Raw genomic sequence first — 50,821 nt, 5'->3', positions numbered from 1 at the left:
CCACGGACACCCCGGCCGGCCGTTACACGCCCGGCGACAAACTCCTCACCTTCCTCGAAGCCCTCTGATTATGCCGACAAGTATCCCGGGGAACCCCGCCAAATCAGGCTGCCCGGAGCAACATCGGCATAATCCGGACATCGGCATAATGCTCACACCACCACGCCCTGGTCCACAAGGGTCAATGGACCATCCAGCTCCGCACCGGCATCCCCTGGTTCATCCCCCCGCCCCACATCGACCCGCGCCAGGTGCCCCGAAGAAACCGCTACTTCCGCCTCGAATGACGCCCCGTCCGGAGGCCAGCCCGCGGCCTGAACAACGGGCGGACTGAAGGTCTACAGCCAGAGTGACCGCGCTCCATTCACGCTGGTGGGTTATGCCATAGGCTGTTTTCGGAACTCAGGGGCACTTGCTGACGCAGCTGACCTGTACATTCGTATGGTCGAGTGCGCTGGCTCATGTGATTAGGGATTTGGTGCCGCCAGGTCCCAGTTAGGCTGGGCCGATGAGTCCAATCAACGGAGTCCGCCCGGCGGACAGCCGCGATGCGCGGCGGCTGGCGGAAATCCATGTTGAATGCTGGAAGCAAACCTATTCTGGCCTGCTGTCCGCTGGGTTCTTTGCCCAACAATCCGTCAGCGACAAGCTAGCCATATGGTCAGGGATCCTGACCGGTCCCCGGCGTCCCTGGCATCACGTAGCTGAAGTTGATGGTAGCGTAGTTGGTTTCTCCGGAACCCGGCTAGTTTCGCTTGACGATTCGCCCGGGGAGATTGAGCTGTGGGGGATCTACCTGTTGAAGGATCACCACGGTTCCGGTCTGGGCCAGCAGTTGCTGGACGCCTCGCTGGGCGACAGTCCGGCGATGCTCTGGGTCGCTGAAGCCAACACCCGGGCCCGGTCCTTCTACCGGCGAAACGGATTCGAGGTCGATGGCGCCCAAGAAGTTGTCCAGGAGTGGGAAGACCTGGTTAGGGTCCGGATGATCCGATAACCCCGCTGACCACTCTGCTTATCCGCGCCACGAACACACGGTTGACCACCCTCGGTAATGGCGGACCGGCAAACTCACGCATGGCAACGAGGATCCGGTTGGCCCGGTCCGCCGTCCGGGGCGAGTTTGGAGGTTCCAGCAGGGGCATCCCGGCCCGGGGACGGCGTGTCGGTATCAAAGTGCCCCCGCACGGCACGGAGCCCTTGACGCGGGGACGGCAACACGCGAACCTCATTGAACCTCTGAGGTTCCAGCCCTGCGTCACGCCAGCGCTGCGCTTTCTATCCCCTACCCCTCCACGTCGTGGAGGTGATGGACGGCGTCGTGCAGGAAGTACTGGGCGAAGGTCAGGATGGTGAACACCGACCCGTTGCTGCGGGTGCCCTTGCGTCCCCACTGCTCCTCGGGGACAGCCGTAAAGGACGCGGCGACCTGCTCGCCCGCGGCAGTGAGTTCCGCGCTGACCTCGGCCGGGTCGGCATTGGCGTAGTCCTTCTCGACGGCAGCCCGGTCCTGGTCCCAGTCCTCGAACCGGGCGCCGTCCTCGCTGAGCATCAGGCCCAGCCTATAGTCGAACAGCGTGAAGACGTCCCGCACGTGGCAGGCGTACTCGAGCACGGACCAGGTGGCGTCGTCGGGCCGTTGTGACACGCCGGTCCGGCGCAGGGCCGCACGCCAGCGCGGGAGCATGCCGGCGACGATCCCCGGCACCGTGGCGGGGGTGGCGGAAGAGGCGTCGAAACCGCATTCCGGACAGGGGCGCGACAGCACCCAGGTCCAGTCCTTGTTGTCCGGGATGATAGGCATGCGAGCAGTCTAAGCGCATTTCTCCCGGAGTAGCCGAGGGGTAGATGCGGTCCACGGCGCGCCCTGCCGGCGGTGCGAGGGCTGAGACTGGCTGAGTCTTCCCTCTTTGCGCAACGGTGAGGCGACAGAAAGGCCGCCTCACCCGCTGAAGTGCGACGCGTTGCGGTTCACGCCAATCGCGGGTAATGCTTCCCGCGAGTGGAACCTCAAGGACATGGGCCTTGGGCTCCAGTCGCGGGCCAAGCATCGATAGAGGTGTGCACCCCGAGCGGGCGTGACATGGAGCGCCGAGTTCGCCGCAATTCCGGACCAAGCCATGTCCGTTTGCTCGAAAATCCCCTATCAAACACTCTGGTCTGCAGAACTTGCTCTTCGGGCAATGCAGAGAAAAGGTTCGGCGCCCGGACGCAAGTCGCCTAAGGGTGCCTACCTTTGTAGCCCATGCCGGCGGTGGCACCTCACCTCGAAGTCGAACTCACAGGTTCCCCCCCGTGGGTCCGACGTCGTTGTTCCGCGTAGTTCCGGTCTTGGAGATGAGCCGGCGCCGGCCATTTGCCACAGATGGCCGGAACGCCGGACCCTATTGCGGCCCTTTGTGTCGAATGGGTGGGCCGTGACCCGTGACCCCCGACCCGTGACCCCCGACCCGCGACCCTGGCGCCTTCGTCGGTGCAAGCCCGGCGCCCGGCCGCCATATGGACAGCGGGAGGCTAGGCTTCCGTCCCAGGTTCCTCGGGCCAGGCCATGCTCGGACCGACCGCGTCGACGGCCTGGGACAGCGGGATCCCGGAACCGTCGCGGCGCCCGTGCTCCCCGGGCAGGGACCGCGCCGCGCCGGCCAGGGAGGACGCCTTCGCCGGGCCGTGCCCGGCCCAGGTGAGCAGGAGGGTGTCCTCGCCCTTGAGGAAGCGGTGCGCCCGGACTCCGGCCGTGCCGCGGCCCTTCGCCGGGTACTCGGAGAGCGCGGTGACCTTGGCGGTCCCCGGATCGGTGCCCGGGAGGGCACCCTCGGTGCCGGCAATCGTCACGACGACGGCGGCGCTGTCGGCCGCGCCGGCGGTGCCGAAGAACAGGACCCGGTCCCCGGCGGCCAGCTTGATGCCGGCCATTCCGCCGGCGGTCCGGCCCTGGGGCCGCACGGCGGCGCCGCTGAAGCGCAGCAGCTGCGCCTGCTGCGTCACGAAGACGAGGTCGACGTCGTCGGACCCGGCGGGCGCGACGCCCACCACGGTGTCCTTGTCCTTGAGCGCGATGACGTCCCAGTCCTCGCGGTTCAGCGGATAATCGGCCTGCACGCGCTTGACCACGCCCTGCGCCGTCCCGACCGCCAGGACCTCGTCCAGCGGCGCAAACGCCACGAGCGATTCGCCCTTCAGCAGGGTGATGAAGTCCTTGGCCGGCACGCCGCCGGCCATGTTGGGGGTTCCCGACGTCGGCGGCAGCACCGGCATGTCCATCATCTGCAGGCGCAGCATCCGGCCCTGGGACGTGACGGCCGCAATCTCGCCGCGCGCGGAGGTCTTGACCACGGACCGGAACACGTCGTGCCGGGTCCGCGGGCCGGACTCGGCGAGGCTGTCCTGGTTCCCGGTGCGGGCGATCATGCCTGACGCCGTCAGGATGGCCCAGCAGGGGTCGTCGGCGATTTCCAGCGCCAGCGGGGCGGCCTTGCCCCTGGCTCCGGGCGCGGCGGCCAGGGCGGCGGCCGTGGTGGGGGAGACGGCCTCGGATTCGAGCAGCACGGTGCGGCGCGCGGTGCCGTACTTCTCGGCGATCCCGGCCAGTTCGGAGGACACCAGCCCGCGCAGCAGCACCTCCGAGCCGAGGATGGCCTCAAGCTCGGCGATTTCCCGGCGCAGCTCCTCCTGCTCCTTTTCCAGCTCGATCCGGGAGTACTTGGTCAGCTGCCGCAGCCGGAGTTCCAGGATGTAGTTGGCCTGGATCTCGGACAGGTCGTAGACGGACATCAGCCGGGTCCTGGCCGCGGCCACCTCGTCGGAGGACCGGATGATCTGGATGACCTCGTCGATGTCCACGATGGCGATGAGGAGGCCCTCCACCAGGTGCAGGCGGTCCTTTTTCTTGCCCAGCCGGAAGGCCGTGCGCCGCCGCACCACAGTGATGCGGTGCTCCACGTAGACCGACAGCAGCTGCACCAGGCCCAGGGTCTGCGGCTGGCCGTCCACCAGGGTCACGTTGTTGATGCCGAAGGAATCCTCCATCGGGGTGTACCGGTAGAGCTGCTGCAGCACGGCGTTGGGGTTGAAGCCGTTCTTGAGCTCGATCACCAGGCGCAGGCCGTGCTTGCGGTCCGTGAGGTCCACGACGTCGCTGATGCCGGTCAGCTTCTTGCCGTTGACGGCGTCCTTGATCTTCTCGATCACCTTTTCCGGGCCCACCATGTACGGCAGTTCCGTGACCACCAGGCCGGTGCGGCGGGCCGAAAGCTGCTCGACCTCCACCTTGGCCCGGGTCTTGAAGGAGCCGCGGCCCGTGGCGTACGCCTCGCGGATGCCGTCGAGCCCCACGATCCGGCCGCCGCTGGGCAGATCGGGGCCGGGGACGAACTTCATCACATCCTGGAGCGTGGCGTCCGGGTACTCGATCAGGTGCCGGGCGGCGTCGATCACCTCCACCAGGTTGTGCGGGGCCATGTTGGTCGCCATGCCGACGGCGATGCCGGTGGCGCCGTTGACCAGAAGGTTCGGGAACGCGGCCGGCAGCACATCGGGCTGGGTCAGCTGGTTGTCATAGTTGGGCACGAAGTCCACGACGTCTTCGTCGAGGTGGTCCGTCAGGGTCAGCGCAGCCGCCGCGAGGCGGGCCTCGGTGTACCGCGGGGCCGCGGGGCCGTCGTCGAGCGAGCCGAAGTTGCCGTGCCCGTCGATCAGCGGCAGCCGCAGCGAAAAGTCCTGTGCCATGCGCACCATGGCGTCATAGATGGCCGAGTCGCCGTGCGGGTGCAGCTTGCCCATGACCTCGCCCACCACGCGGGCGCTCTTGACATGGCCCCGGTCAGGGCGCAGGCCCATCTCGGACATCATGAACAGGATGCGCCGCTGCACGGGCTTGAGGCCGTCGCGGGCGTCCGGCAGGGCCCTGGAGTAGATGACCGAATAGGCGTACTCCAGGAACGAGCCTTCCATTTCGGAAGTGACGTCGATGTCAACGATGTTCTCGGTGAAATCCTGGCTGGCTTCCCCTGAGGGGGGCGTGGTTTGGCGGCGGGCCATGAGGTTGGAAGGTCCTTCTGAGCGGTGCTGAACGGGTACTGCGTAAGTTTATGACTAGGCTAAGCCTATGGTGGATCAGCCCGCGGACGGCGAATATCCGGAACATTGGGAAGCCGACGTTGTCCTGCGCGACGGCGGAACGGCGCATCTGCGTCCCATCCACCCCTCCGACGCGGACGCCGTGCAGGCCTTCCACACCGGCCAGTCGCAGCAGTCCATCTACATGCGCTTCTTCGCGTTCAAGTCCAGGCTGTCCCCCAAGGAACTCAAGCGCTTCACCGAAGTGGACTACAAGGACCGGGTGGCCCTCGTGATCACCATCGGCGGGGAGATCATGGGGATCGGCCGTTACGACCGGCTGGATGACCCCGAAGAAGCGGAAGTCGCCTTCAACATCGCCGACGCCCACCAGAGCCGCGGGATCGGGTCCATCCTGCTCGAACACCTCGCCGCCGCCGCCCGCGAACACGGCATCAGTAAATTCAGCGCCGAGGTGCTCCCGGAAAACCGCAAGATGCTCATGGTGTTCTCCGACGCCGGCTACGACGTCAAACGGCATTTCGACGACGGCGTGGTCAGCCTCGAGTTCAACATCGACCCCACCGACCGTTCCCGCGCCGTGATGGAGTCCCGCGAACACCGCGCGGAGGCGCGCAGCATCCAGGAACTGCTCGCCCCGTCCTCGCTCGCCGTGATCGGGGCCAGCCGCACACGGGGCACCGTGGGCCACCAGCTCCTCGAACACATCATCGAGGCCGGGTTCACCGGCCCGGTCTACGCGATCAATCCCGAAGCCTTCGAGCTCGCCGGCATGCTCTCCTTCGCCCGGCTCGCCGACGTCCCCGGCCCCGTCAGGCTCGCCCTCATCGCCGTACCCTACGACGAGGTTCCCCGGGTGGTCGGAGAATGCGGCGCCGCCGGTGTCAAGGGGATCGTGGTGGCGACGGCAGGGTTCGCGGACGACGGCGAACGCGGCCTGGCCAGGCAGCGCGAACTGGTGCGGCAGGCCCGGGCCAACGGCATGCGGGTGATCGGCCCGGCCTCGCTGGGGATCATGAACACCAACCCGGCCGTGGCGCTCAACGCCTCCATGGCACCCGCGCTCGCCCGCCGCGGCGGGCTGGGGCTGTTCACCCAGTCGGCCGCGATCGGCGTGTCCCTGTACGCTGCCGCCAGCCGCCGCCGCGTCGGCCTCTCCACCTTCCTCTCCGCCGGCAACCGTGCCGACGTCTCCGGCAACGACATGATGCAGTTCTGGGAGGACGACGCCGACACGACCGCCGTCGGGCTCTACCTCGAATCGATCGGCAATCCCCGCAAGTTCTCCCGGCTGGCGCGGCGCCTGGCGCGCACGAAGCCCGTGATCGTCGCCAAGTCCGACGCCATGGGGCTGGGGCTTCCGCCCGGCCACGCCGTGCGCACCACGCAGGCGCCGCCGGAGGCCCTCGACGCGATGATGCGCCAGGCCGGCGTGATCCGGGTGGAGACCATCGAACAGCTCATGGACGTCGCCCAGATCGTGTCGAGCCAGCCGCTGCCGACGGGCCCCGGCATCGCCGTCTTCAGCAACTCCCGCGCGCTCGGCAAGGTCGTTGCGGACAGTGCGGCCACGCAGGGCCTGGGGGTGGAACGCATCATCGCCGACGTCGACCTGGACACCGGGATGTCCGTGGCGCTGCCGGCGCTGCGGCGCAGCCTGCAGGAAACCCTGGCCCTCGACACCGTCCACGCCGTGGTGGTGGCGCTGCTCCCGGCGCGCGGGCTCACCGTGGAAAAGATCGCCGGGGTGCTCGCGGAGTGTTCCGCGGCCGCCGGAAAGCCCGTGGTCGCGGCGTTCAGCGGCATCCTGGACCCCTCCGTCTACGTCGAGGGAATGGTCGGATCGGAAACGGCGCAGCCACCCCACGCGGCCACCGTGCCCTGCTACTCCAACCCGGGCGCCGCCGTGGCGGCGCTCGCCGCCGTCGTGCGCTACGCCGCGTGGCTGCATCGTGACCAGGGCCTGTTCGCGGAGCCCGAGGGCTGCGATCCGGACGGCACCCGGGCGGACCTTGAGCAGCTGCTCCGCAACGTCCCGGGTGAGCAGCTGGTCCGCCTTGACCCGGCGTCGGCGGGAAAGCTGCTGGGCCATTACGGCATCCGGGTGGTGCCCTCCGAAGGCTTCGAGACCGCGGAGCAGGCCTTGGCCGCGGCTGACAGGCTCGGCTGGCCGGTGGCGCTGAAAACCACGGACCCGGCGCTGCGGCACCGGCTGGACCTGGGCGGGGTGCGCCTGGACATCCAGGACGCCGAGTCGCTGCGGCGGAACGTGCAGGAGATGCGGAAATCGCTGGAACGCTACGGCTCCCCGTCCCTGGAGGTGCAATCCATGGTGCCGGTGGGGCAGGCATGCACCTTCCGCGCCATCGAGGATCCGCTGCTGGGCCCGGTGGTTTCCTTCGGCCTCGCCGGCGACGCGGTCAACCTGCTGGACGACTGGGCCCACCGCGTGCCGCCGCTGTCCGGTTCCGACCTGCACGACTTCATCCGCGGGCCCCGGGCGTCCCGGAAGCTCTTCGGCTACCAGGGCCTGCCGGCGGTGGACGTCGCGGCCCTTGAAGACCTTGCGGCGCGGCTGTCGCGGCTCAAGGACAACCACCCGGAGATTGCCCTGGTGGATTTCAACCCGGTGCTGGCAGGGCCCGACGGTGCCGCGATCCTGGCCGCCGACGTGCGGATCGCCAACGCCGCCCAGCGCACCGACAGCGCGCGGCGGGCCATGCGCAGCTAGCCGTACCAGGAGCCCTGCCGGCCTTCGGCAGCACGTGCAGTTAGCAAGTCCCCAGCCGATCTGTGAAAATGGAGACCATGAGTTTCCAGCAGCCGACACCCAAGCCCCTGGCGCCCGTCCCCGGACGCCCGGCCGCGCACCACCCCGGACTCCATGACCACAGCGCGCAGGGTCAAAGCCTGGAAGGGGCCCTCCAGCAGGCCGGTTTCTACCCCCGGCTCGTCGCGGACGTCGTCGCCGACGCCCTGGACGGCCGTGACTGTGTGGCGCACCTGGTCCACCTCGAGACGCACTTCGACCGGGCCGAGGTCCGGCGCCACATCACCGTGCTGGTGCTGACCGAGGACATGCTGGTGATCACCCACGTGGATGACCAGCAGCTCGATGAAGCCGGCGAACAGACCGTGGCGCAGGTCTCCACCGAATCCGTTCCCGTGACGCAGATCCGCTCCGTGGTGCTCAGCTACGTCTACGCCCAGCCGCAGGACTACAAGGCATCGGACCCGGTCCGCGAGCTGACCCTGTCCATCGCCTGGTCCGGCGGGCAGCGCCTCGACATGGGTCCGGCCAGCTGCGGGGATCCGCAGTGCGAGGCCGACCACGGCTACAGCGGCACCATCGCCCAGGAGGACATTGTCCTGCGGATCAGCGCCGAGGCCGACGGGCTGCAGGCTGTCCAGGACGCCAAGCTCTTCGCCCGGGCCCTCCGCGCGGTGAACACCGGTTCCGCCGCGCCGGCTCCGCATACCGGGCCCGGCCTGCCCCCGCGCCCGCGGATCAGCATGTTCGGGAACCGCCTCAGCCGCGGCCACCAGCGCTAAATGGCCCCGGTCCGCGTGCCCGAGCCGGTTTCTGTCCCCACCCCTGGTGCCCCCACTGCTGGTGCTCCCGCCACTGTTGCCCCCGCCCCTGCGGAGTCCGCCGCTGTTGCCCCCGCCGCTGCGGAGTCCGCCGCTGTTGCCCCCGCCGCTGCGGAGTCCGCGTTGCCGCCGGCTCCGGCATTCGGGCAGCGCTCCATCGCCGAGGTGCTCACCAGCGCCGCCTCCAGTCTGGGTGTCCCCGGCTTCGAGAACCGGCTGAACCTGCCCGCGGCCAAGCGGGTCTGCGTCGTCCTGGCCGACGGACTGGGCCGGAACCTGCTGAAGCAGAAGTCGGCGCACACCCCGTTCCTGCGTTCCGTCCTGCAGGCCGGCCAGGGCAAGGTGCCGGTCTGGCTGGACTCGACCTTCCCGTCCACCACCGCCGCGTCCCTGGCCAGCTTCGGCACCGGAATCCCCGCCGGGCAGCACGGCATGGTCGGCTACGACGTGCTGGACCCGGACCAGGACCGGGTGGTGAACATGCTCGGCAACTGGGACCCCGGCGTGGACCCGCGGCAATGGCAGCCCTTCCCGACCGTCTTCGAGCGCGCCGCAGGGCACGTGGATGTCACGACGGTCAGCCTGCCCCAGTTCAGCGACTCGGCCATGACCCAGGCCGCGCTCCGGGGCGGCCGCTTTGTCACCGGCACCACCTCGCACGCCCGGACCGCCGCCGCCGCCGAGGCCATGGCCGGCCCGGGCCCTGCCCTGATGTACTTCTACGTCAATGAACTGGACAAGGCCGGCCACCGCCACGGCTGCCAGTCACCAGAGTGGGAGTACCAGCTCGAGGAACTTGATGCCACCGTGCGGCGGCTCAACGCCACCCTGCCGCCCGGCACCACCGTGCTGCTCACGGCTGACCACGGCATGCTGGACGTGCCGGAATCACAGCGGATCGACTATTCGGCCGACCCTGCCCTCATCGCCGGTGTCCGGCACACCGCGGGGGAACCCCGGATGGTCCACCTCTACCTTGAGGCGGCCCTGGGCGACGCCGGCCGGGCGCGGCTGATCGATGCCTGGCGTGCCCGCTTCGGTGACCGGATCTGGGCCTTCACCCGGGACGAGGCCATCAACGGCGGCCTGTTCGGGGACGTCCGCGCCGAGGTTGCCCCGCGGATCGGCGACGTCATGATCGCCGCCCGGGACGCCCTGGCCCTCTACGACACCCGGCGGGTGCGCCCGACCGCCCTCGAGGTGGTGGGCCAACACGGATCGCTGACGAAGGCGGAACGGGAAGTCCCGCTTCTGTGCTTCAAGGCCGAGGGTAAGAAGGCGCCCCCGCGTGGCTGAGCTTGTCTTCTTTTCCGGCACCATGGACTGCGGAAAATCCACCCTGGCCCTGCAGATGGACTACAACCACCGGGCCCGCGGGCGCGGCGGCGTGCGGTTCAGCCGCAATGACCGGGCCGGCGGCACCCGCATCTCCAGCCGGCTCGGGCTCGAGACGGATTGCGTTGAGGTGCTGGACGGCACGGACTTCTGGGATGAAGTGGTACGACGGCGCACCACCGGCCTGCGCGTGGACTACCTGATCTGCGACGAGGCACAGTTCTACTCGCCCGAGCAGGTCGAACAGCTCGCGCGCGTGGTGGATGAGATCGGCGTCGACGTCTTCGCCTTCGGCATCAGTGCCGACTTCCGGACCCGGCTTTTTCCCGGTTCGCAGCGGCTGATTGAGCTCGCGGACCGCGTCCGGGTGCTGCAGGTCGAGGCCCTGTGCTGGTGCGGCCGCCGCGCCACGCACAACGCGCGCACCGTCGACGGCGTGATGGTGCTGGAGGGCGAACAGGTGGTGGTCGGCGACGTCGGCGTCGCCGCCGGGACCTTCGGCACCGACGCCGGGACGTTCGGCACCGACGCCGGCCACACGCCCGTCGTCGGCTATGAGACGCTGTGCCGGCGCCACTTCATGCGCCGTGTCACCGCCCACGCGGCCAGCCTGATGGCCGCGGAGGAGCAGTTGCTGCCCTTCGAGGTGGACGCCGCGCTGTGGGGCGGGGCCGGGGACCTGCGCCGGTCCTGACCGGCGCGGCTCCCTGAAGAACCCGGCCGGGAAGGCCGCGGCGTTCAGTCGTTGCGGGTTCCGAAGACTATTTCATCCCAGCTGGGCACGCTCGAGCGCTTCGGCTTGCCCGGCTGGCGCTCCGGCTGCTCTGCCTCCCGGTCGGTGCGGGACGCTGCCGGCGATTCGCGCTGCTGGCGCCGGGACGTTCCGCCGCCGATCAGCTCGTCCAGGCCTTTGCTGGCGGTGCCCGCCTGGCCGAGCGGGCGCAGCTGCGCAGCCGCGATGGTGATCTCCCGGGTTTCGGTGCTGACGCCGTCGTGCAGCTTGAGCGCGTCATCGCCTTCCTCCGGGTGGCGGGGGGCCAGGGTGAGGCGTGACAGCATGGAGGGCCGGCCGTCGCGCCGCCGGGCCAAGGCATCCTGGTCCGGCGCCTGGTCCGGCGCCGCCAAGGCATCGGCCGGGGGCGCCGCGGTCTCCTGGTCCGGCGCCAGGTCCGGCGCCTGGGCAGGGGCTGCGGCCGGATCGGGTTCCGGCTCCGGGCCGGCTTCGGAGGGCCGCGGGTGGGCCGCCGGAACGCCGTTGGTCAGGAGCAGGGCGAGGGCGTCGTCTGCGTCCTCGTTGACGCCGAGGCGCTGTCCGCGGCGGGAGCGCAGCATGTCGAGCAGCCCGTTCGAGTCCTTGTCCTGCTGGGCGTGGTCCTGGTAGCTCCTGTCCTGCAGCAGCTGCTGGATGACGGTGAGCTGGGCGGTCGCGGTCCTGGCCGCGGCGTCGGCGTCGGATTCAAAATCAAAGGGCCGGTCCGCGACGGCCGACAGCCGGCGCGCTGGAACGGGGCCGTCCAGCGGCTCGAGTTCGCTGAGCTGCTGGGCCCAGCGGTTTGCATTCTGCAGCGACTTCCGGGCCGGATTGAACGTCCACATGGCCGGGGGCTCCTCGCCGATCACGGGCTGCACGCCGGGCTTCGCCTCGAAGCGGGCCACGACATTCCAGCTGCCGTCCGGGCGCCGCCAGGAATCCCACTCCACGGTCGACGGCTCGACGCCGTGGGCCGTCAGCCGGTGCGCCACCATCTCGCCGAGGGACGCCGGGTTGTCGCCGAATACCGAACGGTAGACGTCCTGGCCGGGGGCAGGCGCGGCAACCTCGACCTTGCGTGCCTGCATGGCCACGTGCTCACGCTCGGCAAGCACGGGGCCCTCGTAGCGCTGGACCTTCGCCAGCGCGATGCCGGCGAGCTCAGCCACTTCGGCAGCCGTCGCGCCGCTGCGGATCCGCGCCTGGATATCGCGCGGAGACATGGCAACAGGCGCGGCGCCCCCGCCCGATGCGGCTTTCGCCGACGACCGGCTGACTGCCACCCGAAGCGCCTCATCGATTGACAGCTGGAACTTCTCGCCGCCGGCGCCGCGCAACAGGAGATGCTCCCCGTCGTCGTGGACGCCTACAAGCCGTAGATCCTGCATACAAATCCTCCACCCTGGCATTACTAACAAGCGAAACTCTGCCACTGATGGGCGGTATTTCCGGTTAGGACAGAGGGCGCGCCGTCATTTTCCGCGACTTTCCGCCTGTTTTCCGGCCCTCCGGGGACGGGACGCCGGTCATGGATTACAGGGCTCTGGCTTTCGGTGGCAGCTTAAGCAAAAATGACCCGACATCGGGCACAAAATCCGCGTGTCCGTTGTTGACAACGGAGAACCGATCCCGGGTGGGGTGCGGGGTTACCAGCCCGGCAGGACTGCCCGGAGACGGCGGACCAATCGAACGAATGCGGAGTGTGAGCAACAAATAATGGCGACAGATTACGATGCGCCGCGCAAGACCGAGGAGGACCTCAGCGAGGACTCCATCGAGGCGTTGAAGGCGCGGCGTACGGAGAAGCCTCCCGCGGTGGTGGATGAAGACGAATCCGACCTCGCCGAAGGCTACGAACTCCCCGGCGCAGACCTGTCCGGGGAGGAACTGCTGGTCCGGGTGCTGCCGGCCCAGGCCGACGAATTCACCTGTGCCTCCTGCTTCCTCGTCCGCCACCGTTCGCAGATCGCCCGCGAAAAGGGTGGACTCCTGTACTGCAGGGAATGCGAGGGCTAGGCCCACGGGCCACGCCGGGCGTCAGCCCTGAAGGGCGTCGACCAGCCGTTCCGGGTGCCGGCTGGACGTCAGCCAGTACGGGGTCCGGTCGGTCGGGTCGGTGATTTCGATCCGGACCACCGGATCCACCCAGCCGCGGATGCACAGAAACGCCAGGCCGTTGAGCCGGGTGCCGCGTTCCGCCGTTGCTTCGGCGCGGCGGAACGCCGTCGCGGTTCCGAGGAAGCTGCGTTCAATGGTGGCCCGGCCGACCCGGAGGGTTGACGCTGTCACCGTGATGGTCGGCGTGGAGAGGACCAGCAGCACGGCGATAATGGCAAACAGTACGACGGCGGCGGTGATCCCCGCCGCAAGGCTGATGGGTGCCAGCATCAGGATGCCGGCGCTTGAGAGTCCCGCCGAGACCAGCCAGATCCAGAAGTTCGGCCAGAGCTTCTCGGTATAAAGAACGGTGGCGGCACCGGGTGCGCTCTTGGGGGCAGGCGCAGCTGCGCTGGATTCTGGCATAGGCCCAGCTTTCCACTTTTTCCGGGCTATTTCATCTTGGGTGCCGCGGCGCACCTGTCTGTGGGCAGGGCAGGGGCACGGGATGCGGGCGCGGGGCAGGCGCACGGGCGGGGCTGCCCCGGCTAGGCCTATCCTGGTGCTGGCGTTAGAGTGAGGGACTGTGACTGAAGAGAACACCGCCGCCCCCACCCTCACCGTGCAGCTGAAAATGCTCGACGACGGACTGGAACCGCCGTCGTACGCGCACCCGGGCGACGCCGGAGCGGACCTGCGCGCGCGCGAGGACGTCGTGCTGGAGCCGGGGGAGCGCCGCCTCGTTCCGACGGGCGTGTCCATCGCCCTGCCGCACGGCTTCGTCGCCCTGATCCACCCGCGGTCTGGCCTGGCCACCAAACATGGACTGACGGTGGTGAACGCTCCCGGCACCGTGGACGCGGGCTACCGGGGAGAAATCGCCGTGACACTGCTCAATACCGACCGGCACGAGGCGATCGAACTCAAGCGCGGCGATAGAATTGCACAAATGGTCATCCAGCGCGTGGAACACGCCCGGTTCCTGCCCGTCGAGGAACTGGACGGCTCGGTCCGCGGCGCGGGGGGCTTCGGATCCACCGGCGGCTTCGGCGCGCAGGCCTGACCGGAGCCGTTGTCCGGCCCCACGGTTAGGCCCGCGGTCCGGCCCACCGGTCGGCCGACAGTTTTATGCAGGGATTTCAAGCAGGCGCCTGCCCCCGGGAAGGGGCGCCGCCGCGCGGACGCCGGGCGGCGGCACAGGATCACAACTAAGGAGACAACCCCATGGTTTTTGGGCGTGGCAGGAAAGCCAAGCAGGAACAGCTGACGGAGCCGGAAACCCCGGAGGCCGCGGCTGTTGGCTCCGCCGCGGCTGCCGCCGGCGATTTCCGTGTTTCCAAGGGGCCCTTCGACGTCTCTGAAATCGAGAGCCAGGACGGCTATGTGGATCTCGGGGCGCTCCTGATCGCGCCCCGCGAAGGCCTGCAGCTCCGGCTTGAGGTCGAGGAGGCCACGCAGCGCGTGGTGGCTGTGACCATGGACCTGGATGGCTCAAGCCTGCAGCTGCAGGCGTTTGCCGCCCCCCGCTCCGAAGGCCTCTGGGAAGAAATCCGCGAGCAGATCGGCCAGTCCGTCGGCAGCCAGGGCGGCCAGGTCGAGGAGATCCAGGGCAGCTTCGGCACCGAACTCGTCGCCAAGCTTCCCGCCGGCGGCACGGACGGCTCGCACGGTTACCGGGCGGCGCGCTTCATCGGCGTCGACGGTCCCCGCTGGTTCCTCCGGGGCGTCCTGGGCGGCGAGGCCGCACTGGACCGGGCCGCGGCGGCCGCGCTCGAAGACATGTTCCGGCAGATCGTGGTGGTCCGCGGCGAGAACCCGATGCCGCCGCGCGACCTGCTGCAGCTCCGCCTGCCCACGGACAACGCGGCACCCGCCCCCATGGCCGCCCCGGACCTGGGGCAGCCCGAACGCGGACCGGAGATTACCCAGATTGGTTGATGCCGCCCGCAAGGAACCAGTTGCGCCGGTCTCCGTCAGGGAACTGCCGGACCGGGGGCGGGTGCTGTGCCACGGCTTCATCGAATCGGTCACCTACGCGCCGGCGAGCAAGGTGGCGTCCTTCATCGCCATCCTCGTCGACCATGACGACGCTCCGCCCAGGCCGCGGGCCGTGGCGGAGGCGCAACGCCAGGGCGCGGCCCGGCCCCAGGACCGCCTGCGCGTCATCTGGCTGGGACGGCGGCGCATCCCCGGGATCGACGCCGGCACCGAACTCCGGCTCGAGGGCATGGTCACGATCCGTGACGGACTGCCCACCATGTTCAATCCCCGCTACGAGATACTCTCCCGCCAGGAGGAGCAATGACCTTGCCCGAACATCCAGAGCCTGGCTCCGCGGAGAAGGACCCGGCGCAGCCCTCGCCGCCACCCTCGGCGGCCCAGCTCGCCGAGGGCTATGCGGCGAAGGCCGGACTGCGCCGTTCCAGCGACGGCAACATCGACGTATGGAAGAGTGCCGGCGGCTTCCAGGGCATCGCCGAGAGCATCCTGCCCGGTCTGGTCTTCCTCATCGTGTTCACCCTCATGCGTGATCTGACCATGGCCCTGATCGCAGCGCTGGCGGCGGCCGCGGTGTTCACCGTCGCCCGGCTGATCCAGCGCCGCCCGCTGACCCAGGCGCTGGCCGGGATTGTCGGCGTCGGCCTGTCGGCGTGGCTTGCCAACACCACCGGAAAAGCCGAGGACTTCTATGTCATCGGCTTCCTCACCAATACCGGGTACATCCTGGCGATGTCCCTCTCAATTGCCGTCCGCTGGCCCTTCGCCGGCCTGCTGTTCGGTTTCATCCGGAACGAGGGGGTGGAGTGGCGCAAGCACCCGGCCAGGGTGAAGGCGTACCGGATCGGCACCTGGGTGATCGTCTCGGTACTGGTGCTGCGCCTGGTGGTGCAGGTTCCCCTGTACCTGATGGGCGAGCCCGGCCTCGCCGGCCTGGCCACGACCCGGCTCCTGATGGGGGCGCCGCTGTATCTCCTGGGCGTGTGGATCGCGTGGCTGCTGACCAAGCCCGCCCCGGCGCCGGCTCCCGAACCCAACTGACCCGCAGCAGTTGTCGTTACGAGCGCCCAAAACGACAACTGCTGCCACCCAGTTGGGGGAGCGGGGCGGCGGGCTGTTCAGCCGTCGAAGCCGTCATCCGCGGGCACATGGTTCTCGTGGCCGTGCTGGTCCGAGGTCACCGGGTGCCGCTCGTCGACCGGTGATTCGGGGGAGAGCAGGGCCCGGAGCTCGTCCTCGGCCGCGATCGTGGTCACGAAGAACAGCTCATCCCCGCCGTCGATCACGTCATCACGGCTTGGCGTGATCGGAGCCTGGTCCCGCAGGATCGCGACCAGGGTGGCGTCCTCGGGCCACTCGATATCGCCCACGGTCAGTCCGATCACGTACGAATCGTGGGGGACGGTGAACTCGACCAGCGAGGACACCCCGGTCTGGAGGGTCAGCAGCCGGACGAGGTCGCCGATCTCCACAGCTTCCTCCACGAGGGCCGTCATCAGCTGCGGGGTGTTGACCGCGACGTCGACGCCCCACGAATCATCGAACATCCAGTCGTTCTTCGGGTTGTTGACCCGGCCCACCGTCCGGCCGACGCCGAACTCGGTCTTGGCCAGCAGCGAGACCACCAGGTTGACCTTGTCGTCGCCGGTGGCGGAGACCACAACGTCGGCGTCCTCGAGCTTGGCGTCCTGGAGCGTGCTCAGTTCGCAGGCATCGCCGACAAGCCAGTGGGCGCCGCGCAGGCCGCTGCGGCCGATGACCTCCGGCTTCAGGTCGATCAGCAGGATTTCGTGCCTATGGGCCAGCAGTTCGCGGGCGATCGAGGAACCGACGCTTCCCGCGCCGACGATGACGACTTTCACTCAGGACTCCTTGGCGGGGGACTTGGCAAGAATATGGGCGACCTCGGAGCTGCGGTCCACGCTCAGCATGGCGTGCACGGTATCGCCGTCCTGGAAGGAGGTGCCGGCCACGGGCAGCATGCCCTCACCGAACCGGGTCAGATAGGCGATCCGGATACCCGCCGCTTTCTCGATCGCGGCCACCGGGTGCCCGATCCAGCCGGCGTTCAGGTCGACTTCGGCGAGCACCAGCCGGCCCGAAGGATCCCGGAAGTCACCGGCAAGGTGCTGCTCGGGAAGGATCCGGCGGAGGACCTGGTCGGCGCTCCAGCGCACCGCCGCGACCGTGGGGATGCCGAGGCGCTGGTAGATCTCCGCGCGGCCCGGATCGTAGATCCTGGCGACCACATGGGGGACGTGGAAGGTTTCGCGGGCCACACGGGTGGCCAGGATGTTGGAATTGTCGCCGCTGGACACGGCAGCGAAGGCATAGGCCTCCTCGACGCCGGCCTGCTTGAGCGTATCCCGGTCAAACCCGACGCCGGTGACCTTGCGGCCGGAGAAACCCGTGCGGAGCCGCCGGAAAGCACGGTCGTCCTGGTCGATGATGGCCACCGAATGGCCGGCATCCTCCAGCGTGTGCGCCAGGGTCGCCCCCACCCGGCCACAACCCATGATCACGAAGTGCGCCACACGTTCCTCCTCTGTACTCTGCCTGCTGCCGCGTCTGCTGCCGGGTAAAACTCTACCGGCCACGAAGGGGCCGATCTTTGCCGTCATGACATCGCGTCCGAATCAGACTAGCTTTGTGTGGTGCTGACAATATTCAATGCCGTGAAGCGGGTGCTGGTAGGCAGGCCCTTCCGGAACGACCGTCTGGCCCACACCCTGCTGCCGAAGCGGATCGCGCTTCCCATCTTCGCCTCGGATGCGCTGTCGTCCGTGGCCTATGCGCCGGACGAAATCCTGCTGACGCTGGCGCTTGCCGGCGCCAGCGCGGTGGCGTTCTCGCCCTGGGTGGGGCTGGCCGTGATGGTGGTGCTGCTGACCGTCGTCGCCTCCTACCGCCAGAACGTCCATGCCTACCCCTCCGGCGGCGGCGACTACGAGATCGCGAACGAGAACCTGGGCAAGTATGCGGGCCTCACCGTCGCCGCCGCGCTCCTCGTGGACTATGTCCTGACGGTCGCCGTGTCGATGTCCTCGGCCGCCGCCTACCTGACCACCGCCGTCCCGTCGCTGCATGGCCAGCAGGCCGCCATCGCGACCGTGGGCGTGGTGATCCTGGCCCTCGTGAACCTGCGCGGCATCAGGGAGGCCGGCAGCGTCTTCGCCGTGCCGACCTACATCTTCATGGCCTCCATCCTGGGCATGACGGCCATCGGTATCTTCCAGGCCCTCACCGGGCAGCTGGGCCAGGCACCCTCAGCGGCCTTCACGATCATTCCCGCGGAAGGCTTCGACGAAGGGATGGTCGGCCTCGCCGGCGCGTTCCTGCTGCTCCGGGCCTTTTCCTCCGGGGCCGCCGCGCTGACCGGCGTCGAGGCCATCAGCAACGGCGTGCCGAACTTCCGGAAACCCAAGAGCCAGAACGCGGCCACCACCCTGCTGCTGCTCGGCGTCATTGCCGCCGCCATGCTGGCGGGCATCATTTACCTGGCCAACGCCACCAAGGTGCACATCGTGCTGGACCCGGCGAAGGAATTCCTGCTGGACGGCAAGCCGCTGCCCGAGGACTACATCCAGAACCCCGCGATCAGCCAGATCGCGCAGACGATCTTCGGCGCCGGATCCATTCCCTTCTACATCGTGGTCGCCGCCACCGGCGTGATCCTGGTGTTCGCCTCCAACACCGCTTTCAACGGCTTCCCCGTGCTCGGCTCGATCCTGGCCCAGGACGGTTACCTGCCCCGCCAGCTGCGCACCCGCGGGGACCGGCTGGCCTTCAGCAACGGCGTCCTCGCGCTGGCCGCCGGCGCCCTCGTGCTGATCATCGCCTTCAACGCGGACGTCACCAAACTCATCCAGCTCTACATCGTGGGCGTCTTCATCTCCTTCACCATGAGCCAGCTGGGCATGATCCGGCACTGGGGCCGGGAGCTCAAACTCGCCAAGGACCCGGCAGCGAAACTGCGGATGATCAAGTCCCGCACCATCAACACGATCGGCTTCGGCATGACAGGCCTGGTCCTGGTGATCGTGCTGATCACAAAATTCCAGCAGGGCGCCTGGATCGCGCTGCTGGCCATGTTCGTCCTGTTCCTGATCATGTGGAGCATCCGGGCGCACTACGACAACGTCGCCAAGGAACTCGCCGTGGACGAGGACTCCTCGCCCCGGGCCCTCCCCACCCGGGTGCACGCCGTGCTGCTGGTCTCCCACATCCGCAAGCCGGTCCTGCGGGCCCTGGCCTATGCCCGCGCGTCGCGGCCCTCCCGGCTGGACGCCATCACGGTGGACATCAGCGCCGACGAGACGGCGCAGACCGTGGCCGACTGGGAGAAGCTGGACATCCCGGTACCGCTGACGGTGCTCGCCAGCCCGTTCCGCGAAACGGTCACGCCCATCATGGAATACATCACCAACATGCGGCGGGATTCGCCGCGGGACCTGATCGTCGTGTACATCCCCGAGTACGTGGTCGGCAAATGGTGGGAGCAGCTGGTCCACAACCAGACCGCACTGCGGATCAAGACCCGGCTGCACTTCGAGCCGGGGGTCATGGTCGCGAGCGTGCCGTGGCAGCTGAAATCGTCCGAAGAAGCAAAGAGACTGCAGGATATCCAATGAACCCCGACACCCGGACGCACGCCCCTGCCGACCTCGTCGTCGACGTCGGGCCGGTGGCCCACGGCGGGCACTGCGTGGCCCGCCATGAGGGACGGGTGGTGTTTGTCCGCCACGGCATCCCGGGCGAGAAGGTGCGGGTCCGGCTCACCGAAGACGGCCCCGCCGCCAAATTCTGGCGTGCCGACGTGGTGGAAGTCCTCGAGCCGTCCCCTGACCGGGTGGACCACTTCTGGGACCTCGCCGACTCCGGGCGCTCCTGGTCCCACCGCCACCCGCCCGTCGGCGGCGCCGAGCTGGGCCACATCTCGCTGGAACGCCAGCGCAGCCTCAAGGCGGAGGTGCTGGCCGAACAGCTCCGGCGCCTCGCCGGCGTCGAACTTCCCGCTTCACTGGAAAACACGGTGGAAGCCGTGGGGGAGCCCGCACCGTCCGGAGCGCGGGCGGGGCTGGGCTGGCGTACCCGCGCGGCCTTTGCCGTGACGCCCGCCGGCAAGCTCGGCATGCACGCGCACCGCTCCGATACCGTCCTTCCGGTCCGCGGGATGCCGCTGGCGGCAGCGGGGATCAACGGCCTGGCGCTGTGGGAGATCGATCTGCAGGGCATCGAACGCGTGGAGGTCGCCGCCCCCGCCAACGGCTCCCGCCCGCTCGTGCTCCTGGTCCCTGCCCCCGGAACCAGGGCCAAACGCCTCAGCGCCATCCTGGCGCAGCTGCCGGAGGATGTCTCGGTGGCCAGCTTCGATCCCGCCAAGGGCGAGGCGCTGCAGTTGCGCGGCCGCACCTGGGTGCAGGAATCCGCGGCCGGCCACGACTACCGCGTCACGGGGGACGGCTTCTGGCAGATCCACCGGGACGGTCCGGACACGCTCGTGGGGGCCGTCACCGGCTACCTGCACGACGGCGGCTTCCTCACGCCGGGGGCTGCCGTGGCGGACCTGTATGCCGGGGCGGGGCTCTTCACGGCGCCGCTCGCCGACGCCGTGGGCGTGACCGGCTCCGTGTTGTCGGTGGAGGGATCGCCCGGCACCAGCCGGGACGCGCGCAAGAACCTGCACGGCGCCGCCCAGGTCGAGATCGTCCAGGGCCGGGTGGAACGGGTGCTGCGCCAGAAGCCCCGCAGCCTGGACGCCGTCATCCTGGACCCGCCGCGGGCCGGTGCCGGCAAGGACGTCATCAACCAGCTGATCGCCGCCGGACCGCGGGCCGTCGCCTACGTCTCCTGCGACCCGGCTTCCTTCGCCCGCGACCTGGGTTACTTCCGGCAGGGCGGCTGGGGACTCGCCGGGCTGCGCGCCTTCGACCTGTATCCGCACACCCACCACATGGAGACAGTGGCGCTGCTGACTCCCCGGCGCTGATGCCACTACTATGGGCGTAGTAGTCCGACGCCGCGCTCCGTCTTCACGGCTGGCCCCCTGCAATCCGTGCGGGTTTCCTTGAGCCTGTCCTTGCGGCTTGGACGAGTTAGGCCGCCCTAACTAGCAAGGGGTCTGCGGCGCGGCAAAGATGAAACCTGTTGCGAGAGGAGTCCTGCGATGAGCATTGTGGACAGCTTCGGTTCAAAAGGCAAACTTAATGTAGCCGGTACCGAATACGAGATTTTCCGGTTGAACTCCGTTGAAGGTGCAGAAAACCTTCCGTTCAGCCTCAAGGTATTGCTTGAAAACCTGTTGAGGACCGAGGACGGCGCGAATATTACGGCCGACCACGTCCGCGCACTGGCCGGTTGGAACCCCAACGCAGAGCCCGACACTGAAATCCAGTTCACGCCGGCGCGCGTGATCATGCAGGACTTCACTGGCGTGCCCTGCGTTGTGGACCTGGCCACCATGCGTGAAGCAGTCAAGGAGCTCGGCGGCGACCCGAAGCGGGTCAACCCGCTCGCCCCGGCCGAAATGGTGATTGACCACTCCGTGCAGATCGACGCCTTCGGCAACTCCGGCGCACTGGAGCGCAACATGGAGATCGAATACCAGCGCAACGGGGAGCGTTACCAGTTCCTGCGCTGGGGCCAGACCGCGTTCGACGACTTCAAGGTGGTCCCGCCGGGAACCGGCATCGTGCACCAGGTCAACATCGAGTACCTGGCCCGCACCGTCATGACCCGCGAAATTGACGGCGTCCTGCGCGCCTACCCGGACACCTGCGTCGGCACCGATTCGCACACCACGATGGTCAACGGCCTCGGCGTGCTGGGCTGGGGCGTGGGCGGCATCGAAGCCGAGGCTGCCATGCTCGGCCAGCCCGTCTCCATGCTGATCCCGCGCGTCGTGGGCTTCAAGCTGACCGGTTCCATTCCGGCCGGCGCCACCGCCACCGACGTCGTCCTGACCATCACCGAACAGCTGCGCAAGCACGGTGTGGTCGGCAAGTTCGTGGAGTTCTACGGCGAAGGCGTCGCGGCCGTGCCGCTGGCCAACCGCGCCACGATCGGCAACATGAGCCCGGAGTTCGGCTCCACGGCCGCCATGTTCCCGATCGACGACGTCACCCTCGACTACCTGCGCCTCACCGGCCGGTCCGAGCAGAACGTCGCCCTCGTCGAGGCCTACGCGAAGGAACAGGGCCTCTGGCACGATCCCTCGCACGAGATCAAGTTCTCGGAGTACCTCGAACTGGACCTGTCCACGGTGGTTCCCTCCATCTCCGGCCCGAAGCGTCCCCAGGACCGCATCGAGCTCACCAATGCGAAGGACCAGTTCCGCAAGGACATCCACAACTACGTGGCGCTGACCGACGGCAGCGTGGACGAGTCGCTGGACGAGTCCTTCCCGGCCTCGGACCCGCCCTCCTTCACCCACGCCGATTCCCACACCACGGAAACCGAGCGCGTGGAGTCCGCGGCGAACGGTGCCGAGGGACGTCCGTCCACTCCGGTGCACATCAAGACCGCAGACGGCCGCGAATTCGAACTGGACCACGGCGCAGTCTCCATCGCCTCGATCACGTCCTGCACCAACACGTCCAACCCGTCCGTAATGCTGGCCGCCGCATTGCTGGCCCGCAATGCCGTGGACAAGGGCCTGATGTCCAAGCCGTGGGTCAAGACCTCCGTGGCGCCCGGTTCCAAGGTCGTCACCGACTACTACGAAAAGTCGGGCCTGACCCCGTACCTGGAGAAGCTCGGCTTCTACATCGTGGGCTACGGCTGCGCGACCTGCATCGGCAACTCCGGACCGCTGGACGCTGAAATCTCCGAGGCCATCGCTGCCAACGACCTTTCCGTGACCGCCGTGCTGTCCGGCAACCGCAACTTCGAAGGCCGGATCAACCCGGACGTGAAGATGAACTACCTGGCCTCCCCGCCGCTGGTCATCGCCTATGCCCTGGCCGGTACGATGGACTTCGACTTCGACGCCGACGCCCTGGGCAAGGACGAAGCCGGCAACGACGTCTTCCTGAAGGACATCTGGCCGAACCCGGTCGAGGTCCAGCAGGTCATCGATTCCTCGATCGACAAGGACATGTTCGCCCGCGGCTACGAGGGCGTCTTCGACGGCGACGACCGCTGGAAGGCACTCTCCACCCCGGCCGGCGATACCTTCGCCTGGGATCCAAATTCCACCTACGTGCGGAAGCCCCCGTACTTCGACGGCATGAAGGCAGAGCCGGAGCCGGTCAAGGACATCAGCGGCGCCCGTGTGCTGCTCAAGCTCGGCGATTCCGTCACGACGGACCACATCTCGCCGGCCGGGTCCTTCAAGTCGGACACCCCGGCCGGCCAGTACCTGCTGGCCAACGGTGTGGAGCGCAAGGACTTCAACTCCTACGGCTCCCGCCGTGGCAACCACGAGGTCATGATCCGCGGCACCTTCGCGAACATCCGCATCAAGAACCAGCTCCTGGACGGCGTCGAGGGCGGCTTCACCCGCGACTTCACCGAGGCCGACGGCCCGCAGGCCGCCGTCTACGACGCCGCGCAGAACTACCAGGGCGCCGGCACCCCGCTGGTGGTCCTGGCCGGCAAGGAGTACGGCTCCGGCTCATCCCGTGACTGGGCCGCCAAGGGTACCGCGCTGCTGGGAGTCAAGGCTGTCGTGGCCGAGAGCTACGAGCGGATCCACCGCTCCAACCTGATCGGCATGGGCGTCCTGCCCCTGCAGTACCCGGCCGGCAAGAATGCCGCCAGCCTCGGGCTGACCGGCACGGAAACCTTCGCCGTTGAGGGCGTCACCGCCCTGAACGAGGGCACCACGCCCAAGACGCTCAAGGTCACCGCCACCGCTGAAGACGGTTCGGTCACGTCCTTCGATGCGGTCCTGCGCATCGACACCCCGGGCGAGGCGGACTACTACCGCAACGGCGGCATCCTGCAGTACGTGCTGCGCCAGATCTCCGCCAACTAGCGGAAGGCTGCTCCCGTGACGGCGCGCTGGTAACGCTGTGAAGGCCCCGGCCGGTCATTGACCGGCCGGGGCCTTCACGTTCCTCTGATCAGTACTGCAGCCCGCCGGCACCCGGTGCCGGCCGGGAGGCGTTAGAGTTAAACGGCATGTCTACCACCCGAAGGAGGGGCCGTTGGGAATCTTGGAGACCATCCGGAATCCGCAGGACCTGAGCAAGTTGTCCGTGGCGCAGCTGGATCAGCTGGCCGGGGAGGTCAGGGATTTCCTGATCGGCAACGTTTCCCAGACGGGCGGCCACCTCGGTCCCAACCTCGGCGTCGTGGAGCTGACCATCGCGGTGCACCGGATCTTCGATTCCCCCCGCGACAGCATCGTCTTCGACACCGGACACCAGTCCTACGTCCACAAGCTCCTCACCGGGCGCCAGGATTTCAGCACACTCCGGCAGCAGGGCGGCCTCTCCGGCTACCCTGACCGCGCCGAATCCGAGCATGACGTCGTCGAAAGCTCGCACGCCTCCTCCTCGCTGTCCTGGGCCGACGGCATCTCCCGCGCCCGGCAGTTGACCGGCGACGGCGACCGGTACGTCATCGCCGTCGTGGGGGACGGCGCCCTGACCGGTGGCATGGCCTGGGAGGCCATCAACAACATTGCCGCGGACAAGAAGCGGCGGGTCGTGATCGTCGTCAACGACAACGGCCGCTCCTACGCCCCGACGGTGGGCGGCTTCGCCGACTACCTCGCGTCCTTGCGGCCCACGATCGATTCCTTCCGCGCCGCCCCGGCCTATGAGGGCATGCTGGACTGGTGGAAGCGGCGGCTGCAGAACGGCGGACCCGCCGGCCAGTTCACGTACCGCAGCCTGCATGCCATGAAGAAGGGCCTCAAGGACTGGTGGGCGCCGCAGGGCATGTTCGAGGACCTCGGGATGAAGTACATCGGACCCGTGGACGGCCACAACCTCCAGGCGCTGGAGAACGCCCTTTCCACGGCACGGAACTACGCCGGACCCGTCATCGTCCATGCCATGACGGAGAAGGGCCACGGCTACGCGCCGGCCCGCGCCCACGAGGCGGACCAGTTCCACGCCGTCGGAATCATCGACCCGGAGACGGGCGAACCGGCGGAGGCCGGCGGCGCGAAGTCCTGGACCTCGGTCTTCGCCGACGAGATCGCCGACATCGCGGACGAGCGCAAGGACGTCGTCGGCATCACCGGGGCCATGCTGATCCCCGTGGGGCTGCACAAGTTCGCCGCCCGGCACCCGGAGCGGGTGTTCGACGTCGGCATCGCCGAACAGCATGCCCTCACCGCCGCCGCCGGCATGGCGTTCGGGGGACTGCACCCGGTCGTCGCCGTCTACGCGACCTTCCTCAACCGCGCCTTCGACCAGCTGCTGATGGACGTAGCCCTGCACAAGGCCGGCGTGACCATCGTCCTGGACCGGGCCGGGGTCACCGGGCCCGACGGTCCGAGCCATCACGGCATGTGGGACATGGCCATGGTCCAGATTGTCCCCGGGCTGCACCTGGCGGCGCCCCGCGACGCGACCAGGCTCCGCGAGGAACTGCGCGAAGCCGTGGCCATCGAGGACGCCCCCAGCGTGATCCGGTATTCCAAGGGCAGCGTCGGGGCCGAGGTGGAAGCCATCGAGCGGCTCCGCGACGGCGTCGACGTGCTTGCACGCCGTCCCGCCGGCTCGACCGAAAACGATGTGCTGATTATCAGCGTCGGTGCGATGTCCGAGCTCGCCCTGGATGTCGCCAACCGGCTCGGCGCGCAGGGCATCAGCTCCACCGTGGTGGACCCCCGCTGGCTCCTGCCGGTCCGGAAATCCATCATTGCCCTCGCCTCGCACCACCGCCTCGTCATCTGCATCGAGGACGGCGTGCGCGCCGGCGGCGTCGGCTCCCGGATCCGCCAGGAGATGCGGGCCGCCGGCGTCGATACCGCGCTGAACGAGGTCGGGCTCCCGGTGGAATTCCTCGATCACGGCACCCGCAGCCAGGTGCTGGAGCGCGTCGGCCTGACAGCCCAGCGGATCACCCACGACGTCGTTGCCCAGGTACTGGGGACCAAGGTTCCGTTCGCGCGGCCGCTGCCCGGGCAGGAACACCCGAGTACCGGCAGCCTCCCGCTGCTCTGAACCCCGCCCGCTGAACCAGCAGCGTCAGCGGCACCAACAGCAGCACCGTCAGTCAAAACCACAGCACAATCACCGTCCGCCGCGCCACCCCTGGTGCCGTGACCCGGACGGTCCAGGAAGGAACTGGCACATGAGCGGAATTATCCGGGTCTACAGACGCAACGACGAAGGGGTCCTCGAATTCAGGGAGGCCTGGTATGACGAGGACTACCGGCAGTTCGTGATGAACCACGGCGTCGTGGGGCACCAGAGCAAAACGGAGGAGACCGACGTCGCCGACCCGGCCGCCGCCGAGGGCCTGATGGACGCGTTCGCGGTGCAGTGCGCCGAAGACGGCTACGCCGAAATCCCCGAAGAAGAACAGTTCTGGGTGGTGGCCCAGTACGCGCTGAAGACCAAGGACGGCACGGACCGCGACCGCTACCTGGAAGAAAAGGCCAAGGACGCCCTCATCAGCCACCTGGCGTGGCGGGGCCTGGGCATCGTGGACCGCTCGGAGTTTTCCGACGCCAAGCTCAACATCTTCTGCCTGACCCCGGAGGTCAACAAGACCGTGAACGCGATCAAGGTCTGCATCCGCGGCGAAGACCTGGACTTCACCAAATTGAGCATCGGCGCTGCACCGTTCGGCGGAACCTCGTTCAAGATCAAGCACTCACCGAAGGCCGCCAACAGCTTCGCCCTCTGATTCACCCTCTGATTCACCCACAAACCAGGCACCACCAACCCCAACAACATCCATCGATCGGAAGGCATTCCTCATGGCGAAGAAGACTGCTGAACCAGGCCGCACCCCGCTTCCCACCGGGATCGCGGCTCCCGCCCGTCGGGCCCTCGCCCAGGCCGGCGTCGAGACCCTGGAACAGGTGGTGGAGCTTGGCCAGCGGCGCCTTTCCACGATGCACGGCATGTGCGCCCGGACCCTGGCCCAGCTCCAGGACGCCATGGACGAGCAGGGGCTTGTGCTGCCCGCAGGCTAGCGGGCCTCTTCGCGCCGGGAGGACATGCCCATTCTTCGCGCCCGGGACCGGGCATAGCCGGAATATGTCCATCCGCCGGCCCGGGCGCGGGGCATGTCCGGATACGGTGGCGTTCAGGCGGCCTGACCGGGAGCGGCATGCGGGCGTTATAGGCTGAATCCATGACTGAATACCGCCGCGTGGGAAATTCCGGACTGTCCGTCTCCGTCGTGGGACTGGGCTGCAACAATCTGGGCCGGGCCGGAACTGCCACCGAGTCGCAGGAGGGGGCCGACGCCGTCGTGCGTGCGGCCCTGGACGCCGGGATCACGTTCTTCGACGTTGCGGACACCTACGGCCGGGAGCCGGGCCTGAGCGAAACGATGCTCGGCAAGGCCCTCGCCGGCCGCCGCGGGGATGCCGTGATCGGCACCAAGTTCGGCCTGGACATGCGCGGGGCCAACGGCAACGACTTCGGCGCCCGCGGCTCCCGCCGCTACATCATCAAGGCCGCGGAAGCCTCGCTGCGGCGCCTCGGCACCGACTGGATCGACCTCTACCAGTTCCACACCCCGGACCCGCGCACGCCCATCGAGGAGACCCTCGCCGCGCTGGACGAGCTCGTGGCCAGCGGAAAGGTCCGCTACATCGGCCACTCCAACCGCGCCGGCTGGCAGATCGCCGAGGCCGAATTCGTGGCCCGGGCCCGCGGCGGCTCGCGCTTCATCTCCTCGCAGAACCACTACAACCTGCTGGACCGCCGCGCCGAGCTGGAGGTCACGCCCGCTGCCGTTGCCTACGGGCTCGGCGTGCTGCCGTACTTCCCGCTCGCCAACGGCCTGCTGACCGGCAAGTACGCGCCCGGCAAGGCGCCCGAGGGCTCCCGCCTGAGCCGCACCCGCACGAACCTCGTGGACGACGCCGACTGGGAACAGCTCGGTGCCTTCAGCGCCTTCGCCGCGGAACGGGACCTGACCGAAATCCAGGTGGCCTTCTCCTGGCTCGCTGCCCAGCCGACCGTCAGCAGCGTCATCGCCGGCGCCACCAGGCCTGAGCAGGTCCGGCAGAACGCCGCGGCAGCGGCATGGAAGCCGGACGCCGTAGACCTCGCCGAGCTGGACGACATCTTCCCGCGCACGCCGAAGGTAGCACTGTTCTGAGCGGGCCTGCGCTGAACGGCACCGGTCTGGACATCACCGCGGCGCACGGCGCTGCCCCTGCGTCTTCCGTCCTGATGGATGTTGACACCGGGATCGACGATGCCCTCGCCCTGGCCTACCTGCTGTCCCGGCCCGAAGTCCGCGTCCGGGCCATCACCTGCACCGCCGGCAACGTCGGGGCCCGCCAGGTGGCGCTGAACAACCTGGCGCTGCTTGAGCTGTGCGGCCGGCCCGGGATCGAGGTGGCCATCGGCGCCGAGATGCCGCTGGAAATCCCCCTCGTCACCACTGAAGAGACCCACGGGCCGCAGGGAATCGGCTACGCCGAGCTGCCGCCTTCCGGCCAGCAGATCTCGGCGCGGCACGCCGTCGACGTCTGGGTGGAGGAGGCCCGCGCACACCCTGGCGAGCTCATCGGACTCATCACGGGCCCGCTGACCAACTTCGCCCTCGCGCTGCGCCGCGAACCCGGGCTGCCGCGGCTGCTCAAGGGCCTGGTCATCATGGGCGGCAGCTTCAATTACCAGGGCAACACCACGCCGACGGCGGAATGGAACGTCTCGGTGGATCCGCACGCGGCCAAGGAGGTCTTCGCGGCCTACCGCGGCCTGCCCGCGGACAAGCTCCCGATCGTGTGCGCCCTCGAATCGACGGAGCGGATCGAGCTGCGTCCCGAACACCTGCGACGCCTCGGGGAGGCCGCCGGGGCCGGGCCGGAGCTCGTCCTCCCAAGCCAGCCCGAGGGGCAGCGCAGCGCCTCCGGCAGCCCGCTCGTCGCCTGCCTGTCGGACGCGATCCGGTTCTACATGGAGTTCCACCGGCTCTACGGCCAGGGCTACGTGGCCCACATGCACGACGCCTTCGCTGCCTGTGCGGCCGTGGGCCGCACCCCGTTCGGAACCCGGCTCGCCACGGTCGACGTCGAGACTCACTCCCCGCTGCTGGTCGGCACCACGGTGGCCGATTTCCGGGGCCTCTGGGGCCTGCCGCCCAACGCCCGGATCGTCTCATCGAATGATCCCGGGCAGTGTTTCGACGAGCTCATCGCCTCCGTCGGAGCCCTGGCCCGCCGGCTTGGCAACCGGTAGCGTCGAACTGCCCCGGAGGGGTTGCCTGCGGCGTTCCCGGGGGTGTTCCCGGCGCCTGTTCCCTGCGGGTGCCGCCCGTCGCTAGGATGGTAGCTGCGCCGAGGTGACATAGGCGGACATTTGTTGCACCCGGGCTGCCGTACCAGGAACTGGACAGACGCACCCGGCAGGCGTCTCCCAGCTAAAGGAACACCCCATGTCACAGCAATCACTGACCGTCCCCGCACCTGGACAGGCGGCCGGCCGCGGCCGCCGCCTGCTGGAAATCGCCGGCGCCGCGGCCATCGCAGCCACCTACATCTTCCTGGTCCTCACCCAGCCCGCGGACATCGCCAGCGGCCCGGTCAGCTTCTCCGCACTCGTGGCCCTCGGCGGGTTCCTGCTCGGCGCGGTGCTGCTCATCGTCGCTGTGCTGCCGGTGCTGCCCACCTCCACCCTGGTCCTGATCCCGGTTGCCCTGGTGCTCAACGTCGTCCTCGGCCAGCTCATGGGCACCACCGGGCTGCCGTTCTACTTCGACTCGATCGGCACCGTCCTGATCGCCGTCCTGGCCGGTCCGGCAACAGGCGCCGCCACGGGCGCTCTCAGCAGCATCGTGTGGTCGTTCTTCAACCCCACCGTGCTGCCGTTCGCGGCCGGCGCGGCACTGATCGGCTTCCTCGCCGGACTGGCCGCCCGCGGCGGACTGTTCCGCCGCTTCTACCTGGCACCCGTGGCCGGCTTTGTAACGGGTGTGCTCGCCGGCGTCGTCTCCGCCCCGATCGCCGCCTTTGTCTTCGGCGGAACCTCGGGCCTGGGCACCGGCGCGATCGTCAGCGCGTTCCGCGCCATGGGGGACACCCTCCTCGCCGCCATCACCAAACAGGCGCTCATCTCGGACCCGATGGACAAGGCGATTGTCTTCGCCATCGCGGCGCTGCTGGTCTATGCGCTGCCGCGCCGCACCACCTTCCAGTTCCCCTTCGTGCGGCGCTACCGGGTGCTCGCCGGCAACGCACCGGTGGCGGCGCCGGCACCGTCCAAAGCCTGACCCGAACGCCCGATCCTGGACCCTGAACCCGTGCGCGCCCGCCTCCACCCGCTCACGGCCCTGACGGCGGCCGGCAGCGTCGCGGTCATCACGGTCGCGGCGGACAGCTGGTTGTTGTCCCTGGCGGTGGCCTGCGCCGCGGGCGTGCTCTCTGTCCGGGCGGGCGTGGCGGGGCGCGTGCTGCCCGCAGCCGCAGTCATCCTGGCGCCGCTGTGCCTCTCGCTCCTGATGCTGCACGGCCTGTTCTTCCCGGAAGGCCACACCGTCCTGGCCCAGTGGGGCCCTGCCCGCGTCACGACGGAAGGGCTCGGTTTTGCCCTGGACCTGGCGTCGCGCACGGCCGCCTGCGTGATGGTCTTCCTGCTGTTCTCCTTCACCGTGAACGTGCCGGACCTCGTGTCCGCCCTCGAGGCGCGCCGGGTCCCGGCACAGTTCGGCTTCGTCCTGGCCTCCACGCTGACGCTCCTGCCGGCAATCGCCGCCCGGCTGGACCGCATCCGTCAGGCGCAGGAATCGCGCGGGCTGGTGCTCCGCGGCGGGCTGCTGTCCCGGCTCGGCGCCGTGCGGCTGCAGATGGTGCCCCTCGTCCTGGCCCTTGTCGACGACGCCGGAAACCGCGCCCAGGCCCTCGATGCACGGGGATTCGGCATCGGCGGTCCGCGCACCAGCTACCGCGACGTCGCCGACCCGCCGGCCCAGCGGCGGTTCCGTGCCGTGGCGCTGCTGCTGGCCGCCGTGGCCGTGGCGTTACGGCTCGCCGCCTCCTGGCCCGCGGCGGGGTTGTCGTGAGTGCCACGACGCGCCCGGCGCTCCTCGCGCGGATCGGCGGCTTCACCTTCCACGGGGACGCTCGGCCCGTCCTGCGCGACGTCGGGCTCTCGGCCGCGCCGGGCACCCTGACGGCGGTCCTGGGCGGCTCAGGCAGCGGCAAGACCACGCTGGGGAAGCTGCTGGCCGGCTGGCTGCGGCCAGGCCACGCAGGAAGCCTCATGGGCAGCCTTGAGCTTGGCCCTGAACGGCTGGTGTTCCACGGCCTGGCCGACGACCCCCGGATCAACCCGGGCGCCTGGTCCCGCCGGGTGGGGTTCGTTCCGCAGGACGCCGCGGCCACGCTGTCCACCGTGCGCTCCACCGTGGCGGAAGAACTGGCCTTCGGCCTCGAAAACCGCGGCATGCCCCGGGCGGACATGCACGCCGCGGTGGCCGGAACGGCCACCCTCACCGGGCTGACCGCGCTGCTTGAACGGGATCCCGCCACACTGTCCGGCGGCGAACTGCGGCGCCTTGCCGTGGGCTGCGCCGCCATCACTGGCCCCGAAGTCCTGGTGCTCGACGAACCGCTCGCGTCCCTCGACGCGGCCGGAGCGGTGCAGGTCCGGGACCTCATCAGGGGACTGCTCGACGCTGGCGCGGCCGTCATCGTGCTGAGCCAGGCCGCGGACGGGCTCGCCCGCACGGCCGGGCACTGGATTATCCTCGACGGCGGCACAGTCACGGCCAGCGGGCCGCCGGCGCAGCTCATGGGCGCGCCGGAACTGGCGCGGTCCGGCGTCGTCGTACCGGACATGCCCTCCGCAGCGCCGAGCCGGAGGGACACGTCCACCGGGAGGACCGGTGCGGCTCCGGTCCTCGAGCTGCGGACCGTCGGCTTCGGTTATCCGGCCGGCAGGGGATCGCCGCCGGAGGCCCGGGAGGAGCAGGTGCTCAGGAACCTCGACCTGGCCGTCGACCCGGGCGAGATCGTTGCCGTCACCGGGCCCAACGGGGCCGGCAAGTCGACGCTGCTGCGCCACTTCAATGGCCTGCTCCGCCCCGCGGCGGGGGAGGTGCGCGTCCAGGGGAGCAGCATTGCCAGCGTGCCGGTGGGGAGGGTTGCCGCTTCGGTCGGCCTGCTGTTCCAGCACCCGCGGGACCAGCTCTTTGAACGGACGGTGCTCCGGGAAGTCAGTTTCGGGCTGCGCGGGCGGCTCGGGGTGGAAGCGTCCGTATCCAGGGCCTACGGGGCCCTGGCCGCCGTCGGGCTCTCCGATGCCGCCGGAACGCACCCGGCGGAACTGCCCGCCTCACAGCAGCGGCTGCTCGCCCTCGCCACGGTCGTGGCCCGGGAACCGGCCCTGCTGGCGCTCGATGAGCCGACCGTCGGGCTGGACCGGCACGGGCTGGACCTGCTGCATTCTGCCGTCGAGGCCGCCACGGCGCGGGGCGCCGCCGTCGTGCTGGTCACCCATGACGTTGCGTACGCGCGTGCCATGGCGCACCGCATTCTGGAGCTCGACGGCGGTCGGCTGCGGCAGGTCTGACCCGGGCACAGGCTTTGGGCGCGGAGCGAGCGTCAGGCCTACGCGGGCTCGGACGCCACCCCGGCTGCCTGGAATGTCCGGCCGTTGACCCGCTCGGACGCTCCCACCCGGTCAAGGTACGGGGTGATGCCGCCCAGGAACATCGGCCAGCCCGCGCCGAGGATCAGGCACAGGTCGATCTCCTCCGGGCCGGCCACGACACCCTCCGCCAGCATCAGGCCGATCTCCTCCGCGAGGGCATCCTGCGTTCGGCGCAGCACCTCCTCGCCGGTGGACGGCGTGTTGCCGAAGGACATCAGCGCCAGGGTTTCGGCCGGGATGACGGGCTTGCCTGCCTGCTGTGACGCAGGGTCCCAGAGGGACTTCACGCCGTTGTCGATGAGTTTCTGGAGGTTCTGCGAGACCGGGAAGCGCTCCCCGAACGCCGCGTGCAGCGATTCCTGGACGTGCTGCGCCACCGGAAGCCCCACCATGGCACCAAGGACGAACGGGGTCATCGGCAGGCCCATCGGGCGCAGTGCGTTGTCCGCGACCCCGGCTGGCGTGCCCTCGTCGAAGGCCGCCGTCACCTCGCCCATGAGGCGCAGCAGGATGCGGTTGACCACGAACGCCGGGGCGTCCTTGACCAGCACCGCGGACTTCCTGAGCCCCTTGGCGAGTTCAAAGGCGGTGGCGAGCACGGCGTCGTCCGTCCTGGGTGCGCGGACGATCTCGAGCAGCGGCATCACGGCCACCGGGTTGAAGAAGTGGAAACCGACGAGCCGCTCCGGGTGCTGCAGGTCCTCGGCCATCGCGGTGACGGACAGCGAGGAGGTGTTCGTGGCGAGGATGCAGTCGGGGGAGACGACCGCTTCGACCTCCTTGAAGACCTGCTTCTTGACGCTGAGCTCCTCGAACACGGCCTCGATCACGAAGTCGGCGTCGGCGAAGGCCTCCCTGGAGACGGAACCGGTGACGAGCGCGCGGGTCCGGTTGGCGGCGTCGGGACTGATCCGTCCCTTCGCCAGCAGCTTGTCCACCTCGGCACGGACGTACCCCACGCCCTTGTCCACCCGGGCCTGGTCGATGTCCGTCATGACCACGGGCACCTTGAGCTGGCGGGCGAAGAGCAGGGCCAGCTGGCCGGCCATCAGCCCGGCGCCGACGACGCCGATCTTCGCCACCGGCCGGGCGAGCGTGCGGTCCGGGGCTCCGGCCGGCCGCTTGGAGCGCCGCTGCACGAGGTCCAGGAAGGCGTAGACGGTGGAGCGGAATTCGTGGGTCTGCATGAGGTCCGCGAGCGTCTCGCATTCCAGCTCCGCGGATTCCGCCTGCGTCAGGGTCCGGTTGGCCTCCATCACGTCCAGGACCTTGGCCGGGGCCGGGGAGGCGTTGGAGGTCTTGGCCTCCACGAAGGCGCGGCCGGCGGCGAGGGCGTCCGCCCAGCGGGCGGAAACCTCCGGGGCGGCGGGGTCGACGGCGCGGGCCCGCTCCGGCGTCACCGCGCCGGTGATGACCTTCGCGGCCCAGGCGACGGACTGTTCCACGAAGTCGGCCGGCTCGAAGATGGCGTCGGCCACGCCGAGCTCGAAGGCCTGCGGCCCGGTGAGGGTGCGGTTGTTGCTCAGCGGGTTCTCGATCATCACCTTGAGCGCGTTCTCGGGTCCGATGAGCCGCGGCAGGATGTACACGCCGCCCCAGCCGGGGATCAGGCCGAGGAAGGCCTCCGGCAGGCCCAGGGCGCCGGCGCCGGTGGACACGGTGCGGTAGGTGGACTGGAGCGCGATCTCGAGGCCGCCGCCCAGGGCCAGGCCGTTGATGAAGGCGAAACTGGGGACGCCGAGGTCCGCCAGCGTGGAGTAGACCTCGTGGCCCAGCTGGGCCATCCAGAGTCCGTGCTCGCGGTTGTGGAGGGACTTCACCGCGGACAGGTCCGCGCCGGCCACGAGGAAGTACGGCTTGCCGGTCACCCCGACGCCGGCGATCTCGCCGCGGGCGGCGCGCTCCTTCAGCCCTTCCAGGACGGTGCCGAGTTCGATCAGGGTGTTGGGGCCAAGGGTGGTGGGTTTGGAGTGGTCCAGGCCGTTGTCCAGCGTGATGAGCGCGAAGGTGCCGGGGCTGTCCTTGCCGTCAGTCGTCTTCCCACCTGCGGCGGGGAGCGCGATGTCCTGCACGTAGGAGTGGGTGACCGTCTCGTCCGGGAAAAGATCGGCAAGTTTGCGGAAATCGGCGGCGCTCATGCTTGGGCTCCAGTCTGGGTGGTGGCGGACTCGGGGTAAGCGGTGCCGTACTCGGCGTGGTGCGGGTTCTCCCAGATGACGGAGGCTCCCATGCCCAGGCCGATGCACATCGTGGTCAGCCCGAAGCGCACGGAGGGATCCTCCTCGAACTGGCGGGCCAGCTGGTTCATCAGCCGGACGCCGGAGGAGGCCAGCGGGTGTCCGACGGCGATCGCGCCGCCGTAGCGGTTGACGCGGGGATCGTCGTCGGCGATGCCGAAGTGGTCCAGGAAACTGAGGACCTGGACGGCGAAGGCCTCGTTGATCTCGACGAGGCCGATGTCTTCGATGCCGAGCCCGGCGTTCTTCAGGGCCTTCTCCGTGGCCGGGACCGGGCCGATGCCCATGACCTCGGGCTCGACGCCGGCGAAGGCATAGCTGACCAGGCGCATCCTGACCGGCAGGCCGAGTTCCGCGGCCGCGTCGGCGGAGGCCAGCAGGGCGGCCGTGGCGCCGTCGTTCAATCCTGCCGCGTTTCCGGCGGTGACCCGGCCATGGGCGCGGAACGGGGTCTTGAGGGCGGCGAGGTCCTGCAGCGAGGTGCCGGGACGCGGCGGCTCGTCCACGGTGTTGACGGTCCAGCCCTGTCCGGGCTTCATCGTTGCGACGGGCACCAGATCCGGCTGGATCTGGCCGTTTGAGTAGGCGGCGGCCAGCTTGTCCTGCGAGGCGACGGCGTAGGCGTCGGCGCGGTCCTTGGTGATGGCAGGGAAGCGGTCGTGCAGGTTCTCGGCCGTGTTGCCCATGTTCAGGGCGGCCGGGTCCACGATCCGTTCGGACATGAACCGCGGGTTGGGGTCCGCGCCGGCGCCCATTGGGTGGTTGCCCATGTGCTCCACGCCGCCGGCGATCACGACGTCGTAGGCGCCGAAGCCGATGCCGCTCGCCGTCGTGGTCACGGCGGTCATGGCGCCGGCGCACATGCGGTCGATCGCGAAGCCGGGTACCGTGCGCGGCAGCCCGGCCAGCAGGGCGGCGGTGCGGCCGATGGTCAGGCCCTGGTCGCCGGTCTGTGTCGTGGCCGCGATGGCAACCTCATCGATCCGCCCGGCGGGCAGGGACGGGTTGCGGCGCAGCAGTTCGCGGATGCACTTGACCACGAGGTCATCGGCGCGGGTACCCGCGTAGATGCCCTTCTCGCCGGCGCGGCCGAACGGGGTGCGGACGCCGTCGACAAAGACGACGTCGCGCACGGTGCGGGGACCTGCGCTGCTGGCTTTTCCGCTGCTGCTGGCTTGGCTCACGTGTTGCTCCTCATCGAGACATGGTGCCGGAGCTGCGGCCAAGGGCGGCAATCGCCGATGGCAGCAGTGATCCGGGCGGCATCAAGCAACATGTTACCCGCCAGTAATATAGCTGGCAAGGAGGGTGAGTCCGGGTCGTTAGGGGGTGGCGCCGGGAGCCGCTTCGGCTGCCGCCCTGGGCTCCTTCTCCGGCACGGGCCGGGGATGCAGGAAGGCCTCGGTGATCAGGGGTGCGGTGATCTCGATCTGCCATTGCCGCGCCCCGAGGTTCGCCAGCTCCTCGGCCAGGCCTTCCTCGCTGAGCTCGGCCGGCGGGCGCCAGGCCACGCGGCGGAGGTAGTCCGGGGTCAGCAGGTTCTCGACCGGCAGGTTCAGTTCCTCGGCCTTGGCCTGCAGCATGGGACGGGCGGTGGCAAGCCGTGCGGCCGCCTCCGGATCCCGGTCGGCCCAGACGCGCGGGGGCGGGGGCGCGTTGGTGGCCAGGTGCAAGGGAGGAAGCTCTTCCAGGGACCTGGCGGTGCTGATGCAGCGCAGCCAGCGCGGGGCTTCGCGCTGGGCCGCCCGGCCATGGAAGCCCTTGGTGCCCAGCAGTTGCGGCACGGTGGCAGGCATCGCCCTGGCCGCGGCCACGAGGGCCGAATCCGGGATGAGCCGGCCGGGGGCCACGTCGCGCTTCTGGGCCAGCGAGTCGCGTTCCAGCCAGAGTTCGCGGACGGCGGCCAGCTGGCGGCGGTCGCGGATCTGGTGCAGTCCCGAGGTCTTGCGCCACGGGTCGACGCGGGGCGGGGCCTGGCCGGCCTCGAGGATGGCCGCGAATTCCTGTTCGGCAAAGTCGAGCTTGCCGTCGGCCAGGAGGAGTTCAATGAGTTCTTCGCGCAGCTCGGTGAGGACCTCGACGTCGAGGGCCGCGTAGCGCAGCCAGGGTTCCGGGAGCGGCCGGGTGGACCAGTCGGCCGCGGAGTGTTCCTTCGCCAGGCCGAAGCCCAGGAGCTGCTCGATCACGGCGGCGAGCCCCACGCGCGGGAGGCCGGCGATCCGGGCGGCGAGTTCGGTGTCGAAGAGCCGGTCGGGCCACATGCCGAGTTCGGACAGGCACGGGAGGTCCTGGCTCGCGGCGTGCAGGATCCACTCCACGCCGCCCAGGGCGTCGTTGATGATCCGCAGGTCCCCGAAGGGCTCGGGGTCGATCAGCCAGGTGCCGGAGCCTTCACGGCGGATCTGGACGAGGAAAGCGCGCTGGCCGTAACGGAAGCCGGAGGCGCGTTCGGCGTCCACTCCCGCCGGGCCGTGGCCTGCGGCCAGGGCCGCTGCGCAGCGTTCCAGGCCTGCCTGGGTTTCGATGACGAGCGGCACGCCGTCCCGGGGGGCATCGAGGTCGATGACCTCGGGGACGAGGCTGTCAAAGCCTTCCACCGTGATGTGGGCTGTAGCGTCACCGGCCTCTGTCTTATTTGGTACGGCGCCGGCCGTGGTGATTTCCGGATTTTGAGGGGTCATGATGACTACAGTTTACCGACACCGCTGGGTCCAGGACGGCGCAGGCGGCAGAACGCGCCGCCTCATGCCCGTGCTGGGGCCTGTCCCGGCCGCCGCCGGGGGAGGGGTGTGACGCCTTCGGGGAGCGGTGGGAGCCCGGCGAAAGTGCACACCATCTCCGACCACGCCTCCAGATGCGTGGTGATGTCCGGTCCGGCGGGAGTCCACGAGGCCCGGAGTTCGACGTCGATCGAATCGGGCCGGTCCGAAAGCGTGCCGAAGCTTTCCGACAGCACGCGCGTGGCCGTGCCGCCGGCCGAACGGTAGGGCGCCTGGTGGTTCTCCAGCGCCTCGACCAGCCAGGTCCAGGCGACCGAGCCGAGCATCTGGTCGTTGCCCATTTCGGGCTCGAGCTGGGCCCGGATGTAGGTGACGACCCTGAATTGGCCGTCCCAGACCGCGGAGCCCTCGGGATCATGGAGCAGGATGAAGCGGCCGGTGGCCAGCTCGATGTCCTCGCTGCCGGCGGCCGGTTCGAAGCCCGCGGCGGCCGGCCCGTGGACGGGGCCTGGACCGCTGGCATCCCCTGGTACGATGACTTCCGCACCCAGTGCGACGGCAAAGGGTGCGAGCCGTGACGGCGCCGGAATCTCGGCCAGGCGCAGTTCGCTGCGGCATCGTGCGTGTCGAAGGGTTCCGAGGGCAAAGAGGAAATCTGCCGGAACCTGGTCGAGTGAGTTCACAATGGAAGGTTATGCAACGGGTGCCCGCATGCCCGGCAGGCTCGCCGCCGCCGGGCCGGGCGGATGCCTGCCCGGCTACGCGGCCGCGAGCTCGCGCCGGATGGCGGCGATGAAGGAATCAACGTCGTCCTCGGTGGTGTCGAAGGAGCACATCCAGCGGACTTCCCCTGCGGCTTCATTCCAGTCATAGAAGCGGAAGGAGCGGCGCAGCCGGTCCGCCGTGCCGGCCGGCAGGATGGCGAAGACGCCGTTGGACTCGGTCTTCTGGGTCAGCTCGACGCCGGGAACCGACTCGACGCCGGCGCGCAGCCGGGCGGCCATCGCGTTGGCGTGCGCGGCCGACCGCAGCCACAGGTCGCCCTCGAGGAGGGCGATGAACTGCGCGGACATGAAGCGCATCTTGGAGGCCAGCTGCATGTTCATCTTGCGCAGGTAGACGAGTCCCTGTGCGGCCTCGGGGTTCAGGGCCACGACGACTTCACCGAAGAGCAGGCCGTTTTTGGTGCCGCCGAATGAAAGGATATCCACGCCGGCGTCGCGGGTGAAGGCCTTCAGCGGCACGTTCAGGTGTGCGGCCGCGTTGGCCAGGCGGGCGCCGTCCATGTGCAGCTTCATGCCCTTGGAATGGGCATGCTCCGCGATCGCCCGGACCTCCCCGGGCGTGTAGCAGGTGCCCAGCTCGGTGGTCTGGGTGATGGATACGGCCAGCGGCTGCGCGCGGTGCTCGTCGCCCCAGCCCCAGGCTTCCTGGTCGATCAGCTCCGGGGTGAGTTTGCCGTCGGCCGTGCGGACCTGGAGGAGTTTGATCCCGCCGATCCGTTCCGGCGCGCCGTTCTCGTCCATGTTGATGTGGGCCGTGGAGGCGCAGATGACCGCTCCCCAGCGGGGCAGCAGGGACTGCAGCGACAGGACGTTGGCCCCGGTGCCGTTGAAGACGGGGAAGCATTCGATCCCGGCGCCGAAATGCTGCTCCATGAGCTGGACCAGCCGGGCGGTGTAGTCGTCCTCGCCGTAGGAAACCTGGTGGCCTTCGTTGGCGGCGGCGAGGGCCGCCAGCACTTCGGGATGGACGCCCGAGTAGTTGTCCGAGGCGAAGCCGCGGACGGACGGATCGTGGAGCCGCACCGCGGTCTTGGCAGGGCCGGCTTCAACGGTGCCGGTTACAACAGTGCTGGTCATCGATTTGCTCACGCTTTCAGTCTAGAGAGGTCCGGGTCCATCGCTGCGGTGTCCGGCCCGGTTCACTGGGCCAGCAGCAGCCGCCGGCCGTTAAGTCCGGCCGCGGGAGCGGTGAAAAGCCCGACGGCGGCGGCCGCCAGTTCCTCCACATCGGTGAACCCGGGGAAGGTGCGTTCGGGGGACTTTGCGCGCATCCGGGCGTCCACGAGGGCCTTGACCACGAAGACGACGGCGGCGCTGTGCTGGGTTTCCGGCTGGGCATCCGGCCCGGCGGCGGGGGCGCCGGTTGCACCGGCAGGGCCCTGGCCGGCGTTACCGGACTGGGCGCGCCGGAACCCGTCCGCCACGGCCAGGGTCCAGGCCTCGGCCGCAGCCTTGGCAGCCACGTAGCTGGCGGTCCCCGCCGCCGGCGTGCCGACGGCGGCGGAGGAGACCATGGCGAAGCGCCCGGCCTCCGAGGCGGCGAGGTCGTCGTAGAAGACCCGCGTGACGTTCCGCAGCGTGGTGATGGCGCCGCGTTCCAGGAAATCCCAGTCCTCGTCGCTCTGGTCCGTGATGCCCTTCGCGCCGCGCCAGCCCCCGACCAGGTGGATGACGCCGTCGATCCCCCCGGCTGTTGGCGCCAGCGCGGCGTGCACAGCGGAGTGCAGGGCGCGGACGTCCGCCAGGTGCGCGAGGTCGCAGACCAGCGGCGTGACGCCGCTGCCCGCCTCGGCGGCAGCGGCCTCGATGCGGTGCGGGTCCGAGCCGACGGTGAACACCGTGTGGCCGGCCCGGTGCAGGGCCCGGGCGGTGGCGATGCCGGACGGGCCGCTGCCGCCGGTCACCAGCACATTCAGGCTGCGAGGGGCACTCATCGGGCTTTCATCGCCGGCGTGGCGGTGCCGGTGCCGGCCTCTGTGTTGGTGTCTGACGACCCCGTGATCCCGGCGGTGGAGTCGATGACGGGGCGCATCTTCTTCTCGAGGGCCTCGTAGAACATCGAGAGCGGGAACTCGTCGTCGAGCACCTGGTCGGTGAGGCCGCGCGGCGGGCCGGCCAGGGGCAGGGCGCCGGCGCCCTTCGCCCAGACGGAGGCAGGGTTGGGGGTGAGCGTGCCGGAGACCAGCTCGTAGGCGGCCAGCCAGTGGGCGGTCTTGGGGCGGTCGATGGAGCGCCAGTAAAGCTCCTCGATCCGGGCGCCGAGTCCGATGACGACGTCCGCGGCCTGGTCCCAGTCGATGCTGAGCTTACTGTCGGTCCAGTGCAGGACATGGTGCTGGTGCATCCAGGCGAAGAGCAGCTGGCCGCCGAGGCCGTCGTAGTTGCGGACACGGTTCCCGGTGATGGCGAAGCGGAAGATCCGGTCGAAGATCACGGCGTACTGGACCAGTTTGGCGTGCCGGCGTGCTTCGGGGTCCGCGTTGCCGTCCTTTTCGATCCGCACGGATTCGCGGAAGGCCGTCAGGTCACAGCGGAGTTCCTCGAGGGAGTAGAGGAAGAACGGCATGCGCTGCTTGATCATGAACGGATCGAAGGGCAGGTCCCCGCGCATGTGGGTGCGGTCATGGATGAGGTCCCACATGACGAACGTCTCCTCGGCCAGCTGCTGGTCCTCGAGCAGGGCGGCGGCGTCCCCGGGAAGCTGCAGGGAGGTGATCCCGGTGGCGGCGCGGACGACACGCCGGAAGCGGGCGGCTTCGCGGTCGGCGAAGATGGCGCCCCAGGTGAAGGTGGGCGTTGCCCGGACGGCGACCGTCTCCGGGAACAGCACGGCGGAGTTCGTGTCGTAGCCGGGGGTGAAGTCCAGGAAGCGGATGGGAACGAAGAGCTTGTTCGAGTACCCGCCCTCCTCGAGGCCGGCGACGAACCCGGGCCAGATCACCTCGATCAGCACGGCCTCGACGAGGCGGCTGCTGCTGCCGTTCTGGGTGTACATCGGGAAGACGACGAGGTGCTGCAGTCCGTTGACCCGGTGCTGCTGCGGTTCGAAGGCCAGCAGCGAATCCAGGAAGTCGGGCACGCCGAAGCCGCCGGCGGACCACCGGCCGAAATCGGTGACGAGGAGTTCCAGGTAGCGGGCGTCGTGCGGAAAGGCCGGGGAGAGCGCGGTGACCGCGTCCGTGATGGTCCCGACATAGCCGGCGGCCGCCTCGTGGGCGGCAGGATCCGGCACGGATCCGTCCTGGACCTGGAGTGCCTGCAGGGCGGTGGCAGCAGCCTTGAGCGCCAGCCACTCCGGGGATTCCGAGGTGACGTGGGCCGGTGCGGTGGTAGCGGTCGTGGTCATCGACATGGGCCTTCCTGGTTGCTTGGTGCGTCTACGGCGAGCGTAGCAAGCAAACAGAATCTCTAACGCAAAATATGGTTGAGCATAAGAAAGTCTGGGCCAACCTGTGGGGGAGAAGCGCTCCAGCTCCAGCGGGCTGCCCCCTGGCTGGCCGGGCACCGCTGGTACGGGACCCGGCAGCAGGCCTCAGTTCCCGGCGTCGTCCGCCGTGACGAGCCTGAGCGAGACCGAGTTGATGCAATACCGCTGGTCCGTGGGCGTGCCATAGCCCTCGCCCTCGAACACATGGCCCAGATGGGAATCACACGCGGCACAGCGCACCTCGATGCGCTCCATCCCCAGGGCACGGTCGTGGATGTAGCGGACGGTTTCCTCTGCCAGCGGTGCCCAGAACGAGGGCCAGCCGCAGTGGGAGTCGAACTTTTCCTTGCTCGTGAAGAGTTCGGCGCCGCAGGCCCGGCACTGGTAGACGCCGGCGGTGTGGGTATCCCAGTACTCACCCGTGTAGGGCCGCTCGGTGCCGGCCTGGCGCAGCACACGGTATTCCTCGGGGGTCAGTTCCTGGCGCCACTGCTCGTCGGTCTTGCCAGGCTTTTCGGTGGCAGTCTCAGCGGCAGGCGCTGCCACGGGCGCGACCTTTGGCCTGTTGTTAAAGATGTTCATGGCTGAATAACGCTCAGGAGTCCCCGATAAATCCCGAACCGGCGTACAGATGCAGCACGGGCAGGCCCAGCCGGTCCTGGGCCTTGTTGGCCCAGTCGGTGTGGAAGGTGTCGGCGAGGGCGTGCGGGCGCGTGATGACGACCGCCTGCCCGGCGCCGAGTTCCTTGACCTTGGCCACGAGGCCCTCCACGGGCCGGCCCTCGACAATCTGGCCGCTGACTCCTCCACCCAGCCCGGCCAGCGCAGTGAGCGAGGCGGCCAGGGTCTCGGAGGCTTCGGCCCGCTCGGCGGCGGGGTCGGGGGACTCCGTCAGTTCGCGGAAGGCCTTGGCGATCTCCAGCAGGGAAAGGTTCTCCAGGAAATCCACCAGCAGGTGGCGTTCGGTGTTGGCCGGGACGAGGACCACGAGGGGTGCATCACCGCCGGCGACGAGGGTTTCAATGTTGACGCGGTCATCCGCACCGAGGGGCTCTTCTGTCAAAATGACGATTGGATCACTCATGCCCCCAGCCTAGCCGGGTGGTCGGGTCCCGGCATGAATGTGGCATCGGCTGCTCCAAACCCGCCCTTTTGGACGGTCTAAACGGCCGTTGCGGAGCAATCGATGGGGGTGTGGGGCTATTCCAGACCGGCGCCGTGCTCTCACTCCGGCCATATGACGGAAATGGCCGCAATCGGGCCCGCATTGCGGCCATCTGCGTCAATTGGGTGCCGTCCCTGGACACAGCGTCACGATCCCGTCCGGATCCGCTACGGTTTCAGGGACTTCAACGACCCGTGTGCCTCAATCACCGGCGATGTGACGGATATGGCCGCAATGAAGCCGTCATTCCGGCCATATCCGGCAATCGGCTGCCCGCCTGGCTACGTCCCGACGTGCCGGTCCAGACCCGGCTGCGGTTTGGGCGGGACTGCTGTGCTGACGAGTGCTCCGCAACGGCCCTTATGGGGGTCCAAACGGCCGTTGTGGAGCAATCGATGGGGGTGTGGGGACTATGCACCGGTCCTGGACGCCCCCGGATGCCGTCTTCTGCCGTGAGTTCAGCAAGAATGGTGCCATGGCATCCCCCCTGCGCCTTCTGCCGGACCCGCACCGGAACCCGTCCGCCCGCGGTACGGCCGCTCCTGCCGCGGCGCGCTCCGGGATGGAGGCGGCGGGGCCGGTGAACGGGACGGGGCTTTCCGGCGGCGCCAAATGGGCCGTGGGCGGCATCATCGGCGGAAGCGCCGCGGCCGGCCTGCTCGCCGCAGGGTCGTCGGCGCTGGCCCTGTATTTCGCCCGCCGCGTCATCACCCCCGAACGCGTCCGCGAGGCGGACCAGGAAGTCCTGGCGGTGATCCGCGAAGGGCGCGGGCTGCATATTATCCTCGCCGCGACCCCCGAGAACACGGTCGAGGGCGTCTATGGCCTCTTCTTCGACGGCGGCCGGGGCCATGCCCGGATCGGGAGGATCCTGTCCTACTCGCCTGCCGAACGCACCGTCCTGCGGGACGTCGAGGCCGTCTACAGCGGCGACCTTGCGGCGGCGCGGCGCGGCTGGTGGAGCGGGGCCGCGTACCCGGATCCCGCCAGCCTCGGCCTTCCGGCGGAGGAGGTCCTGATCGAGGTCGACGGCGGGACCGCCCCCGCCTGGCTGGTGCGGGCCGCGCCGGCGCCGGAGATGCCGGCACCGGACACGCCGGCACCGGACACCACGGCGCCGGACACATGGGCGATCATGGTGCACGGCCGCGGGGGCAGCCGGCAGGAAGGCCTCCGTGCCCTCCGCACGGCCCGGGAGCTGGGCCTGTCCAGCCTGCTGATCTCGTACCGGAACGATGGTCTGGCACCGTCGGCGCCGGACGGACGCTACGGCCTGGGCTCCACCGAATGGCGCGACGTCGAGGCGGCCATCAGCTTCGCCCGCGGCCAGGGTGCGCGCGAGGTGGTGCTGTTCGGCTGGTCGATGGGCGGCGCGATCTGCCTCCAGACCGCCGACCTCTCCCGCCACCGCCATCTGATCCGGGCCATGGTGCTGGATGCACCGGTGATCAACTGGGTCAACGTGCTGGCGCACCACGCGGAGCTGAACCGGATCCCGTCCTCCGTGAGCCGGTACGGGCAGCTGATGCTAAGCCACCGCCTGGGCCGGCGGCTGACAGGCCTGGCCGCGCCGGTGGACCTGAAGGCAATGGACTGGGTGTCGCGGGCCGTGGAACTGAGAACGCCGACGCTGATCCTGCACAGCGTGGATGACGAATACGTTCCCTACGGGCCGTCCGCGGCCCTCGCCGAGAAGAACCCCGAGATGGTCACGTTCGAACCCTTCAGCAGGGCGCGGCACACCAAGGAATGGAACGTGGATCCGGATGGCTGGGAGCGACTGGTCACGGCCTGGCTGGGCCAGCAGCTGGCGCCGCGCGCCAATCCGGGCCAGGCCGGTCCTGGGCCTGCAGGAGCGCCGGATCCGGAACCGCCGCATCCGGTCTAGTGCTTTGACCGGATAGGTTGACCGGGTTTGCTGCAGTGCCAGTCCGGTGGCATGGCTGATCGTGTGAAGGTGCGCCGGCCGAGTCCGGCGGAAGGGCAGCGGCTGCAGAGGATCGTGCGCCGCGGGGAGTCGAAGCAGGGCGCCCTGGTATAGGTCGGCAACAGCAAATTTACGACACCGAGCGGTGCGTTACCGCTGGCCGGATTGTCCAATCTGCTTCCCGTAGTGGGCGATCGTCTCCGCCAGACCTGTGTACCGATGTTCGAAAATGGCCGCCATCTTCTCGTTCATGGGCGGCGGGTCTCCTCGGTGCAGCAGGGGCAGGAGGTCTATCACTTGTTGCAGCCCCTTCTGCGTGAGATCCGACCACCCTTTCGAGCAGGAATCCCGGGCGGTGTAATACTCCGGTGGCAGCAGGGCCGTCTGGCCTTCGAACCCCATCGTAATTGTGCGAGTTGCTGCGGTGATCGCCGGATCGAACCCGTCGGACTTCTCGACATTCGCGTAGGTGACCGTGACATCGAAGTTCCCGTCGTCCGGATCGTTCGTGATGGTCACGGTGCCCGGTCCTGCCGTGTACTTCAGAGTGACAGTACGTGAACCGTCGGCGATACCGGAGACGGCAGGGTAGCTCGTAGTCACCGTGGGTTTCACTTCCCCGGACCCGTTGAGTACCGGGATGCCTTGGATTCGCTAGGAACCAACCGGGTCGGCGTATCCGGACGACGTACCGTGACCGGTCTGGGCCAGATGATGCTTCTCAATCCTGTATGTGTAGCTGTCCACCCATCGGGGGGCAACCCCACAGAATTCGTCCTTGTTGATGACACCTTCGGCACCACCGGTGACGGTGTCCCGGATTTCAGGTTCGCCGACTCGCGAGCGGTGGACGCGCGTCGGAATGACTCAGGCCCCGGCGGTGTTGGACCAATAGGCAGAGACTGCGGTCCCGTCGAGTCGTCCGATCTGGGGACACACGTCGCCAATTTCCCCAGCGCTGCCGCCAGGGTCCGGGTTCTGGCGCCAGCCCGTTTTGACGTCCGGGTCCGTCATCGCCTCGACGAGTTCATGGGAGAAGCCGGACGTCGCCATGTCAAGAGCGGATATGCCCCCGAACGCCTGGGTGCACACCCAGGCGTAACGCACCGGGTCATCGTCCCAGTCGAAGGCGTCGTAGTCCTGCCACTGAAAGGCACTGTGCGCCGCTGAAACTATTCCGCCGGCTCCCGGCGGAGGTGCAACTGACGACGCCAGGAAAACGACGTTGAGTTGCCGCCAGTTCTGGTCGGGCTCGGGAAGCTGATTGTCGTCGATCAACCGGTTCAGCAGTCCTACCACCCCTCCGTTGACCAGAGCTGAGGTGGCCGCCGGTGCGGGTTCTGAGTCGAGGACGAACGTCGGACCCTGGACGGTCGGCGTTCGCGTAAGTCCGTATTGGGTCAGCGCACTGAGGTACGGACCATTGATGATCACGTTGAGGGCGCTCAGGATCACGTTGGCGTCCAGCGGCGGCGAAGCCGATCCCCACTCTGCACCCCAGAAGATCGGCTTTATTGAGGGAACCGACAGGAGCGGGCCGCCCTTGTTGACAAATGAGATGTTCGCAGAAGGGGATGAGTAAGTGAATGCTCCAAGTTTTCCCTCCACTCTCCGCGTCGAGGACACTGCCCGCCATCACGGTGCGCGAGCTGAGCTCACTTTCGATACACAAGCGCCTGGGGGATCCCGCCGGACTCGTCACTTGGTTTGAAATGGGCATGGTGGTCACGCTCTCAAGTCGAGGGATGTTGCGGTTATCCTGCTCCCCGCAGAATTTCCCCACAAGGGCCCCGGCCTCTGTGAAGGTCCGCCGGCACACTGCTAAGGCCAGGACGGCAAGCCGACCGCGGAGCCGGATGACACGTGACGGGGAAACCGCCCGCCGCCACCGCGCCAGTGGGCGCCCTGCTTCGACTCTCCGCGGCGCACGATCGGCTGCAGCCGCTGTCCTTCCGCCGGACGCAGCCGGCGCACCTTCACACGATCACTCATGCCACCGGACTGGCACAACAGCAGACCCGGTCAAAGCACCAGCGGCATTCCCCGCCCGGCATGCGGGGGAGAAGAGAGCCCGGCTGGAGACCCTAATGTGGGCGCAATGGCGCTAGGATTGTGCCGGAATAGCAACCCTTGCAGCGGTGCCAAGTGGTTGTCGGGTCAGGTAGCCAAGCATCTGTTTCCCCAGCGGCAGTGCGTGGCACCCTCTACACAGGAGGCTGTCTGCATGCCGGAATTATCACCGGACCTTTCCGGAGAATGGCGAATCGATCCGAACCATACGCGGATCGGGTTCTCCACCCGGCACGCAATGGTCACGAAGGTTCGCGGCGCCTTTAACGACGTTGAGGGAATAATCAACGCCGACGCCGGGAATCCCGCCAATTCGTCCGTGCGGGTGACCATCAAGGTCGCCAGCATCGATACCCGGAGTGCCCAGCGCGACGAACACCTTCGCACCAACGACTTCTTTGATGCACCGAACTATCCCGAGATCACGTTCGTCAGTTCGCGGATCGACCAGATCGAAGAAATGAATTTCATCGTCATCGGCAATCTGACCATCCGCGGCGTCACCCAGGAAATCAGTCTGCCGTCGAGTTCCTCGGGGTGGAGCGGGACCCGGCCGGGGCGCTGCGTGCGGGGTTCGAGGGATCCCGCCGCATTGACCGCCAGCAGTTCGGCGTGAAGTGGAACACCGCCCTTGATTCCGGAGGCGTGCTCGTCTCGGACAAAATCACGCTGGAGTTCGAGGTTTCCGCCGTCAAGGTCGAGGAGAGCCGGGGCATCGCCTGATACTTTGAGCCGGGGGACACGCCCTGATACGAAGGCCTAGTGCCGGCCCGTACCGATCCGTGCGGTGCGGGCGCCCGTGAGCCGGATGAGTTCTTCCGGGCGCAGTTCGATGTCCAGCCCGCGGCGGCCGCCCGAGACAAGGATGGTATCCAGCGCCAGGGCGCTCTCATCCACGACGGTGGGGGAGGACTGCCGCTGCCCGAGCGGGGAGATGCCGCCGAGCACGTAACCGGTCCTGCGCTGTGCTGCGGCCGGTTCGGCCATGGCGGCCTTCCTGCCGCCCAGCGCGGCGGCCATCGCCTTCAAATCCAGGTTGCCGCTCACCGGCACGACGCCGACGGCGGGCCGCCCGTCGACGTCGACCATCAGGGTCTTGAACACCCTGGCGGGGTCGATGCCGAGCATTTCCGCGCCTTCGAGGCCGTAGCTGGCCGCCGCCGGATCGTGGCTGTAGGGGTGGGCCACGAAAGGAACCCCGGCCGCCGCGAGAGCCGCGGTGGCAGGGGTCCCCTGCGACGGAAGTTTACGGGCCATAGCGACGGGCCGGGCTGCCGGGGCTGCCCGGGGTCAGGACTGCCGTGGCGCGGCGGCGGCGACCTTGCGCTTGATCCGGCCCAGCATGGCCGTCATGCCGCGCATGCGCAGCGGAGTGATGGCGCGGGTGAGGCCCAGGAGATCGGGCATGTCGTCCGGCACGGCCAGGATCTCCCGCGCGCTGAGGCCATCGAGTCCTTCGCGCAGCACGCCAGCGAAGCCGCGGGTGGTCGGGGCTTCCGGCGGCGCCTTGAAGAAGAGGTGCACGCTGTCCGGTGCAGCGCCGTCGGCCGGCTCCTTCTCGATGGTGAGGAAGAGCGGTGTCTGGCATTCCACCACCTGCTCCATCAGCTCGGGGTGGTCCTTGAGCCGGTCCGGAAGGTCCGGAAGCTCGCGCGAAAACTCAAGCAGCAGCTGCAGCCGTTCGGGTTCCGTCAGGGCCTGGAAGTCGTCGACAATTTCCGCCAGCGCGGCGGGGAGGGCAGGAGTATTCATCACTCCCAGCATACGCCCGGGGCCTACCTGGCTGCCGGAACGGTGCCGCGCTCGGCGCCCTTGACAATGGGGACGCGGACGGCGTTGCCCCATTCAGTCCAGGAGCCGTCGTAGTTGCGGACCGTGTCGAAGCCCAGGAGGTACTTGAGGGCAAACCAGGTGTGGCTGGAACGCTCGCCGATGCGGCAGTACGCCACGACGTCGTCGCCTTCCTTGAGCCCCGCCTCACCCAGGTACAGTGCCTCCAGTTCCCCGCGGTTCCGGTAGGTGCCGTCGCCGGCAGCGGCGCGGGCCCAGGGGATCGAGGCGGCCGTGGGGATGTGGCCGCCGCGCATGGCGCCTTCCTCCGGGTAGGCCGGCATGTGGGTGCGCTGGCCGGTGTACTCCTCGGGGGAGCGCACATCGATCAGCGGCTTGCCGAAGTGGGCGAGGACATCGTCCTTGAACGCGCGGACCGGGGCGTCATTGCGCTCCACGACCGGGTAGGTGCCGGGGGCCGGCGCTGCGGTTTCCGTGGTGAGGGCGCGGCCTTCGGCGATCCATTTGTCCCGGCCGCCGTCCAGCAGCCGGACGTCCTCGTGGCCGAAGAGCGTGAAGACCCACAGGGCGTACGCGGCCCACCAGTTGGACTTGTCGCCGTAGATGACCACGGTGCTGTCCCGGGAGATGCCCTTGGCCGCGGCCAGGGCGGCGAAGGCGTCGCCCTCCACGAAGTCGCGGGTGACCTCGTCGTTCAGCTCAGTGTGCCAGTCGACCTTGACCGCGCCGGGGATGTGGCCGGTCTCGTACAGCAGCACATCCTCGTCGGATTCCACCACCACGAGCCTGCCGCCGTCGAGCGCGCCGGCCTCGATCGCCGCGGCGAGCCATTCGGTGGAGACGAGCCGCTCCGGGTGGGCGTAGGCGGTAAATTTTTCGTTCTGCTCAACGGGGTAGGGCATGGGATGGCCTTTCACTGAAACGGTCAGGGGGCCGGGCCAGGGGAGGATCGAATGCGGCGCCGGGCCTGCTACAACACTAGCCACGCCCCATCGGGAATGCCCCCACCCGGTTAACACTGGGAAATGTGGGATTGGTCACAGCGTTTCGCCGGGCTCGCCGGCGGCATCCGTATTCCCGGTATCCTTTCTGGGGACAAGAGACCAGCAGAACGGACCACCTTGGTACAGATCGAACAGCTCGCCGCCAGAACGCCGGCAGTTTCAGTGGATGAACTCCTCAACGGGTTCTTTCCCTCGGCAAGGTTCGGCGGGGTTTCGTTTTCCAGCTACCGTCCCGATCCGTCACAGCCGAGCCAGGCCGGCGCGGTCCGGGCGCTGGAAGGATTCGCGGCCGGCGTGGGGGCGCGGGACGGCGACGGCTTCCTGAAGCGGCTCTTCGCGAAGAAGGACACCTCGCGCGCCGGAATCTACCTCGACGGCGGCTTCGGCGTCGGCAAGACCCACCTGCTCGCCTCGCTGTGGCACGCCACCCCCGGTCCCAAGGCCTTCGGCACCTTCGTCGAATACACGAACCTGGTCGGGGCGCTGTCCTTCCGCAAGACGGTGGACGCCCTCAGCGGCTACAAGCTCGTCTGCATCGACGAATTCGAACTCGACGATCCGGGTGACACGGTGCTGATGTCCCGGCTCATGCGCGAGCTCGCCGACGCCGGCGTCAAGCTCGCCGCCACCTCCAACACCCTGCCGGGTTCCCTCGGCGACGGCCGCTTTGCCGCCGTCGACTTCGCCCGCGAGATCCAGGTCCTGGCGGACCAGTTCGACGTCGTCCGGATCGACGGCGAGGACTTCCGCCACCGCGGCCTCCCGGCGGCCCCGCTGCCGCTGCGCAACGATGAGCTGGCGCACCACATGCATGCGGAGTTTGACGGCAAGACCGTGGCGCGCGATGACTTCGGCACCCTCATCAACCACCTGGCCGGCGTCCACCCGAGCCGCTACCGCCAGCTCCTGGACGGCATCGAGGGTGTGGTCTGGAAGAACGTGGAAACCATCACCGAGCAGGCTGTCGCCCTGCGCTTCGTGGTGCTGGCGGACCGCCTCTACGACAAGGACGTCCCGATTCTTGCCAGCGGCGTGCCGTTCGATCAGCTCTTCACCGAGGACATGATGACCGGCGGGTACATGAAGAAGTACTTCCGGGCTGTCTC

The 50,821-nt window shown here is 68.8% G+C and carries 45 protein-coding genes; 25 read left to right on the top strand and 20 right to left on the bottom strand.

All coding sequences use genetic code 11. The features are described 5' to 3' along the window. Positions 1–508: 508 nt before the first annotated feature. Entirely contained in the window at positions 509–997 is a 489-nt protein-coding gene (locus tag J9611_RS06455; RefSeq protein WP_211878695.1) for a GNAT family N-acetyltransferase, read from the top strand. A 288-nt stretch (positions 998–1,285) separates the two neighbouring features. On the opposite strand, the gene J9611_RS06450 is transcribed toward J9611_RS06455, so the two are convergent. Further along, positions 1,286–1,804, bottom strand: a complete 519-nt coding sequence (locus J9611_RS06450; RefSeq protein ID WP_211878693.1) for a DinB family protein — start codon at positions 1,802–1,804, stop codon at positions 1,286–1,288. A gap of 710 nt (positions 1,805–2,514) precedes the next feature. Further along, positions 2,515–5,037 carry a DNA gyrase/topoisomerase IV subunit A gene (locus tag J9611_RS06445; protein WP_211878691.1) on the bottom strand — a complete coding sequence of 841 codons (2,523 nt, stop codon included), beginning with the start codon at positions 5,035–5,037 and terminating at the stop codon, positions 2,515–2,517. Between the two features lie 67 nt (positions 5,038–5,104). Here J9611_RS06445 and J9611_RS06440 point away from each other — a divergent pair, with 67 nt between their 5' ends. The 4 genes from J9611_RS06440 to J9611_RS06425 all read left to right on the top strand — a co-directional run bounded on the left by J9611_RS06440 (position 5,105) and on the right by J9611_RS06425 (position 10,696). Next, a complete protein-coding gene (locus J9611_RS06440; RefSeq protein WP_211878689.1) occupies positions 5,105–7,807 on the top strand; it encodes a bifunctional acetate--CoA ligase family protein/GNAT family N-acetyltransferase in 2,703 nt (900 codons plus the stop codon). A gap of 77 nt (positions 7,808–7,884) precedes the next feature. Then, positions 7,885–8,628: a DUF5998 family protein gene (locus J9611_RS06435; RefSeq protein WP_211878687.1), complete on the top strand. Its 744-nt coding sequence runs from the start codon at positions 7,885–7,887 to the stop codon at positions 8,626–8,628. Then, a complete protein-coding gene (locus J9611_RS06430; RefSeq protein WP_211878685.1) occupies positions 8,629–9,963 on the top strand; it encodes an alkaline phosphatase family protein in 1,335 nt (444 codons plus the stop codon). Beyond that, entirely contained in the window at positions 9,956–10,696 is a 741-nt protein-coding gene (locus J9611_RS06425; RefSeq protein ID WP_211878683.1) for a thymidine kinase, read from the top strand. Before J9611_RS06430 ends, J9611_RS06425 begins: the two co-directional genes overlap by 8 nt. Positions 10,697–10,740: 44 nt before the next feature. Here J9611_RS06425 and sepH read toward each other — a convergent pair whose 3' ends face one another. After that, a complete protein-coding gene (sepH, locus tag J9611_RS06420) occupies positions 10,741–12,141 on the bottom strand; it encodes a septation protein SepH (protein ID WP_211878681.1) in 1,401 nt (466 codons plus the stop codon). A 328-nt stretch (positions 12,142–12,469) separates the two neighbouring features. Between sepH and J9611_RS06415 the strand changes: the two genes are divergently transcribed. After that, complete coding sequence (locus tag J9611_RS06415) at positions 12,470–12,769, top strand: DUF4193 domain-containing protein (protein WP_211878679.1); 300 nt, start codon at positions 12,470–12,472, stop codon at positions 12,767–12,769. A 21-nt stretch (positions 12,770–12,790) separates the two neighbouring features. On the opposite strand, the gene J9611_RS06410 is transcribed toward J9611_RS06415, so the two are convergent. Next, positions 12,791–13,276 (bottom strand): DUF3093 domain-containing protein, encoded by a 486-nt coding sequence (locus tag J9611_RS06410; RefSeq protein WP_211878677.1) that lies wholly within the window; start codon positions 13,274–13,276, stop codon positions 12,791–12,793. A 160-nt stretch (positions 13,277–13,436) separates the two neighbouring features. Between J9611_RS06410 and dut the strand changes: the two genes are divergently transcribed. The 4 genes from dut (at position 13,437) to J9611_RS06390 (ending at position 15,889) form a co-directional block, all read left to right on the top strand. Continuing rightward, positions 13,437–13,913, top strand: coding sequence for a dUTP diphosphatase (gene dut, locus J9611_RS06405; RefSeq protein ID WP_211878675.1), 477 nt, complete (start codon positions 13,437–13,439; stop codon positions 13,911–13,913). A gap of 161 nt (positions 13,914–14,074) precedes the next feature. Then, positions 14,075–14,788: a DUF3710 domain-containing protein gene (locus J9611_RS06400; protein ID WP_211878673.1), complete on the top strand. Its 714-nt coding sequence runs from the start codon at positions 14,075–14,077 to the stop codon at positions 14,786–14,788. Then, positions 14,781–15,155 (top strand): single stranded DNA-binding domain-containing protein, encoded by a 375-nt coding sequence (locus J9611_RS06395; RefSeq protein WP_211878671.1) that lies wholly within the window; start codon positions 14,781–14,783, stop codon positions 15,153–15,155. The genes J9611_RS06400 and J9611_RS06395 overlap by 8 nt, the downstream gene beginning before the upstream one ends. Then, positions 15,152–15,889 (top strand): DUF3159 domain-containing protein, encoded by a 738-nt coding sequence (locus J9611_RS06390; protein WP_211878669.1) that lies wholly within the window; start codon positions 15,152–15,154, stop codon positions 15,887–15,889. The genes J9611_RS06395 and J9611_RS06390 overlap by 4 nt, the downstream gene beginning before the upstream one ends. Positions 15,890–15,966: 77 nt before the next feature. On the opposite strand, the gene J9611_RS06385 is transcribed toward J9611_RS06390, so the two are convergent. After that, on the bottom strand, positions 15,967–16,710 hold the full coding sequence (locus J9611_RS06385) for a potassium channel family protein (RefSeq protein ID WP_211878667.1): 744 nt from the start codon (positions 16,708–16,710) through the stop codon (positions 15,967–15,969). Further along, on the bottom strand, positions 16,711–17,382 hold the full coding sequence (locus tag J9611_RS06380; RefSeq protein WP_211878665.1) for a potassium channel family protein: 672 nt from the start codon (positions 17,380–17,382) through the stop codon (positions 16,711–16,713). Between the two features lie 120 nt (positions 17,383–17,502). Between J9611_RS06380 and J9611_RS06375 the strand changes: the two genes are divergently transcribed. The 11 genes from J9611_RS06375 (at position 17,503) to J9611_RS06325 (ending at position 32,508) form a co-directional block, all read left to right on the top strand. Next, positions 17,503–19,479: an APC family permease gene (locus J9611_RS06375; protein WP_211878663.1), complete on the top strand. Its 1,977-nt coding sequence runs from the start codon at positions 17,503–17,505 to the stop codon at positions 19,477–19,479. Next, positions 19,476–20,837, top strand: a complete 1,362-nt coding sequence (locus tag J9611_RS06370; protein ID WP_211878661.1) for a class I SAM-dependent RNA methyltransferase — start codon at positions 19,476–19,478, stop codon at positions 20,835–20,837. Before J9611_RS06375 ends, J9611_RS06370 begins: the two co-directional genes overlap by 4 nt. A gap of 177 nt (positions 20,838–21,014) precedes the next feature. Then, a complete protein-coding gene (locus J9611_RS06365; RefSeq protein WP_211878659.1) occupies positions 21,015–23,825 on the top strand; it encodes an aconitate hydratase in 2,811 nt (936 codons plus the stop codon). Positions 23,826–23,997: 172 nt separating this feature from the next. Continuing rightward, positions 23,998–25,971 (top strand): 1-deoxy-D-xylulose-5-phosphate synthase, encoded by a 1,974-nt coding sequence (gene dxs / locus J9611_RS06360; protein ID WP_211878658.1) that lies wholly within the window; start codon positions 23,998–24,000, stop codon positions 25,969–25,971. Positions 25,972–26,101: 130 nt separating this feature from the next. Beyond that, the gene (locus tag J9611_RS06355) at positions 26,102–26,659 is read left to right on the top strand and encodes a hypothetical protein (RefSeq protein WP_211878657.1); all 558 of its coding nucleotides are present in this window, start codon (positions 26,102–26,104) and stop codon (positions 26,657–26,659) included. A 73-nt stretch (positions 26,660–26,732) separates the two neighbouring features. Further along, complete coding sequence (locus J9611_RS06350; protein WP_211878656.1) at positions 26,733–26,951, top strand: helix-hairpin-helix domain-containing protein; 219 nt, start codon at positions 26,733–26,735, stop codon at positions 26,949–26,951. A 161-nt stretch (positions 26,952–27,112) separates the two neighbouring features. Continuing rightward, positions 27,113–28,090, top strand: coding sequence for an aldo/keto reductase (locus tag J9611_RS06345; RefSeq protein ID WP_211878655.1), 978 nt, complete (start codon positions 27,113–27,115; stop codon positions 28,088–28,090). 74 nt (positions 28,091–28,164) lie between these two features. Beyond that, the gene (locus J9611_RS06340; protein ID WP_211878654.1) at positions 28,165–29,178 is read left to right on the top strand and encodes a nucleoside hydrolase; all 1,014 of its coding nucleotides are present in this window, start codon (positions 28,165–28,167) and stop codon (positions 29,176–29,178) included. A 196-nt stretch (positions 29,179–29,374) separates the two neighbouring features. Continuing rightward, positions 29,375–30,208, top strand: coding sequence for an ECF transporter S component (locus J9611_RS06335; RefSeq protein WP_211878652.1), 834 nt, complete (start codon positions 29,375–29,377; stop codon positions 30,206–30,208). 30 nt (positions 30,209–30,238) lie between these two features. Beyond that, positions 30,239–30,997 carry an energy-coupling factor transporter transmembrane component T gene (locus J9611_RS06330; RefSeq protein ID WP_211878651.1) on the top strand — a complete coding sequence of 253 codons (759 nt, stop codon included), beginning with the start codon at positions 30,239–30,241 and terminating at the stop codon, positions 30,995–30,997. After that, positions 30,994–32,508, top strand: coding sequence for an ABC transporter ATP-binding protein (locus J9611_RS06325; protein ID WP_211878650.1), 1,515 nt, complete (start codon positions 30,994–30,996; stop codon positions 32,506–32,508). Before J9611_RS06330 ends, J9611_RS06325 begins: the two co-directional genes overlap by 4 nt. 38 nt (positions 32,509–32,546) lie before the next feature. Here J9611_RS06325 and J9611_RS06320 read toward each other — a convergent pair whose 3' ends face one another. From J9611_RS06320 to J9611_RS06280, 9 genes are all read right to left on the bottom strand, one after another. Then, the gene (locus tag J9611_RS06320; protein WP_211878649.1) at positions 32,547–34,727 is read right to left on the bottom strand and encodes a 3-hydroxyacyl-CoA dehydrogenase NAD-binding domain-containing protein; all 2,181 of its coding nucleotides are present in this window, start codon (positions 34,725–34,727) and stop codon (positions 32,547–32,549) included. Continuing rightward, entirely contained in the window at positions 34,724–36,010 is a 1,287-nt protein-coding gene (locus J9611_RS06315) for a thiolase family protein (RefSeq protein WP_211878648.1), read from the bottom strand. The genes J9611_RS06320 and J9611_RS06315 overlap by 4 nt, the downstream gene beginning before the upstream one ends. Before the next feature lie 138 nt (positions 36,011–36,148). Beyond that, the gene (locus J9611_RS06310; RefSeq protein ID WP_211878647.1) at positions 36,149–37,507 is read right to left on the bottom strand and encodes an HRDC domain-containing protein; all 1,359 of its coding nucleotides are present in this window, start codon (positions 37,505–37,507) and stop codon (positions 36,149–36,151) included. A gap of 62 nt (positions 37,508–37,569) precedes the next feature. Continuing rightward, a complete protein-coding gene (locus J9611_RS06305; protein ID WP_211878699.1) occupies positions 37,570–38,232 on the bottom strand; it encodes a DUF3000 domain-containing protein in 663 nt (220 codons plus the stop codon). Between the two features lie 72 nt (positions 38,233–38,304). Next, positions 38,305–39,408 (bottom strand): threonine aldolase family protein, encoded by a 1,104-nt coding sequence (locus J9611_RS06300; RefSeq protein WP_211878697.1) that lies wholly within the window; start codon positions 39,406–39,408, stop codon positions 38,305–38,307. Between the two features lie 62 nt (positions 39,409–39,470). Then, the gene (locus J9611_RS06295; protein ID WP_211878645.1) at positions 39,471–40,265 is read right to left on the bottom strand and encodes an SDR family oxidoreductase; all 795 of its coding nucleotides are present in this window, start codon (positions 40,263–40,265) and stop codon (positions 39,471–39,473) included. Then, the gene (locus J9611_RS06290) at positions 40,262–41,677 is read right to left on the bottom strand and encodes a DUF6421 family protein (RefSeq protein ID WP_211878644.1); all 1,416 of its coding nucleotides are present in this window, start codon (positions 41,675–41,677) and stop codon (positions 40,262–40,264) included. The genes J9611_RS06295 and J9611_RS06290 overlap by 4 nt, the downstream gene beginning before the upstream one ends. Before the next feature lie 186 nt (positions 41,678–41,863). Further along, the gene (msrB, locus tag J9611_RS06285) at positions 41,864–42,340 is read right to left on the bottom strand and encodes a peptide-methionine (R)-S-oxide reductase MsrB (RefSeq protein WP_211878643.1); all 477 of its coding nucleotides are present in this window, start codon (positions 42,338–42,340) and stop codon (positions 41,864–41,866) included. Positions 42,341–42,353: 13 nt separating this feature from the next. Further along, positions 42,354–42,842 carry a hypothetical protein gene (locus tag J9611_RS06280; protein ID WP_211878642.1) on the bottom strand — a complete coding sequence of 163 codons (489 nt, stop codon included), beginning with the start codon at positions 42,840–42,842 and terminating at the stop codon, positions 42,354–42,356. Positions 42,843–43,485: 643 nt separating this feature from the next. On the opposite strand from J9611_RS06280, the gene J9611_RS06275 reads away from it, so the two are divergent. Then, positions 43,486–44,811: an alpha/beta hydrolase family protein gene (locus J9611_RS06275; RefSeq protein WP_246527450.1), complete on the top strand. Its 1,326-nt coding sequence runs from the start codon at positions 43,486–43,488 to the stop codon at positions 44,809–44,811. Positions 44,812–45,000: 189 nt separating this feature from the next. Here J9611_RS06275 and J9611_RS06270 read toward each other — a convergent pair whose 3' ends face one another. Both J9611_RS06270 and J9611_RS06265 read right to left on the bottom strand, forming a co-directional pair. Next, on the bottom strand, positions 45,001–45,369 hold the full coding sequence (locus J9611_RS06270) for a patatin-like phospholipase domain-containing protein (protein WP_211878639.1): 369 nt from the start codon (positions 45,367–45,369) through the stop codon (positions 45,001–45,003). 348 nt (positions 45,370–45,717) lie between these two features. Further along, the gene (locus J9611_RS06265) at positions 45,718–46,458 is read right to left on the bottom strand and encodes a hypothetical protein (protein WP_211878638.1); all 741 of its coding nucleotides are present in this window, start codon (positions 46,456–46,458) and stop codon (positions 45,718–45,720) included. Between the two features lie 616 nt (positions 46,459–47,074). Here J9611_RS06265 and J9611_RS06260 point away from each other — a divergent pair. Both J9611_RS06260 and J9611_RS22710 read left to right on the top strand, forming a co-directional pair. Continuing rightward, positions 47,075–47,536, top strand: a complete 462-nt coding sequence (locus J9611_RS06260; RefSeq protein WP_307857035.1) for a YceI family protein — start codon at positions 47,075–47,077, stop codon at positions 47,534–47,536. Continuing rightward, the gene (locus J9611_RS22710) at positions 47,458–47,643 is read left to right on the top strand and encodes a YceI family protein (RefSeq protein ID WP_372447766.1); all 186 of its coding nucleotides are present in this window, start codon (positions 47,458–47,460) and stop codon (positions 47,641–47,643) included. The genes J9611_RS06260 and J9611_RS22710 overlap by 79 nt, the downstream gene beginning before the upstream one ends. 36 nt (positions 47,644–47,679) lie before the next feature. On the opposite strand, the gene ybaK is transcribed toward J9611_RS22710, so the two are convergent. From ybaK to J9611_RS06245, 3 genes are read right to left on the bottom strand one after another with little or no spacing between them, the layout of a single operon-like run. After that, entirely contained in the window at positions 47,680–48,177 is a 498-nt protein-coding gene (gene ybaK, locus J9611_RS06255) for a Cys-tRNA(Pro) deacylase (protein ID WP_211878637.1), read from the bottom strand. A 33-nt stretch (positions 48,178–48,210) separates the two neighbouring features. Beyond that, entirely contained in the window at positions 48,211–48,672 is a 462-nt protein-coding gene (locus J9611_RS06250; RefSeq protein WP_211878636.1) for a SufE family protein, read from the bottom strand. 23 nt (positions 48,673–48,695) lie between these two features. Next, a complete protein-coding gene (locus J9611_RS06245) occupies positions 48,696–49,613 on the bottom strand; it encodes a sulfurtransferase (RefSeq protein ID WP_211878635.1) in 918 nt (305 codons plus the stop codon). 219 nt (positions 49,614–49,832) lie between these two features. On the opposite strand from J9611_RS06245, the gene zapE reads away from it, so the two are divergent. Beyond that, a partial coding sequence (zapE, locus tag J9611_RS06240; RefSeq protein WP_211878634.1) for a cell division protein ZapE occupies positions 49,833–50,821 on the top strand: 989 nt, incomplete at its 3' end.

The organism is Pseudarthrobacter albicanus (genome assembly GCF_018224015.1).
GTDB classification, from domain to species: Bacteria; Actinomycetota; Actinomycetes; order Actinomycetales; family Micrococcaceae; genus Arthrobacter; species Arthrobacter albicanus.
The sequence above is the reverse complement of the archived record's forward strand: the minus strand, read 5'-3'. Positions and strand labels throughout refer to the sequence as shown.

Excerpts from the sequence above, each read along its gene's own strand:
- J9611_RS06455 (WP_211878695.1), top strand. The coding sequence starts at position 509 with ATGAGTCCAATCAACGGAGTCCGCCCGGCGGACAGCCGCGATGCGCGG.
- J9611_RS06450 (WP_211878693.1), bottom strand. The coding sequence starts at position 1,804 with ATGCCTATCATCCCGGACAACAAGGACTGGACCTGGGTGCTGTCGCGC.
- J9611_RS06445 (WP_211878691.1), bottom strand. The coding sequence starts at position 5,037 with ATGGCCCGCCGCCAAACCACGCCCCCCTCAGGGGAAGCCAGCCAGGAT.
- J9611_RS06440 (WP_211878689.1), top strand. The coding sequence starts at position 5,105 with ATGGTGGATCAGCCCGCGGACGGCGAATATCCGGAACATTGGGAAGCC.
- J9611_RS06435 (WP_211878687.1), top strand. The coding sequence starts at position 7,885 with ATGAGTTTCCAGCAGCCGACACCCAAGCCCCTGGCGCCCGTCCCCGGA.
- J9611_RS06430 (WP_211878685.1), top strand. The coding sequence starts at position 8,629 with ATGGCCCCGGTCCGCGTGCCCGAGCCGGTTTCTGTCCCCACCCCTGGT.
- sepH (WP_211878681.1), bottom strand. The coding sequence starts at position 12,141 with ATGCAGGATCTACGGCTTGTAGGCGTCCACGACGACGGGGAGCATCTC.
- J9611_RS06415 (WP_211878679.1), top strand. The coding sequence starts at position 12,470 with ATGGCGACAGATTACGATGCGCCGCGCAAGACCGAGGAGGACCTCAGC.
- J9611_RS06410 (WP_211878677.1), bottom strand. The coding sequence starts at position 13,276 with ATGCCAGAATCCAGCGCAGCTGCGCCTGCCCCCAAGAGCGCACCCGGT.
- J9611_RS06400 (WP_211878673.1), top strand. The coding sequence starts at position 14,075 with ATGGTTTTTGGGCGTGGCAGGAAAGCCAAGCAGGAACAGCTGACGGAG.
- J9611_RS06390 (WP_211878669.1), top strand. The coding sequence starts at position 15,152 with ATGACCTTGCCCGAACATCCAGAGCCTGGCTCCGCGGAGAAGGACCCG.
- J9611_RS06370 (WP_211878661.1), top strand. The coding sequence starts at position 19,476 with ATGAACCCCGACACCCGGACGCACGCCCCTGCCGACCTCGTCGTCGAC.
- J9611_RS06365 (WP_211878659.1), top strand. The coding sequence starts at position 21,015 with ATGAGCATTGTGGACAGCTTCGGTTCAAAAGGCAAACTTAATGTAGCC.
- J9611_RS06355 (WP_211878657.1), top strand. The coding sequence starts at position 26,102 with ATGAGCGGAATTATCCGGGTCTACAGACGCAACGACGAAGGGGTCCTC.
- J9611_RS06350 (WP_211878656.1), top strand. The coding sequence starts at position 26,733 with ATGGCGAAGAAGACTGCTGAACCAGGCCGCACCCCGCTTCCCACCGGG.
- J9611_RS06345 (WP_211878655.1), top strand. The coding sequence starts at position 27,113 with ATGACTGAATACCGCCGCGTGGGAAATTCCGGACTGTCCGTCTCCGTC.
- J9611_RS06340 (WP_211878654.1), top strand. The coding sequence starts at position 28,165 with ATGGATGTTGACACCGGGATCGACGATGCCCTCGCCCTGGCCTACCTG.
- J9611_RS06335 (WP_211878652.1), top strand. The coding sequence starts at position 29,375 with ATGTCACAGCAATCACTGACCGTCCCCGCACCTGGACAGGCGGCCGGC.
- J9611_RS06320 (WP_211878649.1), bottom strand. The coding sequence starts at position 34,727 with ATGAGCGCCGCCGATTTCCGCAAACTTGCCGATCTTTTCCCGGACGAG.
- J9611_RS06310 (WP_211878647.1), bottom strand. The coding sequence starts at position 37,507 with ATGACCCCTCAAAATCCGGAAATCACCACGGCCGGCGCCGTACCAAAT.
- J9611_RS06300 (WP_211878697.1), bottom strand. The coding sequence starts at position 39,408 with ATGACCAGCACTGTTGTAACCGGCACCGTTGAAGCCGGCCCTGCCAAG.
- J9611_RS06295 (WP_211878645.1), bottom strand. The coding sequence starts at position 40,265 with ATGAGTGCCCCTCGCAGCCTGAATGTGCTGGTGACCGGCGGCAGCGGC.
- J9611_RS06290 (WP_211878644.1), bottom strand. The coding sequence starts at position 41,677 with ATGACCACGACCGCTACCACCGCACCGGCCCACGTCACCTCGGAATCC.
- msrB (WP_211878643.1), bottom strand. The coding sequence starts at position 42,340 with ATGAACATCTTTAACAACAGGCCAAAGGTCGCGCCCGTGGCAGCGCCT.
- J9611_RS06280 (WP_211878642.1), bottom strand. The coding sequence starts at position 42,842 with ATGAGTGATCCAATCGTCATTTTGACAGAAGAGCCCCTCGGTGCGGAT.
- J9611_RS06275 (WP_246527450.1), top strand. The coding sequence starts at position 43,486 with ATGGAGGCGGCGGGGCCGGTGAACGGGACGGGGCTTTCCGGCGGCGCC.
- J9611_RS06260 (WP_307857035.1), top strand. The coding sequence starts at position 47,075 with ATGCCGGAATTATCACCGGACCTTTCCGGAGAATGGCGAATCGATCCG.
- ybaK (WP_211878637.1), bottom strand. The coding sequence starts at position 48,177 with ATGGCCCGTAAACTTCCGTCGCAGGGGACCCCTGCCACCGCGGCTCTC.
- J9611_RS06250 (WP_211878636.1), bottom strand. The coding sequence starts at position 48,672 with ATGAATACTCCTGCCCTCCCCGCCGCGCTGGCGGAAATTGTCGACGAC.
- J9611_RS06245 (WP_211878635.1), bottom strand. The coding sequence starts at position 49,613 with ATGCCCTACCCCGTTGAGCAGAACGAAAAATTTACCGCCTACGCCCAC.